Consider the following 57,671-nt stretch of genomic DNA (forward strand, 5'->3'; position numbering starts at 1 on the left):
CTTGCGGTGGGAGCGGGCTTGCCCCGCGATGCTATATAGCTCACATACCGCAATCGCGGGGCAAGCCCGCTCCCACCGCAAGCCCGCTCCCACCGAGAACCTGCCCCTATCAGGGCTGTTGATCAACCTGCAACACGACCGCCAATAAGGCTGTACTGGACTTGTCCGGGCCCGCTACGAGAATTAGATTAGCCAATAATCTTTACCTTTGATCATAAGGGAACAGTATGACGCTCACAGACCAGTCCACCCAGGTCCGCCCCGGCGAAGAACTCGATGGCGCTGTCATCGACCCTTATCTGAAAGCGCACATTGCGGGCCTCAGTGGTACGCCAACGATCAGTCAGTTCCCGGGCGGCGCCTCCAACCTGACCTATCTGGTGCAGTACCCCGAGCGTGAGTTTGTCCTGCGCCGCCCGCCGTTTGGTCACAAGGCCAAATCGGCCCATGACATGGGGCGCGAGTTTCGCATTCTCAACCAACTCAACAACGGTTTCCCGTACTGCCCCAAGGCCTACGTGCACTGCACTGACGAGACCCTGATCGGCGGTGAGTTCTACGTGATGGACCGGGTCAAGGGCATCATCCTGCGCTCCGAACTGCCACCTGAACTAGGCCTGGACGCCCAGCGTACCGAGGCACTGTGCAAGAGCTTCATTGACCGTCTGGTTGAACTGCACCAGGTGGACTACAACGCCTGCGGCCTGGGTGACCTGGGCAAACCGGAAGGCTACGTAGCGCGCCAGATCGAGGGCTGGAGCAGCCGCTATGAAAAGGCCCTGACCCCGGACGCCCCGCGCTGGGAAAAGGTCATTGCCTGGTTGCGTGAAAAAATGCCCGCCGACCATCCCAAGCCGGCCATCGTGCACAATGACTACCGCTTCGACAACGTCATTCTCGACGCCGAGAACCCCATGCGCATCATCGGTGTGCTCGACTGGGAAATGACCACCATTGGCGACCCGTTGATGGACCTGGGCAACACCCTGGCCTACTGGATCGAAGCGTCAGACCCGGCACCGATGCAGTTGATGCGCCGCCAGCCCAGCAACGCCCCGGGCATGCTCTCCCGTCAGCAGTTCGTCGACTATTACGCCGAGCGCGCCGGGATCACCCTCGACAACTTCGATTTCTACTACACCTATGGCCTGTTCCGCCTGGCCGGCATTGTCCAGCAAATCTACTACCGCTTCTTCCATGGCCAGACCCAGGACAAACGTTTTGCCCAGTTCATTCACATGAACACGCTGCTTGAGCACATGAGCCTGCAGGTCATCGCCAAGTCCAGCCTCTGACGACTACAACAAGGAAAACACCATGTCCAAGACCCAACTGTTCGACCTCGATGGCAAGATCGCCTTTGTTTCCGGAGCAAGCCGTGGCATCGGCGAAGCGATTGCCCACCTGCTGGCCCAGCAAGGCGCCCATGTGATCGTCTCAAGCCGCAAGCTCGACGGTTGCCAGCAGGTTGCCGATGCGATTGTCGCCGCGGGTGGCAATGCCACCGCCATTGCCTGCCATATCGGCGAAATGGAACAGATTGCTGCGGTGTTTGCTGCCATACGTGAACAGTTTGGACGCCTGGACATTCTGGTCAACAACGCTGCCACCAACCCGCAGTTCTGCAACGTATTGGACACCGACCTGAGCGCCTTCCAGAAAACCGTCGATGTGAACATCCGTGGCTACTTCTTCATGTCGGTCGAAGCCGGCAAGCTGATGCGCGAAAACGGCGGCGGCAGCATCATCAACGTAGCCTCGATCAACGGCGTATCGCCTGGTGTGTTTCAGGGCATCTACTCGGTCACCAAAGCAGCGGTGATCAACATGACCAAAGTGTTTGCCAAGGAATGCGCGCCCTTTGGTATCCGTTGCAACGCCCTGCTGCCTGGCCTGACCGATACCAAGTTCGCCTCGGCGCTGGTCAAGAACGACGCGATCCTCAACACCGCGCTGCAACAGATCCCGCTCAAGCGCGTGGCCGATCCGAAAGAAATGGCCGGCGCGGTGCTGTACCTGGCCAGTGATGCCTCCAGCTACACCACCGGCGTGGCCCTGAATGTAGACGGCGGCTACCTCTCCTGAGTAGCGAACGGCATCAAGGAGCGAGCCCACGGCTTTCTGCCAGCAATTGTTGGATCACTTGCTCCTGGGTGTCGTAAGCGCCTTCACCGAAGTGCACATAGCGCACTTGGCCCCGGGCATCGACAAAGTAATGGGCTGGCCAGAACTGATTGCCGAAGGCATTCCAGATGGCATAGCGGTTGTCGATGGCCACCGGGTACTTGATGTCCAGTTTCGCGACCTGATCACGCACGTTCTCGACCTTGTTTTCATAGTCGTACTCGGGCGTGTGCACGCCGACCACCACCAAGCCCTGGTCGGCATAGCGCTTGGCCCAGGTGTTGACGTACGGCAGGCTGCGCCGGCAGTTGATGCAGTCGTAGGTCCAGAAGTCGACCAGTACCACCTTGCCTTTGAGCGCCTCACGGTCCAGCGGCGGCGAGTTGAGCCACTGTACGGCGCCGCTGAGTGCCGGCATCGGACCCAGGCTTTGCAGTGTATCCGGCCCGGCGAGCAAGCCACGGCCCAGGGCCAGGGCGGCTGCCGCGATGACCGTCGCTGTGGCGATACCGACGCCTCGGCGCTTGAGGTTCAGGCGGCGCAGCGCACCGCCCAGGGAAGTAAACACTGACATAAACGCTGTGCTCCTTGCGGGGAATTAACCGCCTTCGTGGCAGGCACCGGTGGCATAGGTCTGATACTGCACGCTACGTGGCTGGCCTTTGGAGTCCAGGTAATCCATCTTCGCTGTGACTACACCACAGGCATTGGCGCTGTTGTCCTGGATGGCCAACACTTTCTGTACATCCAGGCGCTGTCCGTAATGATAGGTCTGCGGCGTAACGCTGGTATCGGCCAGTGCACTGAAGGCGGCCATCCCGAAGGTGGCGAGCACGCCGATGCGGGTCAGGGTCTTGAAGGTCATGTCCAGTCTCCCAGGTGAAGTGATCACCCTTTGCCAGGAAGGAAGGGCCCTCCCCGTTGAGCCCTATTTGATGCGCGCAAGGTATCGCTGATGTGTCGGATTCAGGCGGTATTGCCTCTTCAGGTATCAACCGCCACAGCAGATACACTGCAATACAAACCCCGGCAGGCAAGCGCTACCGGGCTCTGTACACTTCGCGGCAAGTGCTGGAACAGGAACCGGGTATGGATCATGTCGATCATGTGCTGATCGTTGACGACGATCGGGAAATCAGAGAACTGGTGGGCAACTACCTGAAGAAGAACGGGCTGCGCACCTCGATTGCTGCGGACGGTCGGCAGATGCGCGCCTTTCTCGAAGCCGACGTGGTCGATCTGATCGTGCTGGACATCATGATGCCCGGCGATGATGGCCTGCTGCTGTGCCGCGAGCTGCGTGCCGGGAAACACAAGGCCATACCGGTGCTGATGCTCACCGCCCGCAACGATGAGACCGACCGCATCGTCGGCCTGGAGATGGGTGCCGACGACTACCTGACCAAACCCTTTTCAGCCCGCGAACTCCTGGCGCGTATCAATGCCGTGCTACGCCGCACGCGCATGCTGCCACCCAACTTGAACCTCAGTGAAAGCAGCCGGCTGCTCGCCTTTGGCCAATGGCGGCTGGACACCAGTGCACGGCACTTGCTTGATGCCGAAGGCACTCTGGTTGCCCTCAGTGGCGCCGAGTATCGCTTGCTGCGTGTGTTCCTCGATCATCCTCAGCGGGTGCTGAGCCGCGAACAATTGCTCAACCTCACTCAGGGCCGCGAAGCAGATATTTTCGACCGTTCCATCGACCTGCTGGTCAGCCGGTTGCGCCAGCGTTTACAGGACGACGCCCGCGAACCGGCCTGTATCAAGACCGTGCGCAGTGAAGGCTATGTGTTTTCACTCCCGGTACAACGGCTCGAATCGTCATGAGCGGGCAACTGCGTTGGCCGCGCACGCTGGCTTCACGCCTGGCGCTGATCTTCTTCACCGGGCTGGTGTTGGCCTATGGCTTGTCATTCGGTTTTCAGTTCTACGAGCGTTATGTCAGTTCACGCTCAATGATGCTGAACAACATGGAACAGGATATCTCCACGGCTGTGGCTATCCTCGAACGTTTGCCGGCCGCCGAACGTCAGGCCTGGCTACCTCGCCTGGAACGGCGCACCTATCGCTTTCGACTCGACCAGGGGCTGGCGGTCGGGCAGGCACTGTCATTGAAAGACGCGCCAATGGCGGCGCAATCCATCGACAAAGCTATCGGCCCGCACTACCCACTGACCTTCCAGAGCCTGCCGGGTGCTGACCCGCACTTTCAAGTGCGCTTGCACCTGAACGATGGCAACCCCTTGACCATTGATGTCACACCGACCCCCATCCCCCTGTCGAGTTGGCTTCCGGCGGTCCTGCTGATTCAACTGGCAGTGTTGTTGCTGTGTACCTGGCTGGCAGTGAAAACCGCCATTGGTCCGCTGACGCGCCTGGCACAAGCGGTCGATCACCTTGACCCCAATGCTCCGGGGCCGCTGCTGGATGAAACCGGCCCGCGCGAAGTACGCTACGCAGCGGTTGCCTTCAACGCCCTGCAGAGCCGGATTGCCGCCTACCTCAAAGAACGCATGCAACTGTTGGCGGCCATCTCCCATGACCTGCAAACCCCGATCACGCGGATGAAACTACGTGTCGAGGTGATGGACCCCCATCACGAACGAGACAAGCTCTGGAGCGACCTGGAAGCCATGGAGCACCTGGTGCGCGAAGGCGTGGCCTATGCGCGCAGCATTGATGGCAGCACCGAAGCCAGTTGCCGGGTCAACCTTGACGCCTTTCTCGACAGCCTGGTGCTGGACTACCAGGACAGCGGCCAACACGTCGTGCTTGAAGCCGCCACCGGCGCGTTGATCGAGACCCGACCGCATGCCTTGCGCCGGGTGTTGGTCAACCTGATCGACAATGCCCTCAAGTTTGCCGACGCGGCGCAGGTGCAAGCTGAATCAACTGCCGGTCGCAGTACGGTGATCCGGGTGCTGGACAACGGCCCCGGCATTCCCGCTGAGGAGCTCAGCGAAGTGCTCAAGCCGTTCTACCGCGTTGAAGGGTCACGTAACCGAACCACTGGCGGCACCGGCCTGGGGCTGGCCATCGCCCATCAACTGACCCAAGCGATTGGTGGCAGGTTGAGCCTCGCCAACCGCGAAGGGGGTGGCTTGTGCGCACAGATCGAACTGCCCCAAAGCGCAGTAGGAACGGGCTTGCCCCGCGATTGAGGTTTGTCAGCCACAACGCATCGCGGGGCAAGCCCGCTCCCACTGGGCAGCTGGCTTGTGCGCGCAGATCGAACTGCCCCAATGCGCAGTAGGAGCGGGCTTGCCCCGCGATAGCGGTCTTTCAGTCGCATCACATCGCGGGGCAAGCCCGCTCCTACAGCAAGCCTCCACTGGGCAATCAGTGAACCAGCCCGTTGATCAGCAGCAGGTGCACAGGGTAGAAGCCGTACCCCCAACGGCCCACTGGCCAGACATGCTTGAGCCGCAATCCACGCAATAACCAAAGCCCCAATGGCGCGGACAGCAACGCCACACTCAAGGCCATCAAGGTGATCGGTTCTGTCGGGTGTTCGCGCAGCCATTGGTTGGAGAGGTTAGCCGCCACCGCGATAAACCCCGGCACCAGCCAAGTGCCGCGACCACCGCGCAACGCCAACACAAACGCCGCCGGTAACACCCCCCCCAACCAGCCGTACATCAGCACATCACTGGCCAGCAGCGCGACCAGCAACACCACCACTGCTGCCCGCTGGTGATGGTGAACACCCCAGGCCAGCAGTAAGCCGAGGGTCAGCGTCGGCATGATGTTGAAGGTGCCGGTGCCAACATCCAACGCATGATAGGGCCACTCGGAAAGCAGCGAAAAGGCCAGCATCCAACCCAGGTAGCGCCCGTTGCTGGCGGTGTACAGCTGCCCCGGTGTCGAGCGTACGACATTGGCGGCGATGCCCAGGCAGAACAGTGGAAAGGCCAGTCGACCAATGACGAACAACCACTCGGCGCTCGGCCAGATGAAACGCAAGTGGTCAACGACCATGCTGAGCATGGCCAGCCATTTGACCAGGTCCAACCCTGCCGAGCGCCGGGCGCTCATTGGCCGCCTTGAGGTTGCCCGCCACCGATGAACCAACGGAAATACGGGTTGCGACCCTCTGTCTGCATCAGTTCCCGCACCTCGCGCGCCCACGCCTGGCGGTTGCCGTTGTAGGCCAGCAGCGTTAACCCGTAAAAGCGCTTGAGTATGTGCCACTGATCGGCAACAGCGGCCTGTAAGGCGGGGTCGGCATTGATCAGGGGCGGTGCGCTTCTGAGCGCCAGCAACTCGGGCAGCACCCGGGTGATCTCAGCGGCACGCACCCAAGGTGCGTACTCGATGCGTGGATGGTCGTCCGTCACCGCCTCGGCACTGCCGGCAAAACGTTCAAGGCCTTGTCGGTCAGTCACCCAGGTGGCAAGCAAGGCGCTGACCGAGTCTACCCCCACGTCTGCCAGCGCGCGGTTCACTTCAGGCTGCGCGAAGCGCTGGCTGATGCGTGCAGCGTCCAGCTCCAGCGGCGCTTGCGAGCCTATCAAGAGCATCTCGTGAAACTCGGTGGTCCACAGCGAGGCATAGGGGAACACATTCAAAAAGCTGCGCACCAGCGAACGGCTGTCATCGATGTTCTGGGTCGGCAACGGTAGCCATTGGGCGACCATCCCCCCCAGCTCCAGGCGCGAGGCAGCCAGTTGATAGAAATCCTGCGAGTACAGGTTCACCACACCGGCGGCTGACGGCGGCGGCGGCTCCAGGGTAATCACGTCGTAACGCTCGGGACTGCGCAACAGCTCACGGCGCCCATCACGCAAGCGAATGTCCAGACGCGGATCGTTGACCGCATTGAAGTTACCCTTGAACAGCGGCGCGGCGGCCAGCACCTGCGGCAGCAGTTCGGCCACCACCGGGCGCTCCAGGCCGGGATAGCGCAGCATCGCCCCGGCGGTAATGCCGGTGCCAAAACCGATGACCATGGCCGAGCGCGGTGCCTGAGGGTGGATCAACAGCGGTAACAAAGCTTGCAGGCGCATGTAGCGCAACGATGGCATGGCATCGCCGGTATTGGAAACACCTTGGATATATAGACGATTGAAGGTGCTGTTCTGCCGTTGCAGGGAAACTACCGCCACGGTGCCGCCGCGGCCTTCCTCATAGAAGGTGATGCGGCCGTTGCGTGCCCCTGGCAGCAATTCGGCCAAACGCTGCGGTGGCGTCAAGGTGCCGATGACCAGGGTCGCCAGGGTCACGCCGAAAATCGCCAGGCGCATCCGCTTGTGCACCTGATTACCCCGCCAGGCAGCAACACAACCCACGGCAGCGGCAAGCAGAGCCAGCACCACCAAGGTGCGTACCAGGCCGATACCCGGCACCAGCACAAACCCGGTCAGCATCACGCCTGCAATGCCCCCCAGGGTGTTGAGCGCGAATACCGAACCAACGTCGCGGCCCACTTGCTGGCTGTCCACACTCAAGCGCAGGGCAAGCGGAAACGCAGCGCCTAGCAACGTGGTGGGCAGCAACACCACACTCAGGGCCGCAACGACGAAACGCGCGCACATCCCGGCGAGATCATTGCCGGTCAGTTGCAACACCCAGGCTTCGAGCTGGGTTTGCGCGATGATCAACCAGCGCCCCAACCCGGCGATCTGCACCAGCGCGAGTAATCCGGCCAGGGCAATCAGCAGGCCGAACAACCCCCACGGGTCACGAATCCGGTCGGCACGCCGGGCATACACGGCACTGCCCACGACCAAGCCAACCAGGTAGGTTGCCAGCACCACCGAGAAGGCAAAGGTACGGGTGCTCATGAACTGCACGATCGACTGCGTCCACACCACTTCATAGCCCAGCGCTACACCGCCTGCCACACAGTACAAGGCGATAGCCAGGCGCGCAGGCGCTGAGCGCGGGCTTGCGCCCAATACGGGTGTCACCGGGATCTGCGCATCGCGCCGACGGGCATACCAGGCACCCAGCGCCGCGACCAGATTGAGTGCGGCGGCCACCAGCGCACTGCCCGTCACACCCAGTTGCGGCAGCAGCACGAAGGCCGCGAGCAAGGTGCCCAGTATGGCGCCGGTGGTATTGGCGGCATACAGCCGCCCACCGGCCTCGGCCAGTTGGCCTTGCGCGGGGGTTAGCGCACGCACCAGCACCGGTAGCGTGCCGCCCATCAGGAAAGCGGGCACACCCACCAGCAAAAACGGCAACACCCAGGCCAGCAAGCCAACACTGTTTTCCAGGCGGGCAAACGCCCCTGCTGAATGAGCCAACCCCACCGTGCTCAATACACCCAGCAAGGCCACGGCCAGTTCCAGGCAGGCATAGAGCCGCACCGGATGCTGCAGACGGTCGGCCCAACGACCGAAGACCAGGCCACCCAAGGCCAGGCCGGCGAAAAATGCGCTGATCCCGGCGGTGATGGCGTACACCTCCACCCCCACGACCAACGACAGTTGCTTGACCCACAGCACCTGGTACACCAGCGCTGCAGCCCCGGAAACACATAGCAGCAGGGCCGGCAGCCACAGAGACAGCGGCGTATGCCGCTCGGCCCGGTCCGGGGCGTTCGTGCGAAGGTGAGAGGCATTGACCGCTGAAGGCATCGCTTGACCTTATCGGAGCACGGCAAAGCTCCGAAATACCTGCGTTAAGAAAAGCGCCCGTCGAATGACGGGCGCCGGCATTGCCTTACTGCTTCTTCATTTTCTCTTCGATTTTCTTGTCTACGTCAGCACGGATCTGATCGATGCTGAAGCTGGCCGGGCGCTGGCTCGGCGGGTAATCGACAAAGGTCTGCAGGAACGCCGCAGCTTTACGCGTACCCTGGAAAATCAGGTAGTCGTTCTTGGCCAGGAAGTCGTAATACTGGTCCGACACCACGTCGGCACGCTCATACGGATCCATGCGCAGGTTGAACAGCTTAGGTACCCGCAGGCAAACGAAAGGTTCGCTCCACACCTGCATACCACCAGGCGCACGCTGTTCACAGAACACCAGTTTCCAGTCGCCAAAGCGCATGGACACCAAGTCACCGTCGTCACTGAAGTAGTAGAACTCGTCACGCGCACTCTTATCAGCCTTGCCGGTCAGGTAGTCCAGCTGGTTGTAACCGTCCAGGTGCACCTTGAAGTTCTTGCCGTCGAGGTCTGCGCCTTTGAGCAGGCGCTCTTTGATGTCGGTATCGCCCACTGCGGCCAACAGCGTCGGGAACCAGTCCAGGCCCGAGAACATCTGGGTCGAAACCGTGTCTGCCTTGATCTTGCCAGGCCAGCGCACGATTGCCGGTACGCGGAAAGCCCCCTCCCAGTTGGAGTTCTTCTCGTTACGGAACGGCGTGGTGGCCGCATCTGGCCAGGACCATTGGTTCGGACCGTTATCGGTGGTGTAGACGACAATGGTGTTGTCGGTGATTTTCAGATCATCCAGCTTCTTCAGCAGTTTGCCGACATCACCGTCATGCTCAAGCATGCCGTCGGCATACTCGTTGCCGATCATGCCGCTCTGCCCGCGCATGGCCTCGCGCACGTGGGTGTAGGCATGCATGCGGGTGGTGTTCATCCACACGAAAAATGGTTTGCTGGCCTTGACCTGCTTGTCCATGAAGTCCATCGCTGCCTGCGTGGTTTCATCGTCGATGGTTTCCATGCGTTTCTTGTTCAGGGCACCGGTGTCTTCGATCTTGCCGTCGGCGCTGGATTTGATCACACCGCGTGGCGAAGCTGCCTTGGTGAAGGCTTCGTCGTCTTTGGGCCAATACGGACGCTCCGGTTCCTCTTCGGCGTTCAAGTGGTAGAGGTTACCGAAGAATTCATCGAAGCCATGGTTGGTCGGCAGGTACTCATCGCGGTCGCCAAGGTGGTTCTTGCCGAACTGCCCGGTGGCGTACCCTTGCGCCTTGAGCGCCTGGGCAATGGTTACATCACGCGCCTGCAGGCCGACCGGAACCCCCGGCATGCCGACCTTGGACAGCCCGGTACGCAGCGCCGACTGCCCGGTGATGAAAGTCGAGCGCCCGGCTGTGCAACTGTTTTCGGCGTAGTAATCGGTGAACAACATCCCTTCTTTGGCGATCCGGTCAATGTTGGGGGTCTGATAGCCCACCACCCCCTTGCCGTAGGCGCTGATGTTGGTCTGCCCGATGTCATCACCGAAGATCACCAGAATGTTGGGTTTATCCGCAGCAAACGCGGTGCTCATACCCGTCGCCACACTCGCGGCGAGCGTCAGTGTTGTTAACCACCTCTTACTGAGTTTCATATGGCCTTGTCTCCGTCCGGCTTTACTGACAGGGGCCACGACTGCGCGCACAAAAGGTACCGGTTGGCTTATGGCCTCTGTGCGCCTGCGGTTTTTTATTTACTGGCTTTCGATGCTCTCGAAGGGATACACGCGTTTCCACTCACGGGCCATGTCAACCACGGTCCAGTCGTGCTGCTTGGCGGCAATCAGGGCCTTGTCCAAACGGCCGATCTTGCTGTCGTGGTCATAGGCCCACTCGCGCTTGCTGTCGGTATGGTGCACCAGGCCTGCAAAGCGCTTGCCGGGCCCGGCCATGGTCCACTGCAGCATTTGCAGGTCACCGTCGGAATTGCCGAAGGCCAGGATAGGCCGACGGCCAATGAGCGAATCGATGCTGACCGGTTTACCCGGGCCATCGTCGTTGTGCACCAGTTTGGGCAGACGCTGAATCGACAGTTGGCCGCCCTTGTCCTGGAAGCGTGCGTCGAGGGTGGTGCCAATCACCTGCTCAGGCGGTATGCCGTAGACCTCCTCAGCGAACGCCCGCATAAAGGCCACCTCGCCACCTGAAACAATGTAGGTTTTGAAGCCATTGGCGCGCAGGTACTCAAGTAATTCCAACATCGGCGCAAACACCATTTCGGTGTAGGGCTTCTTGGTTTTGGGATGCATGCTACTGGCAAGCCAGCGACGCGCTTGCGCAATGAATGCCTCGGTGCTGACACCGGAATGAGTCGCTGCGACGATCTTCAGCATGCCATCCATACCGCTGGCCGCCAGGGCTTTCTGGTCGCCCTCCAGCACAGCCTTGAACGGTTGCTGGGTTTTCCACTCGGGGTGTTGCGGAGCCAAACGTTTGACTTCGTCGAGGGAAAAAAGCAGCTCAAAATACATGGGCTGCTCGCTCCACAAGGTGCCGTCATTGTCGAACACCGCAATGCGTTCGGCGGGTGCGACGTAGTCTTTGCCGCCCTCCTGGGTGACGGCACCGACAAACGCTTCGATGGCCTGCCGCGAGGCGCCGTTGTACCACGACGGAAGTGGGTCGGCGGCCATTGCCAGCAGCGGCAGCAGCAACAGCAGGCTGTAGAGCCAGCGCAAACGCAGTAACTGAGGCATAGTGCGTCCTTGAAAAGTCACCTTGGGCCTGACCCATGAACGTCAGGGATTCAGCGGTTTCAATCCATGTGGCAATTGAGCATCTGTACAGTTCGTTAACTGCTGACGCGATTTCGTCAGTGTTTCGAGCAGGTCTGCTGGTGTTTCATCACGTGAGCCGCCTGGGCCGAAGCGAATTTTCAGCAAGTCTAGTGAACGTTTAGCATTTGGGTCAGACAATTCTTCAGTAAATGCCGACAGCGTCCGCTTTCCACTGCTACGCCGCACCCATAAATACAGGGCGCTCAATTGCAATGGCCGCTCGTTCACCTGCTGGCGCAGCAACTGCCAGGCATAATCCGCCGAGGCCAGCCAAGCGTTGCGACGGCGTTGCCGCCAAGCGTGGTACCCGGTCAACGCGGCCCGCCCCCAAGGCCGGGCAAAATAGATCAGGCCGCCGCCCACCAACAGCAACACCCCCAGCAGCACCCCATGCCCGGACAACCGCACATGCGCCTGGCGGCCTAGCGCACGTAAGTCGTCGTTGAGGGAAAACGGTGCCTGATAGCTGCCCTTGGCGGCTTCAAAGCTCACAGCGTCCAGGGTCGCCGTTTGCAATTGCCCGCTACTGGCGTCCCACCAGGTGAAGGCAATAGGCGGCAGGCTGAGCTTGCCTTGCTGGCCGATCACATAGGTCACGCTGTCTTCGCGCTTGCCACCGGACACGCCGCCACGGCCATCGCTCAAGGCGTTGACGCTGGGGGTCTGCACATAGCGCTTCAAACCCGGCACCTGGGCAAATGTCGGCGGCGGGATCAGCATGGCCTGGGCGCCTTGCGCCTCGATCACTACTTGCCGGGTCACACTGTCGCCCACACGCAAGGGGTCGTGCGAGCGTTGCACCGACTGGCGGATGCTCAAGGCATTGGCCACAAGGTGCTGTTGCTTACCAGCGCCGGTTTGCGCTTTGGCGACAAAACTCAGCGGCTGGCTGTTGACCGTGACCAAACCATCGCCCTGCCCCGGCCGCACCTGAAAGGCCAGCGCCGGGATGCTGAAGGACTGCGCGGCCTGCGGCGTAATCTGGTAGGTGTAGCGCAAGCCGAAGAAGGCCTTGCCATCGTGCTGTTGGTTCAGGTGCTCGGCTTCGCCGCCTGGGGGCGTGACCAGGGCACCGGGCAATTCAAGCTTGGGCAGGATGGGAGCTGCGGTGAACCAGGTGTCGACCAGCAGGTCGACTTGCAGACTGAGCGTACCACCGACCATGACCTCGGCCTGCGGCACCAGGCGGCTTTGCACCCGCACCTCAGGCTCTGCGCTGGCAAGCAGCGGTACACACACCAGCAAGATCAACAGCAACCTCCTCATGGCTTGCTCTCCAACGGCTGGCGTGCCGCGTTCTGCAGCGTGAACTTGCGCTTGAGAAACTGCGCCGGTGAAGTCGTCAGGTTGTTCAACCATTGTTCATCAGAGGCCGCCTGCGCGGTGCTCACCTGCTTTTGCTGCCCTGCGCTGGGCGTCTGATCTTCCACCACTTTGTCGGCTTGCAAATCCGGTGTGCCGGCTTCTTGCTGGTCCTCGTAGTCCTTCAGCAGTGCCTGAGCCAAGGCCAGGTTGGCTTTGGCCTGGGGGAAGTCCGGTTGTTTGGCCAGTGCTTGTTGGTAGGCGCTGATGGCCTGGGGAAACTTGAACAAGTGCACATAGATATTGCCCAAGTAGAAATGGGCTGTTGCACGGTCAAGTCCGGCAAAGTTCGCCAGTGCTGCCGGGTAGTCGGCAGCGTTGTAGGCCGCCACCCCTTTCCAGTAGCGATCGCTGAAATGCTCGGCGGCCTGCGGAAACTGTCGGTGCTCAAAGGCCCAGCGGCCTTGTTGGTCAGGGGTCAGGAAGGCATCGGCCAGTGCCCCGGCGCGCGCGGGCTCAACCACTGCACCAACCATCAACAACGCCAGCACGCCTAGCCAGTTCACCCGCCAGCCGCGCCGCACACAGCAGAGGGCAACCAACGCCAACGGCCAGCACAGCCAATAGCCAGCGTCTTTCCAGTGCACCTGTTGTTGATCGCCCTGAACCGCTTGAAAATGCTGTTGCGCATGCAGGGTGACCCAGTCGAGGTCATCATCGTTGAGGGTCAGGCTGCCTAGCGGAGCGTTGGCCGCTTGTGCCAGTTGCTTCAGTGCCTGGGTGTCGAAGGTGGCTTGCACCGGCTGGCCATCTTCGGTAATGCGCGGGCGCCCCTTGGCATCGAGCACCACGCCGCTGTCCTGGCTGCCGACCGCCAGCACCAACACTTGCAGGTCACTACCCGTCAACAGCTTGGGGATATCCGGCAATTGCCCGGGCGCACCACCATCGGTGACCAACAACAGCGTGCCGGGCATCTTTTCGGCGTCCAGTAGCTTGCGCGCCTGTTCGATCACGCCGATGACATCTTTGCCCGACTGGCTGATCAGGTCGGTGCTCAGCGCCTGCAGGAAGGTATCGAGCAGTGCCGGGTCTTCGGTAGCCGGCAATACCAGGTGTGCCGTGCCGGCATAAGCGATCAATGCGGTGCGGGCCCCGGCACGGCGCTGGATCAAGTCATGCAGCATGTGCTTGGCAGCGAGCAGGCGCGAAGGTGGCACGTCGTTGGCGTCCATTGACGGCGACAGGTCGACGGCCAGTATCAGCGGCGCGCGGTTGTCGAGAAAATCCGGCGTGTCCTGTGTCCAGGTTGGGCCGGCGGCGGCCACGGCGCCCAGCCCCAGCAACACCGCCAGCAGGTGCACAGGCTGCACACGTGGCTGGTGCTCGGGGATGATCAGCAGCGCCTCCACCAGGTGTGGGGCAATCAGCCCCCGCAACTGGCGGCGCAGGTCGTGGCGACGCATCCAGCCCCAGGGCAGCACAATTGCCGGCACAATCAGCAACAGCCACAGCGGGCGCAAAAAGTGGAAGGCGCTAAGGTCGATATCCATCTCAGCCTCCCGCCCCTGTTGTGGGTGCCTCACGCTGCAGCAGCCAGGCCGACAGTGCCGCGACGCCATGGCTGACCAGCAGCAACAGCAGCGCCGCGCCCAAGGGCAGCCAGAACAGGTCGCGCTTGGGTTGGTGGCTCAAGGTCTTCACCTGATGTGGGGTGATCTGATCCAGCGTCGTATAGACCGCCTGCAAGGCCTGCCGATCATCTGCGCGAAAGAAGCGCCCACCAGTGCTGCTGGCGATGTGTTGCAGGGTTGCCAGGTCAACCTTGGCTTCGCCGCTGGCCTGGGGATCACCGATGCCGATGGTGTGCACTTTAATGCCGCGCTGCCTGGCCAATTGCGCGGCATGGTCAGGGGTAATGGCACTGCCGGTGTCGTTGCCGTCGGTCAACAGAATCAGCACTTTTTCCTGCTCGCCGGCTTTCTCGAACAGTTTGATGCTCAGCCCGATCGCATCCCCCAGCGCCGTATTCGGCCCGGCCATGCCGATACCGACTTCATCGAGCAGCATCGCAAGGCTGGCATGATCCAGAGTAAACGGAGCCTGCGGATAGGCACCGGTGCCAAACACGATCAAACCAATGCGGTCATCCTTGCGCTGTGCGATAAAGTCGCGCACCACCCCTTTTACCGCAGTCAAACGATCGGTCCGGGCGCCACTGGCGTCGGTGTAATCCTGGGTTTGCATGGACTGGGAGATATCAATGGCCAGCATCATGTCGCGGATGGGCTGCTGGTGCTCAATGGCTTGCTCGACCCACACCGGGCGCGCGCAAGCTGCGACAATCAGCGTCCAGACCAGCAGGTTCAGCAGCAGCTGCCAACGCCCGCCGCTGGCCACTGCGGTGCCCGGCTGCGGACTAACGGCGCGGTTCATGGCGGCAAAGAATGGCACCCGCACTGAGCTGCGTGTCAGCTGATAGACGCCCAGGTAACGGTAGGCCAGCCAGGGTAATGGCAGCAGCAACAGCACCCAGAGGTAGTCAAACTGCCACATGATGGGTCTCGATCCAGGTTCGGCTGGCGGCAAACAGCGCCTGCACTTCGTGTGGCTCGATACTCAAGAGCTCTGCATCCGGCGCATAGGCCAAGGTGAACAGTCGCGCTGCGAATTGCTCAGGCAGCGGTTGCCGTGCATGCGTGGTGAGAAATCCTTGCCACTGCGCACCGCTGAGCGCAGCAACCGCCTGGGCATTTGCCGCCGACAAGGCAACGCGTTTGAGCAGAACGGGCAGTTCGCGCAAGCTCTGCAAGCGTTGAGTCACATCAGTCAGATCAGCCGCCAGGCCATCGAGCACCATCAGCGCTTGCCGTCGGTAGCGGTTGCGTTGCCAGCGCTGCCATCGGCGCAGCGCCCACCATGCAAAACAGCACACTGCGATTAACAACAGCACCAGCCATCCCCAGGTCTGCGGTAGGTAGCTGAACGGTGGCGTCGGCAAGGGTAACTCCTGCAACTGATCGACACTCGGCAGCACTGGCGTGGTCATCGCATGATCCCCGACAGCCGCCCCAGCTCCCGTCGCACTTGCATCAGCGGGTCTTCGCCGGTGCTGATCATCATCACCGGCACCTGACTACGTTGCAGCAGCTCGGCGACCTGTTGCAGCCGGCCGGACAGAAACTCCGTCATCGGCCGGTGTACCTGGCGGCGTCCGATCTCCAGCTCAACCTGCAGCTGACCCTGGGTGACCGTCACCCGTCCCTGCTGTGGCAGCGCCAGGGCCAACGGGTCATACACCTGCATGGCGATCACATCGTTGTGCGCACTCAGCTGACGCAGCAATTGCAAGGTGTGCTGCGAAGCACCCGAAAAGTCACTGATGATGCACACCAGGCTGTCATGCCCGGCATTGGCAATGCAGTTACGCAACACCTGATCCAACTGGTTGGCATCTTCGTGGTCCGGGCTCGTGGCCGAGAGTGCGTGGTTGCTGCGTATCACCGCAGCACACAACGTTTCGACCCGCGCCCGGCTGCGCAACGGTCGCACGTACTGCACCTGATGATCGTCAAACACCAGCCCGCCGACACGGTCACCGGCGTGCAGGGCAATCCATGCAGACAATGCCGCAAGCTCGGCAGCCGTGACCGACTTGAAACTGCGCTTCGAGCCGAAAAACATGTTCATGCGTTGATCGACCACCAGCAGCGTCGGGCGGTCGCGCTCTTCGGTAAACGTGCGCACGAAGGGCTTGCCGAAGCGTAACGAGGCGCGCCAGTCCAGGTGGCGCAAATCATCGCCCGGGATGTAGCGGCGCAATTCATCGAAGCTCAGGCCCCGGCCACGCAGGCGTGAAGCATGGTTGCCGGAGAGGATGCTGGCCAACGGTTGGCGCGCCAGAAAGCTCAGGCCCCGCACCCGATGCTCCAGTGCCATGAGTTGGCCCAGTGACGCATAGACCAGGCCATCGGCCTGGGCTGAACCTGAATGCGCGGCGGCCATGAGTCAGGCCGGGATCGCGACGCGATCAAGCAGCCGATCGATGACCTGATCGGCGCTGACGCCCTCGGCGACCGCGTCATAGGTCAGTTGCAAACGATGGCGCAGCACCGGATGCACCACCGCACGCACATCGTCCGGGGACACAAAGTCGTTGCCCGACAACCAGGCATGCGCCCGTGATACCCGATCCAGGCTGATGCCGCCGCGCGGGCTGGCGCCAATCTTGATCCAGCGCGCCAGGTCATCGTCGTAGCCCTGCGGCTTGCGTGTGGCGTTGATCAGGTCAATCACATAGCGGTCAATGGCCTCGGCCACATGCACGCCTGCCACTTCGCTACGCGCGGCGAACACCACGTCTTGCGACAAACGCTGCACAGCGGATGCAGCCTTGCCTGCCTGCTGATCTTCACCACGCACCAGGCGCAACACCAGGGTTTCGTCTTCGACCTTGGGGTAGTCCAGTTGCAGTTTCATCAGGAAGCGGTCCATCTGTGCTTCCGGCAACGGGTAGGTGCCTTCTTGCTCAATGGGGTTTTGTGTAGCCAGCACCATGAACAGCCCGGACATCGGATAACTCTGCCCGGCCACGGTGATCTGCCGTTCCTCCATGGCTTCCAGCAAGGCCGCCTGGACCTTGGCCGGTGCACGGTTGATCTCGTCAGCGAGAATGACATTGCCGAACAGCGGCCCGGGCTGGAACTTGATCTGGTTGCCTTCAGCGGTTTGCTGGAGAATTTCGCCACCGGTGATATCGGAAGGCAGCAAGTCCGGGGTGAACTGGATGCGCCGCATTGTGGCATCCAGGTGAGTGGCCAGGGCTTTGACCGTGCGGGTCTTGGCCAGCCCTGGCAGGCTCTCCAGCAGCACATGACCATTGGCCAACAGCCCAAGCAGCACATGGCGAATGGTGTCTGCCTGCCCCAGTACCTGTTGCGCCACACTGGCTTCCAGCGCTGATACCTGCTCGTGAATGGTCACTGCTGTATTCCCTGACAAGGTGGCAATGGAATGAATCCTAGCAGCAGATGGGCTGCTCACAAGCCACCCCGGATTGGGGAGTAGGCACTCACGGTTTCTGCCAGTACGGCTCGATACGCTGTAGCCGTGGATCGTCAGGGGCCACCTGGCGCATACGTTTGACGTATTCAAAGGCCTCGCTGCGCTCTCCGGCCAAGGCATGCAGATAGATCAGCGAATACAGCAAATCGGCGTCGTCCGGTGATTGCTGCAGCCCACTGCGCAAGGCACTGATCGCCTCATCACGGCGATTCAGACGCGACAACAGCAAGCCCTGGTTGTAGCGAATCCTGGCGTTGCCGGGCAGTGCCAGCGCGGCCGTTTGCATCCACTCCAGCGCCTGCTCGGCCTTGCCCTGCTCCACCAGCAACAAGGCCAGCATATAGGCGAGGTTGCCGTGGTCTGGGGCTGGCATCTTGTCCAGGGCCAGGCCTTCGCGCAGCACCTGTTCGGCATCCTCCAGACGTTGCGAGGTACTGAGCATGGTCACCAGGTTGACCCGTGCAGGAACAAAGTACGGGTCAAGCTTCAACGCCTGGCGATATTCATCCATCGCTTCGCCGTCGCGGCCCTGGCGGCTCAGCAGAACAGCGAGGTTCAAGCGACCACCAGGCAGATCGGCGTTGCCACGCAAGCGCTGCTCGTAATCTGCCAACAAGGTTTTGAATGTCTCGCGCGAGGCGGCCGGCAACTGTTCGCTCGGCACATCAGCCAACGCCCTGACGGCTTCATCGCGCACAGCCAAGGTCGGGTCCTGGAGCAACGGCAGCAACGGCTGTACACGTTGCGCCGGTGGAACGCTGGCAAAGCCAGACACCGCATAGGCCCTGACCAGGGCGTTGCTGTCCTCCAGTGCCCAGCCCAGGCTGATGCTTGAACGCGGCCCGAGGTCGGCCAACTGCTCTGCAGCAGTGGCCCGGACAATTGCCGGTTTGCCCTTGTCTGCCAGCACGGTATTGAGCGCGTTGAAGGTGTTGCCGTCACCGCTGCGGGCGCTATGGAAGTTCTCACCATAATGGGGTGGGCGCTGCGGTTGCCCGAACCAGCCTTCGATGGCCTTGGCAGCCCATTGCGGCTTCTGGTCCTGATGGCAGGCAGTGCAGGCGTCCGGGCTACCGTCTTTACTGGCCAGATCCGGGCGCGGAATGCGCAAACTGTGATCGCGTCGCGGGTCCACCACCATGTAGGTTTTGGTCGGCATGTGGCAACTGACGCATTGTGCTCCCGGTGAACCTGCCGGGTGATGATGGTGCGCTTCGCTGTCGTAATCCTTGGCCTGCAGGCTGGGGAAGCGGGCTTTCGGGGGTTGGCTGTTATGGCATTGCAGGCACAGCCCGTTACCTTCGATCTTCACCTTGCTGGTGTGCGGGTTGTGACAGTCGGTGCAGCCGACACCTGCTGCGTACATCTTGCTTTGGGTGAACGAGCCGTATTCGTAGACTTCGCCGTCGATCTGGCCATCGGCATGGTAGAGGCCAGTACGCAAGGTCGCGGGCAGGCTCTGATCCAGCTGAGGATGACCCGGTAGTTGCCCGACCCCGAGGGTTTGCCTGCGACTGTGACAAAACGCACACTGCTCGACCAGGCCCTGGCTTCCTAACGCCTTGTAGTCTACCTGCAGGCCAATTTCCTTGGCCGAAGCATAGGTTTTCTCTGCTGTCTTGGCTGTCTTCGCCCAGTCCACATGAGCTTGCCCCGGGCCATGGCAACTTTGGCAACCGACGTTCTTTTCCTGCCAGGTCGAGGCAAAGCTGTCGTCACGGTCGTTGTAGTTTTTCATCAACCGCGTGGAATGGCAGTCGGCGCACATGCCGTTCCAGTTCTGATAGCGACCGGTCCAGTGCAATGGATCGTTAGGTGCGAAGCGCTGGCCGGGGTACAGCGAGAACCAGCGCTGCCCGCCCTCGCCTTTGGCGCGGCTGTCCCAGGCAATGGTCAGCGCCTGCAGGCGACCACGGGGCAAGGCCACCAGGTACTGTTGCAGCGGGTAATGGCCAAAGGTGTAGAGAATCTGGAAGTCCTCAGGCTTGCCCTGCTCGCCTTCGGTGTTGACGAAAAACTGTTTGCCCTTGCGATAGAAGTGCGCTTTGACACCCGCTTCGTCAAAGCGGGCATTGTTGAAGTTACCCAGCACGTTGGTGCTGGTGGCATCACGCATGGCCCAGCCGTGATCAGAGTCCTGCCACTGTTTGGCTTGTTCGGTGTGACAGCCCAGACAGCTCTCTGTGGCGACATAACCTTGCGCCGAGCTGGCCTGCCCGGGCAACTGCGCGACGGTCTCGCTACTGGCCCAGGCGGGCCACACGCACACCCACAACAGCAGCGCTGCGCTTGACCTTAACCTGTGCCAAAAACGGGACAGCTGACGTTGCTCGGGCCTCTCGTGCCTCATTACATGCTCCACGGTTATCAGGGCCCTTTTCCGGGCTTTCTTATTCGGCTTGCAATGATGGCCGTGGGACCAAGGTTAGTGCATCTTTGTATCAAGACTCTAGTGTCAATTCGGAATAGTTCTAACAGATCGCGCCTGTTTATTCGGCGTGCCCGGTGTTCAGCTTTTGCACCAACGCCTTGGCCAGCAAGCGGTCAGAGAATGGATTCTGGCCAGTGATCAGCTCGCGGTCGACCACCACATTCGGCGCCCAGGCTTGGGCATAGCTCATCGCGCCCCCCGCACCGGCCATAGCGTTGGCCGGGTAGTACAGGATTCGGTCGCCGTTGAGCGACTGTTCAAACACCTGCTCTTCCGGGTCGGCGAAAATGGTCATGCGGTACCCCTGGTAGATCCAGTTCGACGCCGCTGGCGTTTCACCACGGCGCAGCGCCGTTTGATAGCTGACGGGGTCGTCCTGGGCCGACAGTAATGCAATCGGACCATGACAGATGGCCGCAGTCGGCTTGCCTGCCTGATGGAAGTGACGCAGCAGTGCGCCAACCTGCGGGTTGTTGGCCAGGTCGATCAGCGGCGCATGCCCGCCCGGGATCAACAGCCCGGCATAGCGGTCCAGATCACTGTCCAGCACTTCACTGAGCGACAGGCTGTCGTTGATACCTGGCAGGCCTTCGACCAGGGTACGGATGCGCTGCATTTCTGCGGCATCACCGGCGAAGTACATCGGGTCGATGGAGCGCTGATCAACACTCGGCTTGTTGCCTTTGGGGGTGACCAGCACCAGCGAGTAACCGGCCTTGAGCAACTGGTCAGCGGGTACACCGAACTCATTGAGGTAGAAGCCGGTGGGGTATTGCTTGCCGTCTTTGAGGGGCAGTTGCTGCTCGCTGGACAATAAGACCAGCACCTCGCCTTTGCTGGCAGCCGGTGCAGTACCGGCCAGCAGCGAGGACGCCAGCGCGAGTGCCAGGGTAAAGGTTTTGCGCATGGTCATACTCCCGATCCATTCAGCGGTGCCAGTTCCAGTGGCCGACTCAAGCGCACCTCGACCGGCGCTGCCACCCAGTTGGCGGTGGCCGCACGATAGGCTTGGTAATGCGCGCTGCTACGGTGCGCCTGGACGGCAGCCTCGTCGCTGTAAAGCTCAAACAAATCGAAGGCCAGTACCTCGCCCTCACGGCAGAACAGGTCGTAGCGCAGGTTGCCGGGCTCGTTGCGCGAGTGCTCCACCATTACCCGTAACGCCTGTTCAACGGCATCACGGTGTTCGGGCTTGGGGCTGATCGTGGCAAAGATGGCGATGGTCATGGTTGCTCCTAGTAGGTCAGGGGTTTGAGTAGCCAGCATCGTAACCAAGGCACTAAGATTCGAAAATTCGAAAGGTTTTATTTCTGGCATTCAAAATATGAATATCATCCACAAGGACCTGAACTTGCTTCTGGTGTTTCATGTGCTCTACCAAGAGCGCAATGCCTCGGTGGCGGCCGCGCGCATTGCCCTGAGCCAGCCGGCGTTGAGTCACAAGCTGAACAAACTGCGCCAGCAGTTCGCCGACCCGCTGTTTGTCCGCGCGCCCCGAGGCCTTGCACCAACACCCCGGGCCCATGAACTGGCGCCCCATGTGCAACGCCTGGTGGGTGAACTGGAGGCCTTCTACGACCTCAGTGATGGCCAGGACTTTCTCCAGCGGGCCGAGCGTATCCACCTCTACAGCACCGACTACATTGAACAGACGCTGCTGCCCCATTTACTGCCGGTACTGCGTAGCCAGGCGCCCAATCTGCTGCTGATCACTCACAACACCCGTGGCCAGTTGCCGCGCAACGAACTGGAAAAAGGCACTTGCGACCTGGCGATTGCCGGCTTTTATACGGATTTGCCCGACACCTTCCACCAGCAGCGCCTGCTCAGCGAAGACTTCGTGGTACTCGCCTCACGCAGCAATACACGGCTGGCCGAAGGGCTGGACCTGGATGCCTTCCTTGCCTGCGAGCACCTGCTCACCACCCTCACCGGCGACCTCAACGGCCGGGTGGACCAGGCGTTGCAAGCGCAGGGCCTCAAGCGCCGGATCGCCGCCGGGCTTGCCAGTTTTGTAGCCCCCACACGGCTGATTCGCGGCACCGACATGCTGCTCACCTGCTTGCGCTCACTGGCCCAGGAAGCCGTTGAACGCGATGGCGACCTGTGCATCCTCCCCCTGCCGCTGTCTTTGCCCCGGGTCGAGGTGATGCAGATCTGGCATGCACGCACCGACGCCGACCCGTTGCGACGCTGGTTTCGCCAGCAAGTGCAGGCAGTGGCGGCGGCACTTGAAGTACCGCAGTAAAAGGCAGCAGTGGACGACGAAAGTGCGATGCGCTATGTTTTCCAGCAACTTTCGGAAGATAGATATCTCGACAGTTAAGAGTACTTTTAAAACTTGTAAGACCCTTCTTACATATTTATCAATACTCACACACTTCATCAGTGCGTCAACAAGGATGTGAAGCGCCTGGGCAAGCGCCGGCCAGCTGTGCCGGTGCAACACTCACATGACATAAGGACCGTGCGCCATGTCTCAGCATGATTTCCAACTGACCTATTCCATTCCCGAAACACTTGATGGCAGCTCTGCAACAGCGCGCGATAAAATGCGCGAATATCACGGGTGGGACACCGTGGTTAATATTGACACGACCCTGACCGGTCAACTTCCGTTGCAAGGCATTATTATTGAAAAGCGCAAACAGGCCGAGCGAGAAGTCAAGAAGATCATTAAGGACTTGCTCGAACAAAGCCGCAAAAACAATGCCCTGACCCTACACGCCAGTTTGATGGTGTGCGGACTGGGCGAACACATCCGCTTCGACGTCAGCGCCTAACACCCAGTGCAACTGTCTTCCACAGGTTGAGAGTCTGTGCAGTCCTGGTGGGAGCGGGCTTGCCCCGCGATAGCGATCTGTAAGTGACATCGCATCGCGGGGCAAGCCCGCTCCTACCGTAGAGGGTTAACCAATGATCAGGCCACACACCGCCAGCAGGACCTGGGCGAACACATCCGCTTCGACATCAGCGCCTAACAACCAGTGGAACTGTCTTCCACAGGTTGAGAGCCTGTGCAGTCCCGGTGGGAGCGGGCTTGCCCCGCGATAGCGATCTGTAAGTGACATCGCATCGCGGGGCAAGCCCGCTCCTACCGTAGAGGGTTAACCAATGATCAGGCCACACACCGCCAGCAGGACCTGGGCGAACACATCCGCTTCGACATCAGCGCCTAACACCCAGTGGAACTGTCTCCCACAGATTGAGAGTCTGTGCAGTCCTGGTGGGAGCGGGCTTGCCCCGCGATAGCGATCTGTAAGTGACATCGCATCGCGGGGCAAGCCCGCTCCTACCGTAGAGGGTTAACCAATGATCAGGCCACACACCGCCAGCAGGACCTGGGCGAACACATCCGCTTCGACATCAGCGCCTAACACCCAGTGGAACTGTCTCCCACAGGTTGAGAGCCTGTGCAGTCCCAGTGGGAGCGGGCTTGCCCCGCGATAGCGACCTGTAAGTGACATCGCATCGCGGGGCAAGCCCGCTCCTACCGTAGAGGGTTAACCAATGATCAGGCCACACACCGCCAGCAGGACCTGGGCGAACACATCCGCTTCGACATCAGCGCCTAACACCCAGTGGAACTGTCTCCCACAGATTGAGAGCCTGTGCAGTCCCAGTGGGAGCGGGCTTGCCCCGCGATAGCGATCTGTAAGTGACATCGCATCGCGGGGCAAGCCCGCTCCTACCGTAGAGGGTTAACCAATGATCAGGCCACACACCGCCAGCAGGACCTGGGCGAACACATCCGCTTCGGCGCCAGCGCCTAACACCTAGTGGAACTGCCTTCCACAGATTGAGAGCCTGTGCAGTTCTGGTGGGAGCGGGCTTGCCCCGCGATAGCGATCATAGGAGGTTAGCTGGCGATGTAGACGATGATCGGGCCACACACCGCCAGCAGTACGTTGGAAATGGCGTAACACACGGTAAAGCCGATCACCGGGGTATTGCTCCCGGATTGTTCGATGATTTTGTTCATCGACGCCGCTTCCGTCTGCGCCCCGGCCAGGGCGCCGAACAGCACCATGGGGTGCAGCCGCAGTACATAGCGCCCGAAGTACAGCGACACCAAGGGTGGCAACAAGGTAACCACCACTCCCGATATCAGCAGTGCCACTCCTTGGCTTTGCATCGCAGCAATCGCTGCCGGCCCCGCCAACAGCCCCACCACTGCACCGAAAGCGGTCAGCCCGAACTCCGAGAATGCCCACTGCGCCGCCGGTGGCAAGGCGCCAAACTCCGGGTGACGGGAGTTGTACCAGCCGATCAGTAGCGCAACCAGCAGTACGCCACCACCAACGCCGAGCTCCACAGGAATCATCCCGATGTGCGTAGACAGCATGCCCAACAGCGCCCCCAGCACCATACCCAAGCTGTGCACGGCAATATCGCTTTTGTGATTGCGCTCGCGAATCCGCCCCAACTGCTGCGCCAGCGCCTCGATACTGGCGGTGCGCCCGGTGAGGGAAATGACATCTCCTTTGCGCAGTATCGTATGAGGCAGCAACGGTAACGCCAGGCCTTGCCGGGTGATGGTATTGATGAAGCAGCCCATCCGTTGCGTACCCACCAAGGCCCGTTTGATGTCATGGATCGTCTTGCCGGCCAGTGCATCACGGGTCAGTACCACTTCGACAGAACGGGTAGGAAACGACAACGACTCGGGATGATCGATCTCCGGGCCAAGCCATTGCACCAACGAGCCGATGTCTTCACGCAGGGCATACACCCCGACAATATCGTTTTGGTGCAACACCAGTTCAAGGTTGCGCTCTAGGACCTGACCCTCACGCACCACGCGCTCGATGCTGATATTGCTGTGTTGTTGCTCGAACTGGGCAATCGACAGACCGTCTGCACGCGCCCCCACACGATGGGCGCGGACCACGATACGGGTGTAGGGAACACTGATGATGTCTTCAGTACTGGCAATCCCCAACTCCAGCTCCAGCTCGCGGGCCGCACTGCGTAAATCCACACCCAACAGTTTCGGGGCGATGGTGCCGACGAACACCACCAGGCCAATGGTGCCGAACACATAGGTGATGGCGTAGGCAACTGCCATGTGGCTGTACAACTGGTTCTTGGCGGCCTCATCCAGGCTCAACTGGGCGATGGCACTACTGGCGGTCCCCATGATCGCCGTGTCGGTCAGGGCTCCTGCGCCAAGGCCTGCAGTAAACCCTGCATCGAAATGGTAAATCGCATTCATCAGCAAGATAGCGCCCAACGCGGTGGCACACAGCACCACGGAGAACAACACCAGTTTCAGGCTGCTGCGGTTCAGGCAGCTGAAAAATTCCGGGCCGCTCTTGAAGCCCACGGCATAGATGAACAACACAAAAAACACCGATTTCAGCGCGTGCGGTACTTCAAGGCCGACCTGACCAATGATCAAGCCCATCAACAGAGCCCCGGCCACCGACCCTAAATGGAAGCTGCCGAGCTGGATGCGGCCGATCAATACCCCCGAAGCGATGGCCAGAAACACGGCGATCTCGGGGTTGCTGCGCAAGGCATGCAGGACGAAGTCGATCATGGTTGCGGTCCTGTGTCGCCGGGCGCCTGTGCGGGGGCGGTGAACCAGCGGTCTTTGGGCACTCGCTTTTCTTGTTCCGGATCACCCAGGTAGTGCGGCGACATGATTTGCACATCGTACTCGTTGAACACATCCTGAATGTTGGCATGCAGCATGGTCAGCAATTCGGCACGCGGCCGTGGCTCACTGGGCACGGCTTGGGCCACCAGGCGATACTCGGGGTAGAAATCTGACAGCGCGGTCTGGAACACCTGCGGTCTCGGTGTCTGGAGGATCCCCGGCGTACGTTGTGCTGCCTCCAGCAACATCGCTTCGACCTGACGCCACGGCGTGTCGTAGCCAATAGTGACCACGGTGTCCACCACATACCCGGCGCCTTGCACCACTCGCGAGTAGTTCTTGGTCACCGCCCCGGTGATCATCGAATTGGGAATGGTCAGCACCTCGCCCAAGCCGGTGCGGATACTGGTGGTAAACATGCCCAGCTCCGTTACCGTGCCCTCGTGTTCACCAATGCGGACAAACTCGCCGGGGCGCAAGGTGCGAGTGTAGGTCAGGATCAAACCGGCTGCTGCCTGCCCGACCACACTGGATGCACCCAGCGAAATCATCAAGCCAATCAACACCGACAGACCTTTGAAAGCTTCTGTCCCGGCGCCTGGCAGATAGGGATAGGCCATCGCCAGGGCAAACAGCCAGATCGCCAGCGACGTCAGGCGCGTGGTTGGTTGCAGGGTTTCACTGTTCAGCCAACTGATGGTCCCTGGCTTGGACAGGCGCTCGAGCACACGCTTGGTAAATGCACTGATGCCCCGGGCGATGAAGAAGATCATCAGCGCGATGATCAACCCCGGAATCGCACTGACGATCGCATCCAGCACATAGCGCAGCAAGTTGAGCAGATAGTGGTCGAGGCTTTCCCCCCAGGGCCGGGTGTAGGGAAAACGCTGCAGCACAAAGGTCAGCCACTCGTAAGTGAGCAGCAGCACGACAATCCAATAGAGCAAGTCCAGCAGACGCCGGATCAGCGGAAACAGGTTGCTGGTATCGAGCAGCGACGTGTCCCCCACTTTCAGCACACCGTGGTGTCGGCGTATGCGTTGGGGCAACTGCGCCAGCAGCTTACGCCGAATAAACCCGCTCAGGCGCACCAGCCCAATAAACAGCAAGGTCGCCACAACACTCAGGCCACCTGCGGTTAATAGAAAGCGCACACTGCGGGCTTGCTGCGACTCTTTCACCACCTGTTCAAGCCGTTTCGCAGCTTGTGCCGCCGTGTCGGCTACCGAGGTCTCCGGATTGGCGTCTTTGGGGGCGACGATGAACGCGCGGCGCTCGCCCAACAGCACCATGTAACTGTCCTGAATGGTGTCCAGACGCACGTTGGGTTCTTCGGTCCCGCTGAGCACTTCGTTGATCACGCTCTGCGCACGCTGGGCACGTGCCTCAGGCGTTTCGCCGAGCAGGCTGGCGTGAAAGGTAAATATGACGCGGTTGGCAATTTTCAGCTCAGCAGCTGCAGCCGCTTCCGGGCTCGCCTCTTGTGCCGCGTGAACAGTGGAAAAAGACACTATCCACAACAGGAACAACGCGCACACAGACCACCGTTTTCCCCACTCCCCCATGGCACTTGCTCCAGCCAGATATCCTTGTCAGGGCGCAAGCGTCGCTGGTTGCACAAACGTGACCGTTGAGCGCATCGCACCGCCCCGCAGCAGTTGATCTGCAACAGGCAAGCTGAGAATAGTCGCGGTTGCCGGCTTGTTCCTGTAGTTGCCAAGCGCTATAAGGAAACACTTCATCAGAATTTTCCTACAGGGTAAAAAAAACAGACTAGCCTCTTTCTATCATCCAATGCTGTGAACCCCTCAAGGACAGGTATCAGGGGCAGGCATTGGTGTGAACAACTCAATGACGGTTCGCCCTTACCCAGGGCTCAAAGTGATGATGTGGACATGACGACCCAGACCCGCTCCGCCATACCTCATGCCTTCAAACCTCAACGCCAGGCCCTGGCGCTGGAGCCGCGCATCCTGTTTGACGGCGCTGCCGCAGCCGCCGCCGACCAGCAACATCAGGACAACGGCGGCGACAAAGCCGATGCCGGCGCTGCGCATGCCACGCCGTCCGATGCGCGCAGCGAACCGGGCCAGCAACCCTCCGCCGCACGCCACCTGCTGGTGCTCGATAGCCGTATCGAAGGCCGTCAGCAGCTGACTGCCAATCTGCCCGACAACGTCGAGGTGTTGGTGGTGGACGCCAAACAGGACGGTCTGGCGGCAATCTCCACCGCACTGGCCCAGCTCGGCCAGGTCGACTCGATCCAGATCCTCTCCCACGGTGCTTCCGGCGAATTCACGATCGGTAAAACCACCCTCACCGCAGACACCGTCGGCAAGTTCTCCCAGACCCTGAGCCAATGGGGCCAGAACCTGAGCGAAGGCGCCGACATCCAGTTGTACGGCTGTAAAGTCGGTGAAGGCAGCGAGGGGCGTACGCTTGTAGATGAACTGTCGCGCTGGACCGGCGCCGATGTCGGTGCCTCCAACGACAATACCGGCAGTGCCAAGGCCGGTGGCGACTGGGCCCTGGAGGTCACTCGCGGCGCAATCGACAAGCCCATTGCGCTGTCCGCCGCCGCCATGGCCGGCTACGATCGTCTGCTGGCTGCCGGCCCCAGTACCGACTTGTCTGGCGGTGCCGATGTGCTACTGGGTAGCACCTTCAATTTCACCGTCACCTTTACCAACAGCACCAGTGACACCGGCTATGCCCCGTTCGTCGACCTGTTCTTCCCGGCCACCGGCAAAGACGGCGCCGGTTCCCAGATCGACGATGGCATCACCTTTGTTTCTGCTACCTACCTGGGCCAAGCACTCACCTCCCATGTCGTGACCTTCGACGCCAACGGCCGAGCCAACCATCCGTTGGCGGTAGGCGTTGATGGTAAGCCGCTGGTGATCAATGCCGCCGATTTCGGCATGCGCGCCGGCGACCAGATGGTCGTGGTGGAGCTGCCGTTCGCCAGTGTCAGCCAGGGCCAACCGGCCATTCCGATTCAAGTGACGGCAACCCTGAGTAACCTGGCCGATACCGACTTCTCGTTTACCGGAACGACCCCTGACCTGACCATCCGCGCCCGCAGCGGCTTTCAGTACGGCAACGATTCGCTGAACAACCCTGCCACTGACCCGAGCATTCTGGAGCCGTCAGCCAACGCCGACAGCTATGTGGTGCACCCTACGGTGATCACGGTCGATCAAGTGGTCACCACCCCGGAAGGTGAAACGGCAACCGGGCCGAACTTCAAGCGTGATCTGACCGTCACCGTGACCCCCGCCAGCGGCCAGACCCTAACCAACGTGGTGATCACCCAGCCGGTGCCCGATAACGTCATCGTTACCGCCATTACCCCCGGCGGCGGTGGCACCGTGACCTCTCTGACCCTGTACGACGGCCGCACCGTCACAGACCCGGCAGTGATCCGCGCGCTGCTGGCACAAAACAATGACGGCGACCTGAGCAACGACCTGTACATCAGTGCTTTCACGGTCACCTACCCGACGCTTAGCGCAGCCACCAGTACCGACGTGCAGTTCTTCGTTCCCGAAGACGATGCCGATGGCATACCGGTGCTCAGCCCGATCACCGGTGATGACGTCACCATCACCTTTGACGGCCCTACAGCCTCCGGCAGCTGGGTTCCACTAGACCCTCGCGACGCGGTCAACGGTCAGATCAACTTCAGCGGTGTGGGTGACGACGTCAGCTTCGTGGCCAAGTCGATCACCTTGCAAAAACAAGTGACCGTCTCCGTTGACGGTGGCGCCGCCGGCGTCACCCCTGGCGACACCCTCACCTACCGCCTCAACATTGCCTTGTCGGACTACTTCGCCTTCGGCAAGACCTTCCTGGGCAACGGCAGTTTCGTTATCGCCGACGGTGTCACCGACGGCCAGACCCTGGTCCCCGGCACCGCCACCCTGACCATCAGCGTCAATGGCATCAATCAAACCATCGCCCTGGTCAGCACCGTGGTGGTCAATGCCGATGGCAGTACGTCGATGGTGTTTGACATAGGCCAGTCCATGCGAAACGCCCTGTCCGGGCGTAGCTGGCTCAATGGCGATCTGGCTTTTGATGACGTGCTGCAAGGCGCCACCCTGGCAGTCATCAGCTACCAGGCGCGCGTCGCTCAGAGCTACACTCCGCCGGCAGGTGCACCGCACAGTGAAATCAACGAAGGCGACCCGCTGGGCAACAATGCCACCGTGACCGCAACTGTGCTGCTCGACCCGCTCAACCTCAGCGGATCAGACGAAAGCGACAGCTCCAACACCCTGGTGCGCGTTCCTACCAGCAAGGTTGAGATCGACCTGGCCGACCTCAACGGCAGCGGCGCCCCCGCCCCCGGCACCGAGCTGCGCCCAGGCGACCGCGTGACTTTCCGCCTGAGCTACGATCTGGTGACCGGTGACTACGAGAACTTCAAGCTCACCGCTTACCTACCGCTGCCGTTGTTCAACCTCAGTGGCCTGGACCTCAACAGCATCTGGCGCCTGGCCACCGGCAACACCAACCCCAACAGCCCGACCTCGGTAACCCTCGGCCCTGGCAACTCACTGGTGTTTACCTTCGCCGACTATGTGAATACCGGGGTCAATGGCAGCCGCATCGCCATTGATTTCACCCTCACCGTCAGCGACCAGCCGTTTGCCGACCAACGCGCGTTCAACGTGCTGGGCGAATCCAGCCAGACCCGCACCCTGGACAAAGGCGTGCTGGTCACCACCGACGACGTGACCCTGATCGCTTCGGTCGCCGAGCCTGTGCTGACCATCAGCCATGGCGTAGTGTCGACCAACCACGGCACCGTCACCGGCACCACCGGCAGCTGGAACCCGCCGGGCGGCACCGGTGTGCCATTCAACGGCAGCATTACCGACGTCGCCGCAGTCAACGGCAACGTCAGTGGTATCGATGGCAACGACCGTCTGCGCCTGGCGACCGCCATCGAGAACCACGGTGGCGGGAATGCCTTTGATGTCAGCACCCGCATCACCCTGGCGCCTGGGCTGTCGTTTGTGGGCGGCAGCCTGTCGGCCGCCAATTTGCTGATTTACCGTGGCGATGGCACACGGCTTGTTGCCGGCACCCACTACACCGTCGACAACGCCACCAACACCATTACCTTCATCGATGGCGCAGGCGTCGGCGCCTTGCTTGCCGGTCGCCCGGGTACCGCAGCCGACAACAGCGGCGCAAACGTTGTCGTGATCACCTACGACGTCAACGTCGCCGCCAACATAGCCGCCAGCGCCACCCTGCAGACCAACGCCCAACTAACGCGCTACGCCAGCGTCGAAGGCGGGCAGAACTTCCTCGGCACTACGCCGTTGAGCGACCTGGCCAGCCAACAAGTCGCCGCCCCGAGCATGACCAAGACCTACGCTGGCGGCAGCCTCGACAACAGCGATTCCAGCGCCAGCCACACCACCGGTGCCAACCTGGTGGTGGGCGAAAGCATGCTGTATGACATCGTCGTGACCCTGCCTGAAGGCACCACGCAAAACTTGCGCATCGACGACCTGATCCCGCCGGGCATGCGCCTGGACACCTCCTTCAACGGCACCGGCTACCTGGTGATTACCACCGCTGGCGGCGCGCTGGCGCAGAATTTCGCGGGTACCGTCACCGTCGGCAGCCTGACCGCGCCGTCTGGCACCCTGGGCGGCGATGGCGTGGATGCACGGTTCACCTTCAGCGTGGCCAACACCACGGGTGATAACAACACCGGCAACAACAGCTTCGTCATTCGACTGCGCCTGGTGGCCAGCAACGTCGCCGACAACCAGACCGGCGCCGTACGCCTCAACGATGCGGTGCTCACTTACAGCGACCCTGATGGCGACACCCCCAACGGCAACACCGCACTCAACCGTGACGTGGTAGTGACTGGCGCCAAGCCCAGCATCACCATTCAGGAACCGACCCTGCAGCTGACCCAGCAACTTGTCACCCCGCCCGGCCTGGGCTTCGACCAGGGCGATGCGGTGGAATACACCATGACCGTCAGCAACGGCTCGGCGGCCAGCGATTACGATGCCTTCGACATCGCTTTCAACAGCGTACTTCCCAGCGAACTGGACCAACTGACCCTGGTCAGCGTGATCTACACGGTCAACGGTGTCAGCACCAATATCACCGGTAGCTTCAGCCTCGACCCCACCGGCCGCACGCTGGTCAACACCGGCAATGTCGATATCGCCAAAGGCGGCACCTTGGTTATCCGCGTGACCGGCGTGGTCAATGCCACCGGCGCGTCAGTGGCGCAGTTCGACAACATCGCTCAGGTGCGCTGGACCAGCCTCAACGGCACCACCAGCGGCACTGCCGACCCGGCCGGTGAGCGTACGGGCCAGGACGGCGTGCTCAACGGCGGCACGCTCAATGACTACCGCCGCGACAACATCCTGATCATCCCGGTGGCACAAGGCATCAAGTTTTCCCGGGTCGGCGGCCTCTCGGATACCGCCGCGCCTAACCCGACCAACGCCTTGCAAGAAAACGTCGCCGTGGGTGAAATCATCCGCTACCGCGCCGTTGTGCTGGTGCCCGAAGGCAATAACCCCAACTACCAACTGGTGATCACCCTGAGCCAGGGCTTGACGCTGGCAGACCTGAGCACCATGCGCATCGGCTTCATCTCCGATGGTGGCCTGACCACCAGCCTGGGTGACCTGATCACCGCTGGCACCCTGCAGATTCTCGGCAATGAAACCAGCCCAGAGGCCCAGTTCATCACGCCTGACCTGTCCGGTGCTGCCCCCACCGGAGTACTCAACGCGAACTACGTAGTGCTCAGCACCGACGCCAACGGCAACCAGATTGTCACCCTCAACCTCGGCAACCTCACCAACGGTGCCCACGGTGGTGGTGACGACGGCAACGACGATGACCTGGAAGGCGTCGTGCTGGAGTTCAACGCCCGGGTCGACAACCGCGTCGAGAACCAGGCCGGCGACATCCTCGGCGCCCTTGTCCAGGACCGCGTCAACGGCAACCTGCGCGCGACCAGCCTCACCCTGACCGAACGTATTGTTGAAGCCAGCTTCACCGGGTTGAATAAACAGGTCACCGACTTTACCCCCAATCCCGCAGGCACCGTGGGTAACGCGACCGTTACGGTCAACTTCACCGCCAGCGGTGGCCTGCCCGCTTACGATGTTCACCTCGCCGACGGTTTCCCCACCGGCAGCAACTACAACCTGATCAGCATCACCATTGGCGGTACCACCTACGGCCCGGGCAACCTGCCGGCGGGTGTGACCTTCAGCACCAGCGGCGGCCTGAGCGTCGACATCAGCAAAGTCGACAGCGGTACGCAAGTGCGGGTGGTGTATTCGGTGGACGTACCCAATGGCACCACCATCGCCAACACCGAGGCCAACCTGAGCTGGAGCAGCCTGCCCGAGACCTTTACCAGTTGGGGGGGCAGCACCGTAGGCAGCGACGGCAGCGCTTCTGGCGAACGTACCGGAGCCGACGGCCCCGGGCCTGATGCCAGTACCCTGAACAACTATGTATTGCGCGAAGGCGCTGGCCTGGGAATTATCAGCGGCACGCTATGGAACGACACCGGCACGGCCGCCAGTGCACCGAACGACGCGAACCCCGACGCCGATCCGGTACCCGGCACCCCCGCCTATGAGCTGGCCATACCGAACCAAACCATTACCCTGATCTGGTCCGGTGCCGATGGCGTGATCGGCAACGCTGACGACAAGTCCTTTACCACCACCACTGACAGTAACGGGCGCTTTACCTTCGGCGTGCTGCCCTCGGGCCTGTACCGTCTGGTCACACCGACCACCGTCGACAGCATTACCCAGTTCGGCCAGTTGCGCATGCGCATCGACACCGATGGCGCCACGCTTGGCCAGATCGATGTCGGCCTGGGCGAAGGCAGCAGCGCACAAGCCAACTCGGGCTTCGTCGAAATCAACGACGCACCGGTCAACACCCTTCCAGGCTTCCAATCGGGCCGCGAAGACACGCCACTGGCAATTCCCGGCATCAGCGTCAGTGACGTCGATGCCGAACGCAACCCGAACGTCAACGGCCGCAACATCCAGGTCACCCTGACGGTCACCCACGGCACATTGTCGCTCACCGGCGCCACCACCGGGGTTACCGTCACTGGTGCCGGCACCGCGACCTTGGTACTGCTGGGGCGGATCGCCGACATCAATGCCGCGCTCAATGGCCTGAGCTACCTGGGCAACTTGAACTTCAACGGCAATGACTTCCTGGAAGTCACCACCAACGACCTGGGCAACTACGGCGACTTCGACAACAACGGCGTACCGGGGCAACCGACCGACGCTCGGGAAGACCGCGACTTCCTGGTGATTAACCTCGCCCCGGTCAACGACGCCCCCGTGGGCGTACCCGACAACACCATCGCTGTTGAGGCCGGCGGTACCGACAACCGTCTGACCGGGGTCGATCCACGGGGCAACGTGTTGGATAACGACACCGATGTCGACATCGCGACCAACGGCGACCAACTGTTGGTCGTTTCGGTGACCTCGCCACTGGGTGTGGTCGTACCGGTACCTGTGACCTCGGTTGAAGTGCAAGGCCGCTACGGCAAGCTGGTGATCCAGGCCAACGGTGCCTACCAGTACATCGTCGACAACACCAACGCCGCGGTGCAGGCGCTACGCCAGGCGAGTGACACGCTGAATGAGGTGTTCACTTACACCCTTTCTGACATCGGTCTGGGCGGTGCCCCGCTGCAATCCATTGCCACCCTGACCGTGGAGATCAGGGGCGCCAACGACGCCCCGGATGCGGAAAACGACGTTGGCACTGCCATCGAAAAAGGTGGCGTGAACAACACCGACAGCGGTAACCCCAACGACACCCCACCCACCGGCTTCCCGGTCCCGGGGGCCGATGCCTCTGGCAATGTGTTGAGCAACGACAACGACGTCGATGGCGGCCCCGGCGACCCCATCGACTATGGCGAAAGCAATTCCGTTACCGGTGTACGTCCCCTGCGCGAAGCGGTGCCCGGTGCCCTGACCATCGTTCCACCAGGTGGCAGCGTCAGCATTGCCGGTACCTATGGCACGCTGACCATTTTCGCCAATGGCGACTACACCTACGTCATCGACAATACCAATACCGCCGTGCAGCGGCTGGGCCCCACTGACCAGTTGGTCGATTTCTTCAGCTACCAAGTGTCTGATGCGCTGGGGCTGAACGATCTGGCCGAACTGCGCATCAACATTGTCGGCAACTATGACAACCCAGTGGCCAGCGACGACCAGGCCTCCGCTCAAGCCGGCGCCAGCAATGCCGACCCCGAGAGCAACCCGGTCGGCAACGTCATCCTGTTCCCCAGCCGCCCCGGCAGCATCACCCAACCCGGTGGCAATGGTGTCGACCTCGACGTCGACCGCGCCGACCGCCCGAGCACCGTGCTCAAGGTCAATGGCGTGCGCAATGGCCCGGAACTGGCCGGTGGCGCACTGATCACCGTCGCTGGCGGCGCGGTGACCCTGGACGCGACGTTCGCCCAGTTCAGCAACGGCACACCGGTTGGCAGCCCGGTGAATTACGGCACCCTGACCATCAACCCGGACGGCTCGTTCAGTTTCGACGTCAACAGCGACAACCCGGCCATCGTCGCCCTGGCACGCGGCGCGACCATGAACGTCATCTTCACCTACCAGATCGTCGATTCAGCCGGGCTGACCGACACCGCACAACTGGTGATTGTGGTGCGTGGCGCCAACAACCCGCCGCATGCCCAGGACACGGTAGCGCTGGCCACCGAAAAAGGCGGCGTCAACAACACCTCGCCGGGCCTTGACCCCGGCGTGCCTCCAGCGCCGGTACGGCAAGTGACCTTTGTCGATCCCGACAGCGATCCGGTCAGCGTCACTGGCGTACGCACAGGCCCCGAGGGCGGCACCGGCATTGCCGGTACAGTGGGCACTGCCCTTAACGGCCAATACGGTGCGTTGACGATCAACAGCGATGGCACCTATCGCTACGTCATCAATAACGATAACGCCGAAGTCCAGGCCTTGCGAAACGCAGACGACCTGCTGGTCGAAGTCTTCACCTACCGGGTGACCGACAGTGACGGCGAGTTCGACGATGCGCAGATCATCATCGTCATCCGCGGCCAGAACGACAACCCGATCGCCACCAACGATACAGCCACGGCGGTGGAAGCCGGTGGCGTAAACAACACCAGCGGCGGCATCGACCCTGCCGGTAATGTGCTCACTAACGACACCGACGTCGATGGTGGCGCAGGCGACCCGATTGACTATGGCGAAACCAAAACCGTGGCGTCGGTGCGCACTGGCGCCACCGAAGGTGCCGGTACCGCCGGCACACTGGGCAGCGAGTTGCGGGGCACTTATGGCTGGCTGACGCTCAACGCCGACGGCAGCTACAGCTATCGCCTGGACAACAGCCTGGCTGCGGTACAAGCCCTGCGCGTCGGCAACAGCCTGACTGAAACCTTCAACTACAGTGTGGTCGATACCGACGGTGCCACCGACATCGCCCTGCTGACCATCACCATCCAGGGTCGCAACGATGCCCCGGTGGCCAACAACGATAACGCCCTGGCCGTCGAGGCCGGTGGGTTGAACAACACCAGCGCCGGTATCAACCCCACTGGCAACGTGCTACTCAACGACACCGATGTTGATCGCTTTGGCGAAACCCTGAGCGTCATCGCCGTGACCCAAGGCGCTACCAATGGCAGCGTTGGCAGCAGTTTTGCCGGTCAGTACGGCAACCTGACGCTGAACGCCGACGGCAGCTACACCTACCTGGTCGACAACAATGACCCGCTGGTGCAAGCCCTGCGTACCCCCAACGACACCCTCAGGGAGACGTTCACCTACACCATTCGCGACCTGGCCGGCGCTACTAGCACTGCCACCTTGACCATCACCATCCAGGGCCGTAACGACAACCCGCTGGCCGTCAACGACAGCGCCGTCGCAGTCGAGGCCGGCGGCACCAACAACGGCACCGCGGGCGTCGACCCGAGCGGTAACCTGCTCACCAATGACCGCGACGTCGATGCCGGTGACAGCAAAACCGTCAATGGCATCCGCACAGGCACCGAAGCGGCCGGCGGCACTTTCACCGCAGTCAGCGGTAGCCAGGTCATCCGTGGCACGTACGGCACCCTGACGGTGTTCGCCAATGGTGACTACCAGTACCGGGTCGACAACAGCCTGGCTGCCGTTCAGGCGCTCAAGCCCGGCGACACCCTGAAAGAACAGTTCACCTACCGCATGCGCGACAGCGCCGGTGCCGAAGATAGTGCGCAACTGGACCTGACCATCGAAGGCGCCTGGGACGCCCCCGTGGCCCGCGACAACGTCAATATTGCCGTGGCCGACAACGGCGATGGCCTGGTCCTCAACCCGAGCGGCAATGTGCTGCCCAACGACAGCGATGTTGACCAGAACGACGTGCTGACGGTCACCGGTATTCGTACCGGCGCGGAACTGGGAACAGGCGTAGCCGGCACCGTCGGCAACGTGTTGCAGGGCCTGTACGGCACCTTGGTGCTCAATGCCAACGGCAGTTACACCTACACCATCGACACCGATAACCCGGCGGTGCTGGCGCTTGATTTTCTGCAAACGCTGACCGACCACTTCACCTACGAGGCAAGCGACCTTGGCGGGCTGACCGACCTGGCCCAACTGTCGATCATTATCATCGGTCGTAACGATGCGCCCACTGGCGTCAATGACAACGCCACCGCCATCGAAGCCGGCGGGTTGAACAACGCCACGCCGGGCGTGAACCCCAGCGGTAATGTGCTGGGCAACGACACCGACCTTGAAAGCGGTGTCCTGACGGTCACGGCAATCCGCACCGGCAGCGAAACCGGCTCCGGCACCACTGGCACGCTGGGCACCAGCCTGCGCGGCTTGTACGGCAATCTGGTGATGAACGCCGACGGCAGCTGGACCTACACCGTCGACAACAGCCTGGCCGCCGTTCAGGCGTTGCGCACCAGCGGCCAAGTGCTGGTAGATGTGTTCACCTATACCGTGCAAGACCCGCACTTCGCCGATGACACCGCGCAGCTGACCATCACCATCGACGGGCGCAACGACACACCGATTGCCGTTGACGACAACACCGTTGCCGTTGAAGCCGGTGGCGTGAACAACAACTTGCCGGGCCTCAATCCCAGCGGCAATGTGCTGGACAACGACACCGACGTCGACAGCCCAGCCCTGGGCGAAACTCGCCAAGTGCTCTCGGTGCGCAGTGAAACCGGCAGCACCGCCCTGGCCGGCCAGGTACTGACCGGCCGCTACGGGACCCTGACGCTGAATGCCGATGGCAGTTACACCTACCAGTTGAACAATGCCGACCCTGTGGTGCAGGCGCTGCGCACGGCAGGCGAAACGCTGCGTGAAGTCTTCACTTACCGCATGCGTGACACCGCTGGAGCCGAATCCGAGGCGAGGTTGAACGTGCTTATCCAGGGCGCCGACGATAACCCGGTGGCTCGCGACGACAGCAACGTCGCCAGTGACCAGACCCCTGCCCCACAATCGACAGGCAACGTGCTGCCCAACGACAGTGACGTCGACGGCGGCGATGCCCTGAGCGTGACCGGCATCCGTACCGGCGCCGAAGCCGGAAGCGGTACGGCAGGCAGCGTTGGCCAGCCCCTGGCCGGGCGCTATGGCACCCTGGTGATCAATGCCGATGGCAGCTACACCTACACCATCGACCTGAACAACCCTGAAGTGCTGGCGGCTGCGGGGCTTGGGCAAGTCTTGCAGGATGTCTTCACCTACACCGTCAGCGACCTCAGCGGCGCCACCGACCTTGCGCAACTGACCATTACCCTGGACATCGCCGCACCGTTCATTCCGGCACCCGCCGGGCCGTTCTTCGGGCGCGACACTGACGACCCGTTCCAGCGCCTGCCGTTGCCCGATGTCGATCCGGTAGTGTTCGTCGGCCCGGTGGTCGAACGTCAGGAGCAGATCCTCGAACTGTCCAGCTGGCAGGCCGATGGCAGCAACCTCAGCTACGGACGCACCCCGGAGATTCTCAGCGAAACCCTCAACCAGCGCCTGGGCATGATCCAGGGCCAGTTCGTCGCCAGTGCAGTGCGTGGCAGCCGCCAGGCCAGTGATAACGACATGGCCTGGATTCTCGGGCGCCAGTCGCGGATCAACCTCAGCGCTGACGGCCTGCTGCCCGACCCGTCAGTATTCGCCACCGACGCCGCCCACCTGACCCAAGGTGATACCCAGTTACCTGCGCCCTCCGAAGCTCGTATCGCGTCAGGTTTTCGCGCGCAATTGCGTGAAGCTGCCGAACGCCTGCGGGCCATGGATAACAGTACTCGCGAGTAAGCAAAGACCAAGGACTGACTATGCTAAGACTGCCGCAAACGTTGTTCAGTACGGCCATCGCCTCCACCTTTTTGTTGGCGGCCTGCTCGGCGACCAAACCCCACGAGTACACCGAGGAAGAAGCTCGGCAACGGATCGTGCGTGATCAGGCGCAAATGTACGCCAGCCAGGAACCGGTGACCCGGCCGATCACCTTTTACGAAGCCGCTGCACGCGCGCTGAAGTACAACCTGGACTACCGCCTGAAGTTGATGGAAAGCGCACTGGCCAGTGACCTGCGTGACGTCTCCAGCCACGAAATGCTGCCACGCCTGGTGGCCTCGGCCGGGTACGCCGGGCGTAACAATGATTCGGGCGGTACCTCCATCGGTATCGAAGACCGCGAGGAAAGCTTGCGGGCATCCACCTCCGAGGAGCGCTACCGCGAACTCTATGGCTTGGGCCTGAGCTGGAGCCTGCTCGACTTTGGCGTGGCCTACTACCGCACCCAGCAGAAAAGCGACCAAATCCTCATGGCCGAGGAACGCCGGCGCAAAGTGGCGCAGAACGTGCTGCAAGACGTGCGCAATGCCTACTGGCGCGCCCTCAGTGCGCAACGTTTGATGCCACAGGTTGATCGTTTGCTGGTACGCACCCATCAGGCATTGCTGTCGGCTCGCCAGGCAGAAACCAAAGGCTTGCTACCGCGCCAGGAAATATTGGCCTACCAACGTGCGCTGCTCGACTCGATCTACCTGCTGACCGTGCGCCGCCAGGACCTGGAGTTTGCCCGTGCCGAACTGTCGGCGCTGATGTCACTGCCGCCTGGATCACGTCTGGAGCTGGCCGATGAAGTTGAACCGACCTTGCCGGAAGTGTCTCAGGACATCGACAAACTTGAGCTGCTGTCGCTGAAAAACCGCCCGGAAATCATGGAAGAGTGGTACCGCAAACGGGTCAACGAAAATGACCTGAAAATTGCCAAGGCACAACTGTGGCCTAACGTCAGCCTGGATTTCGGCTACAAGTACGACTCCAACAAGTTCCTCTACAACAGCGGCTGGACCGAGACCGGCCTGCAAGTGTCGATGAACCTGTTGCGCCTGTTGCAACTGCCGTCACTCAACAGCGCCGCTGAGTCGCAGAGCAAAACCGACGATTTGCGCCGGGTGGCGCTGTCGATGGCCATTCTTACGCAAGTCCGGGTGGGCACGCTGCGCTACCACCTGGCGCGCCAGGAAGTCGAGTTTGCCGACCAGAGCCTGCAGGTCGACCAGAGCCTGTTGAACTATGCAGAAGCTGCACGCACCACCTCCTACGGCTCGGAGCTTGAAGTGATCCGTGCCGAGGGCCGCTACCTGCTGTCGCGCTACCAACGCGAAGCCGCTTACTCCAGTGCCCAGGCGGCCTGGGGCCGGCTGTACAACTCGGTTGGCCTGGACACCCTGCCCAAACAGATCGAACAGCACGACATCCAGACCCTGGCCCGGGAGATCAAACGCACGCTGGACCAACAAGAACACGCCAACCTCCTCGTCAGTTCGCAAGGAATGCCGAATGCCACACAGCAATGAGCGCCGTTTGCTCGCCGTATTACTGTCGCTTTTCCTGACCCCCGTGCTGGCCGAAGACACCGCGCCAGCCCCTGACCCGGCAGACCCCGGCACCATCCGTGTGTTACTGGTGGCGAGCCTGGAAACCACCCTCTCCAGCCAGATGAGCGGCACCCTGGGCGAGTTCAAGGCCGGCCTGGGCCAAACCGTCGCCAAGGATGCGGTATTGGCCCGCTTCGACTGCGCCGAGGCCCAAGCCCGGACGCGGGTCGCCGCGGCCGAGCTGACCATGGCCAAGCAGAACCTCGACGCCAAGCGCAACCTGCGCAAACTCGATGCCGTGGGCGATCTGGAGGTTGCCATGGCCAACACCGAACTGCAAAAGGCCGACGGCGCCCGCGCCCTGGCCCAGGCCCAGAGCGGTTATTGCCTGGTCCAGGCGCCCTTCGCCGGGCGCGTGGCCAAGGTTCACGCCAAACCCTTCCAGACCGTCGCCGCCGGCACGCCACTGTTCGACCTGGTCAGTGACGGCGCCTTGAAGGTGCGCTTGAATGTGCCTTCCAGCCTGTTGCCCAAGCTCAAGGACAATCAGGCGCTGGAGGTGGAGATCCTCGAAACCGGCAAGGCCTACCCGGCCCACGTCAGTGCCATCAACGCGCGCGTCGATGCCGTCGCCCAGACCGTGGAGCTCGAAGCCCGACTGGATGCCGCGCACCCCGAGTTGATCGCCGGTATGAGCGGCACTGCCCGGTTCCCACGCGCCAATGACTGAACCTCTACCGCACCCACAACTGCTGTTGGCCATCGCCGCTCTGCGGGACCGCGCGCTGGCGGCCGACTCCCTCAACGCGTTGGGCTTTTCCATCGCCAACGACCCGTATTCGCTGCTGCACTACCATCAGGCACTGGTGTTCCAGCAACAAGGCCAGAGCCTGGGGCTGTTATGCGTGTCGGGCCTGGCCCGGCCTACGGAAGACTCACCCTACCTGGTGTGGCTGCAGCGCGCGGTGCGTTGGCTGGCAACGCAACTTGAAGACGAGCAACCCAAGTGGCTGGCACGCGAGGCCCTGGATCCGCCTGCGGATATTGCCGAGGGTTGGGCCGAATGGTGGCCCAGCGGGCTCTGGTGTATACCCTTGCACGACCGCGAGGGGCAACGCCTGGGCCTGGTGGTGTTTCTGCTCGATGCCCCGCCAGCGCCGGCTTTGCACCCCTTGTTCGACGGCCTGTGGCGTACCTGGGCCTACTGCTGGGCAGGGTTTGCCAAACAGCGTCGGCTAACGCGTTGGCGGCCCAGCAAGCGTCAGGTGCTGCTGGCTCTGGGGTTGATCGTGGCGCTGCTGCTGGTGCCGGTGCGGCAGACCGCCCTGGCGCCCGCCGAAATCGTTTCGCGCGAAGCGGTCATCATTAGTTCACCCATTGATGGGGTGATCGAAAGCATGCAGGTGCGTCCCAACCAGCCAGTCGAGCAGGACACACCGCTGTTCCGTCTGGACGAAACCACCCTGAAAAGCCGCGCCGAGGTGCTGAGCAAGGAAGTGGCGGTGGCGGATGCAGAATTGATGGCCGCCAGCCAGCGCGCGTTCGACAACCCGCAAAGCAAAAGTGAACTGACCTTGCTCAACGGCCGGGTGCAACAACGTCGGGCAGAACTGGCCGCAGTCAAAGCCCAGTTGCAGCGCACCCAGGTGCGCGCGCCACGGGCCGGTGTGGCGGTGTACAGCGACCCCAACGACTGGCTGGGCAAACCGGTGTCCACCGGTGAACGCATTCTGTTGGTGGCTGAACCCAAGCTGCCGGCCATGCAGATCCAATTGCCGGTGGCCGACGCCATTGCCCTGGAGCCTGGTGCCGAAGTCACCTTGTTCCTCACCGCTTACCCGCTAACGCCACTCAAAGGCAAAGTGCTGGAAACCAGTTATCAGGCCCATGCCAATGAAGAAGGTGTGGTTGCCTACCGCTTGCTGGCCAGCATCGAAGGCCAGCCCGAACATGCCCGCCTGGGCCTGCACGGCACTGCCCGCCTGTATGGTGAGCGCGTGGTACTGGGCTATTACCTGCTGCGCCGACCGTTCGCTGCACTGCGCGCCTGGAGCGGGTTGTGATCATCAATGCGGCTGAACAGCCGCTGCCGCCACTGCGCGATGACTTACGCTTGCAGGAGACCGCACCGGACAGCCACGGCGAACCGGCCTGGGTAATCCAGGACACCGTGGTCAACCGCTTCTACCGCATCGGCTGGCTGGAGTTCGAGTGCCTGTTACGTTGGGACCGCACACCGAAAGCCATCTGTCAGGCCATTCATGACGAAACGCCCTTGCGCCCGGATGTTGAGCAAATCGTGGAATTTCGCCAGTTTCTGGAAAACCACCAGTTGCTGCGCCCAACCCGCGAAGCCCTCGCCCGCCTTGCCGCGCGCAGCGAGGGCAACGCCTGGCTGAGCTGGCGCTGGTGGCTGCACCACTATTTGTTTTTTCGCGTGCCGCTGCTGCGCCCGCAACAGCACTTGCAGTGGCTGGCGAAAAAACTCAACTGGCTGTTCCAGCCGCTGACCGGCATCGTGGTGCTGCTGCTGGGCATTACCGGTGTGTTGCTGGTGCTGCAACAGTGGGACACCTTCACCACAGCGGTGGTCGAGTCGTTTTCTGCTTCAGGCCTGGTCAGCTTCGCTATCGCCCTGGCCCTGGCCAAAACCCTGCACGAACTGGGGCACGCGCTGGTGGCCACACGCCTGGGGCTACGTGTGGGCCATATGGGTATCGCTTTCGTGGTGATGTGGCCGATGCTCTACACCGACACTGGCGAAAGCTGGAAGCTGCGCAGTTCCAAGCAACGCCTGGCGATTGCCTCGGCCGGCATCATCACCGAACTGGCCCTGGCCGGGCTGGCCACCCTGGGCTGGGCGCTGTCCGACCCGGGGCCCCTGCGCAACGCTCTGCTCTACCTGGCCACCACCAGTTGGGTACTGTCACTGGCGCTCAATGCCAGCCCGTTCATGCGCTTTGACGGTTATTTCATCCTGTCTGACCTGCTCGACTTTCCCAACCTGCACGAACGCTCCTCGGCCCTGGCCCGGGTGACCCTGCGTCGGGTGCTGCTGGGTCTCGACGAAGACTGGCCTGAAACCTTCAGCCCGGCCCAGCGCCGGGCGCTGGTGGCGTTTGCCATGGTCACCTGGGTTTACCGCTTGGTGCTGTTCCTCGGGATTGCCGTGGCGGTGTACCTGTTGTTCTTCAAGTTGTTGGGGATTTTCCTTTTTGCTGTGGAAGTGGCCTGGTTCATTGTCATGCCGGTATGGAGAGAGTTGAAATATTGGTGGAGCCATCGTGACGGTATTCGTACCAGCCGTCGGCACCTGTGGTGGACCGTCGCGGCGCTACTTCTGGTGCTGCTGGCGGTGCCTTGGCGCAGCCAGGTGCACGCCTTGGGCGTGGCCCGTGCCGAACACCAGCTGCGCGTCTTTGCCCCCTACCCCGCGCGCTTGCAAGCCCTGCATCCGGCCGGGACGGTAGCCGCCGGTGCCGCGCTGGTGACGCTCGATCAACCTGACATCGCCTCCAAGCTCTCGACCAGCGAGGCCAGTGTTAAAAGTTATCAGGCGCGGCTCGGCGGTTTGATTGCCGATCCGACCGGCGCCGACCAGGCCATTGCCACTCGCCAACGCCTCGATGTGCAATTTGAAGAAGCCCGGGCAGCGCGTTCGGAAATTGCCCGCCTGACCTTGCAAGCGCCCTTCGCCGGGCAATGGCTGGACCTGGACCGCAACTGGCAGCCCGGCCAGTGGGTCCACAGCCGCGAGCCCATTGGTATCCTGATCGACCCCAGCCGCTGGCAGGTCGATGCCTACGTCGATCAGGATGAGGTTCAGCACCTGGTCCAGGGGGGTAACGTGCGCTTCTACCCTGAAGGACAACCGACGCCGATCAACGGGACCGTACTGACCATTGGCAGCACCCGGGTCAGTCAGTTGCACCACGCCATGCTGGCGTCGCGCTACGGCGGGCCGCTGACGGTTGCCAGCCGCGGCAAAGAACTCGTCCCCACACCACCGCTGTTCCACGTACTGATTCAACTCGACCAGGCCCCGCCGAGCCTGCGCGAAACCCGTGGCAGGTTGCAGATTGCCGGCGAACGCCGCAGTTTGCTGGGTGAAGGGCTGACCCATGTGGCCGCTGTGCTGCTGCGCGAGAGCGGCTTTTGACAGTGGGAGCGGGCTTGCCCCGCGATTGCGGTGTATCAGACACATCGCATCGCGGGGCAAGCCCGCTCCTACAGCAAGCCCACTCACACTCATCAGTCCCGGATCAGCCCGGCAAGGCGGCAGGAAACTCAACCTCTATCAGAAACGCAGTTTCACCACTCGGTGCTCCAAGGGCTGGCTCAGCGTAATGACGGTGGGAGCGGGCTTGCCCCGCGATTGCGGTGTATCAGACACATCGCATCGCGGGGCAAGCCCGCTCCTACAGCAAGCCCACTCACACTCATCTGTCCCGGATCAGCCCGGCAAGACGGCAGGAAACTCAACCTCTATCAGAAACGCAGTTTCACCACTCGGTGCTCCAGAGGCTGGCTCAGCGTAATGACGGTGGGAGCGGGCTTGCCCCGCGATTGCGGTGTATCAGACACATCGCATCGCGGGGCAAGCCCGCTCCTACAGCAAGCCCGCTCACACTCATCAGTCCCGGATCAGCCCGGCAAGGCGGCAGGAAACTCAACCTCTATCAGAAACGTCGTTTCGCCGCTCTCATGAACGCTGCGAAAACTGCCATCCATCGACTGGGCCAGGTTCTGGCACAGTTGCAGGGCAAGCCCCTGACGGTGCTCCAGGGGTTGGCTCAGCGTAATGGCCAGATTCAGGTTAACGAACCCGTTCGACTGCAGCCGGGTCGCCAGGCTGATCCGCAGCGGAGCTTTAGGAGCAGTCTCACTCAGGTACTGCAACAGCGTGTCGAACAATGCCGCAAAGCGTTGCTCATCAATCCACAGCTGCCTGACTGCCACCCCGCTCATCTCCAGCATCGGCGCAACGCCCCCCTTGGGCAGGTGGGCGTTGAACGCAGCAAGCCGTCCAGCCACCCATTCGACAATGTCCAGTTGGCCCGGCACCCATGACGGGCGCACTTGCTCCAGGCTGATCAATTGCTCCAGTTGCGCCAGGCACTGCGTCAACCGCTGTAGCGCAGAACGGCCCGCCGTCGGCAACTTTGCCGCACCAAGGCTTGATTGCAGGCGCTGCACGGGTTCAGTAAGGTCGCCCAGCACCACACTGGCAAACCGGGTCAACTGCCGGTACCGGGCCTGCGCTTGCTCATGCGCATCCCGAAGTTGACCGAGCAGGATGTTTCGGTCGGTCATGTCTTCGACAAACCCCACCATACCCAACACGGCACCGTGCGCATCCCGCCAGGGCTGCGCCCATACCTGCAGACTGTGCGGCTCACCCAGAATTTCAAGCGAGGTCTGAAGGGTATACGTCTCACCTTTTTCAACCACCGCCTCATAACGGGCCTGAGCTTTGCGACCCTGCTCGACGGAAAGCGAGTACGCATCCAGCAATCGCTGGCCCTGCACCCGGTCGAACGAGGTATGGTGCATTTCCAGATAAGGCCGATTGCACAGCAGTAATCGGCCTACACGGTCACGCACAAACATCGGGTTGGGTGATGCTTCCAGCACCGCCTGCAGCAGGGCTTGCTGCAATGGTTCTGCGTCTGGTTGAGCCTGCGCATCAAGCGCGTCGACAGCGCCAACCCCCAACGGCCCGATGCCATTGCGCTGGGCAATCCCGGCCAGGGCCAGGCGCGAGTCAACCTGTAGCTTTTCCTGCAGGCGGGTCTTGTAGGTACTGACCGTCTTGTAGCTGATCGACAGTTGTTCGGCGATGGACTGATTGGAGCAGCCTTCGCTGATCAGCTCCAGAACCGTCAGCTCCCGCGCCGAAAGTGAGTCAAGCTCCGTGCCGCCCAAGGTGGTCGATGCCGTTGCCCGTTCCTTGGGAAAGTAGCGCCGCCCGTGCACCACAGCGTGCAAGGCTCTGTCCAGCTCGGACGGGTCATCATGCTTGCTGACAAACCCATCCACCCCGGCCTGCATGCACAGGCGGGCGAAGGGGTTGCTGTTCTGCCCGGTATACACCAGAAACTGCAAAGTCGGATCGCGCAACTTCAAGCGCCGAATCAGGTCCAGGCCGCCCAGGCCGCTAATGGTCAATTCGAGCACAACCAATTGCGGCGCATCACTGCGCGCGTGCAGCAGCGCCTCCTGGCTGTTGCCTACCTGCGCCACCACCTGATAACCCAGGCGCTGCACGGCCTGGCCAATGGCCAAACGCAGCAACGGCAGCGGTTCGACGATCATCACCCGGCTCATCCGAGCGCTCCTTGCAGGCCAACGTGAGGCTGAAACACAAGCCTAGACCAGCGCAGCCTTCAGTGAAATTCCTACATGCGACTAAGGCGACTCCTACAGAGAGAGTTGCTGCCTAGGCAGACAATTTCTCCATACATTTTGTTGGAGGTTGTCATGAAACGCACGACCGAAAGCCCACTCCCCCTCGAACACCTGGCCCACAATCATCTGGCCCTGGCAATCAGCCTGATCATCAGTGGGCTGTGCTACCTGCCGATCGAAGGTGCCGAAGCAGAAGAAGCTCCTGTCACCATTGAGCAACTGGACGAGCCATCACCATCTACCGCCGGTCTGAACATGGGCCGTACTGCGCTGATGGGCCTGCTCGGCGTGCCTGCACCGATCACCGTCACCATCACCAATGGTGTAGGCATCTCCAGTGGCGCCCCGGACAGCTCCAGCGTCATCCTGCGCGCCGCCAACAGCACCGGGGTGAAAGCCGGCTCGGGCGTGCAGATCAGCTTCGAGCAAGGTTCGGTGGTCAACGGTGCCGTCACCGCCGCCACTGCCAGCGGCCAGAAAGCGTTGGTGGCCGAGGACGGTGGCAAGATCACCGGCAGTGGCGTGAACATCGAGATGGTCCCGAAAACCGCTCTGGGAGTCGCCTTCACCGCCAACAACATGACCGGCATCACCGCACAGAGCGGCGCCAGCATCAAGCTCGACAACAGCACGGTCAGCATGGGCGGTTTGTCTGGTAGCACCAACATCGCATTGCTGGCCACCGGCAACGGCAGCGCCATCGACTTCAGCGGCGGTGCCCTCAGCACGCTGGCCAAAGGTTCAGTGACCGTTCTGGCCAAAGACGGCGCCAGCATCGCATTGAGTCAAGGCACCACCGTCAGCACCAGCGGCGCGGCGAGCGGCAGCACCATCGGTCACAGCCTGAAAGCCGAAAGTGGCAGCCATATCACTGCCAGTGACATCACCGTCAACACCAACGCGGCCTCGGCCAGCGGTGCACGTGCTGAAGGCGGTAGCGACATAACCCTGACCGACAGCACCTTCAATTCCACCAATGCCGCCACCAGCACCACCAGCACCGCCGTGCTGCACGCCCTGGACGGCTCGACCATCACCGGCAAGGGCCTGAACGTGAGCACCAGCGGTACTTATATCGGTGGTGCCCGTGCCGAAGCCAGCAGCATTTCGCTGACCGACAGCCAGGTCAAGGTCACCGGCAGTGGCGTGGTCACCAACCCCAACGCCGCCGCCAGAGCCATGGCCGGCGGTAGTCTTGTGCTGGATAAAAGCGTGTTGTCTACCCAGGGCACCTATAGCCACGGTGTATCCCTCGAAGACAGCAGCCAGGCGCAGATCAGCGACAGCAAGATTTCGGTGCTCGGCCCGCGCTCGATCGGCCTGAACATTATCGGCGGCTCCCAGGCTCAGGTGAGCCAAAGCCAGATCAGCGTCGATGCGGTCAGTGCCACAGGCCCTTGGGCGCAGGGCGTGCTGGTTGAAGGCGCTGGCTCCACCCTGGTGCTCAATGACAGCCAGGTGCACACCTCGCCGAAAACCAGCTACGGTATCAGCGCCAGCGACGGTGCCGATATCACCATTAACCATGGCAGTGTCAGCACCGAAGGCAACTACTCTGCGGGCATCAGTGCCGGCAATGCGACCATCACCGCCAATGATGTGAATGTCTATACCTCTGGCAACGACAACGCCATGGGCGTGGTCGCCAACCAGAACTCCACCATTGTTCTCAATGGCGGCACTGTCACCACCAGCGGCAACGGCTCGCCGGTGCAGTCCAACCTGACCTTCCCCCATGCCCTGGCCTCGCGTAACGAAGGCGCCCTGTTGATCGCCAACGGCACCCACCTGCTGACCAAAGGCGAGCAAGCCTACGGCGCCGCCGTGGATGACGGCGGCAGCATGCAGCTCAACGGTGTCTCGGTGAAAACCGAAGGCGACCGTTCGATTGGCCTGTACGCCGGTATCGGCGGCCCGAAACCCGGTAGCGTCAACCTGCAAGCCAACAGTGTGACCATCGAGACCCTCGGCGCCAACGCCGCCGGTGCTCGAGTCAGCCGCAACTTCAAAGACGGCTACGACGCTACCCTGCAGCTCAAGGACTCCAGCATCCGCACCCACGGTGACAACTCGGCAGCCTTGCAGGCCGAACGCGGTGGCCAATTGCAAGCCGACAACAGCGTGGCCAGCACCAGTGGCGTCGGTTCTCATGGTGTGCTGGTCAACAGTGCTCCCAGCTCCGCCACCCTGTCCCAGGCCAGCGTGATCACCCAGGGTGAAGCCGCCCATGGCATGTTGGTCAAAGATGGCGGTCAGCTCAGTGCTGAACAATCGACCGTCAGCGCGGCGGGCGCCGATGCTTCGGCCCTGTACCTGCAAGGCAGCAGCCTGGCGGCCAGCGAAGCTGATCTGCGCGGCAGCGTGTTGCACAACCTCAGCGGTGCCACCGTGGCGGTTGACGGTGTTGCCGATGTCGACTTCGAAGACGTGATTGCCGGCGGCAGCGGCCTGTGGCTGAACGTGAACGCCGGGGCAACCGAGCCCGGCCTGGCCACCATTGACCTGGCCAGTTCCCAGGTCAATGGCGCCGCTACCACCGCCGCTGGCAGCACCTCGCACGTGAGCATGAGCGACACCAGCCTGTGGAAACTCACCGGCAACTCGAACCTCAGCAGCCTGCGCAACGACAACAGCCTGATCGACTTCAGCGCCCCGGTCGGCGGCAACTACAAAACCCTCACGGTCAATGACTATGAAGGTAACAACGGTACCTTTGCCCTGAACACCTACCTGTACGACGACCAATCGCCTTCGGACAAACTGGTGGTCGACGGCGGCAAGGCCAGCGGCAGTAGCAACCTGCAGATCAAGAATGCCGGCGGCCCCGGTGCCTTGACCACCGGCAACGGTATCCAGGTGGTCGATGCAATCAACGGCGGTACCACCGACCAACAGGCGTTCCGGTTGCTCAGCCGGGTCAAGGCCGGCCCTTATGAATACACCCTGCACCGCGCCAGCCTGGACGACAGCAACGCGCAAGCCTGGTACCTGCGCTCGACCAAAGACGTCCCTGTCGATCCGAAGCCTGATCCAGACGATGACAAACCAAAACCCGATCCTGATGACGATAAGCCAAAACCCAACCCTGACGACGACAAGCCGGTGAAACCAACGCCGAAGCCCGATAACGACAAACCGGTGAAACCAACGCCTAAGCCTGACAACGACAAGCCGGCGCCGGTCAAACCAACCCCTCAACCGACTCGCCAGGTGCCTAACTATCGCCCGGAAACCTCGCTGTACAGCGCTATCCCCGGCATGACCCTGCGCTACAGCCGCATGCTGGTCGACACCCTGCACGAACGTATGGGTGAAGAAGTGCGCAACGCGGTCGACCCGCTGCCAGGCGAAGAAAAAAGCGACTATGGCCCATCGCTGGGCTGGGGCCGGATGATCTATGGCCAGGGCGAGCAAGACCTGGGCCACGGCGCAGGCTTTGACTACAACCAACAAGCCTTCCAGGTGGGCCTAGACCTGTACCGCAACGAAGACACCGATGGCAGCACCGACCAAGCCGGCCTATCAGTGTCGGCCGGCAAAATCGCCGGCGACGTCGACCACACCGATGGCAGCTCGGCAGGCGACGCCAAGGTACGCGCCACGGGTATTGGTGGCTACTGGACCCACTTCGGCCCGGCCGGCTGGTACCTGGACGGTGTGCTGCAATTCAACCACTTCGACATCGAGGCACATCCACAAGACCTGCCACGCTTCAAAACCAAAGGCAAAGGCATCACCGCCTCGTTGGAAGCTGGCTATCCGTTCAAACTCAACAAAGACGAATCGCTGAAAATCGAGCCACAAGCCCAGGTGATTGTCACCAAGGTCAAGATCGATGACGGTCACGATGCCGCTGCCGATGTGCGCTTTGAGGACGTCGACTCGCTGGTCGGCCGCCTGGGGGTCCGCCTGGACAAAGACATGTTCCGTGAAGACGACAAGGGCAAGCTGCACCGCACCAATGTCTGGGTCCGCCCAAGCATCTGGCACGAGTTCAAAGGCCAGCCGAAAACCGAGTTTTCTTCCCGCGACGGCTTTGTACCGTTCACCACGGACATGGGCGGAACCTGGACTGAAGTGAACCTGGGTGTTGATTATCAAGTCAGCGAGAAAACCACGATCCATGTGTCTGGCGGCTACGAGAAGGGGATGGATAACGACAGCCATGGGTATGAAGGGATTCTTGGGATCAAGGTCAAGTTCTGACCTGTCTACGAGTTGTTATTCGCTGCACCGCAACCAAGGCCCGAATAGACTCGGGCCTTGTCTTTTTCATTGCCAGAGGCTGCAGATCACTAACGGTTAACACCCTCTGCCACAGTCGCGTTGCCATTGCACCTGATATTTCTGTCAGGTTACGCGCCGTCACAAGGCGGCGTATAAAACATACAAGCCGCAGACGTTCAAGCCGGATTCGCTGATCAACAAACGGAGGCGTTTCAAATGAACATAAAAGTTCAAGATCTCGAAGGTAAACAGGCACGAGAACAATACCTATTGGAAAAGCTGAAGCGCAATTCCAGGCGGCATTCAGGAAAAGTGTTTGCTCTAGCTGCAATCACTTTGAAAGACCTGTTGCCTGATAATGAGGGCATCGAATCCAACCTCATTCCAACTGCGATGCTCTCTGCCCCTCTGCAAGGTGAAATCCCGACTGCATGGGCAGGCGCGGGACCAGCCCTTTTCAAGGTTTTTTTCAATAACAATCCCACCCCGATCATCGATGAAGTCTACGACAGACGTCCAAGTTTTCCTTTAGCCATTGGAGTACCCGCTGGCCAATTTCAGGCCGAGGGCGAATATAAACTGCAATACTACGTTGATAACGGTGCAGGGCCTGTTTTCTCCGACTACACCGTTTTTACTGTCGATAAAAATGATCCGAACCGAAACATCGCACCACCTCCAATGGTGTTCGAAACGGACCGTATAACGCCTGAATATCTGGAAGCCAACAGTGGCTTACCATTTGAGCTCCCGGTTTTCACGCTTGCACGCCCTGGTGATACTGCGAAAATTTTCATGAGAATCCCGGGGACGGGTGTCGTCCAAGAAGTGGCAACGCTTGCGAAGCGCCCAGTCTCTGGGTTTGACCCAGAAGTGGCGATGTCCGGCGTCATTCCCAAAGAGGTTTTCGTCAATGGCAGTGGCGACCCTCTTCATGAAGACGGTACCGTCGAATTCTTCTATTACGCTTATTCCCGTGCCGGGAATGAAAGTAAGCTGCCTGCCAATACCTTGCTTTCGATTGCGTTTAAACCCATGGCAAGTGGCCTGAAAACAGCCATTATTCCGTTGGCGACAGAAACCCCTGACCCATTGATCGACCGCTCCGATGCCATTCTCGGTGTCACCGTGTATATCGATGAATTCCAAAACCACTTGCCGCAAGATGAAATTGAGGTGACCTGGGGGGCGCGTGCGTTAACTCGCTTCAAAGTAGGCACCAACCCACAATTCCCGCTGGAATCACCTATTGTGTCCTACGGCGCCTTGATCAGCGAAGGCGATGCATCCGGCGAAGGGCCAAAAGAAGTTTCTGTCGACTACAAAGTTTTTCGCGGTCTCATTGCGGAGAGCCCCCCTAGTGCAGCGAAAACGTCTGTAGACCTGCGTATACCCGGCCCGGAAAACCCGGACCCAGGGCCAGAAAACCCGGCACTGGGTACGGTCACCGTGCTTGGCGGAGGGGCTAACCCGGAAGAAAACCTGATCCGGGTCGTGGACAAGGACTTACCTGTCAGTGTGAAGCTTCCATCTTATTCAAACCTCAGAGCTGGGGACGTGGTGGAAGTTATCTGGAATAAAGCGTCGACCGGAGTCACAGTAGACCTGGTAGGTGATGAAACCGAAATCATCGTTCCGCTGCCCTACGAACACGTTGCTAGGCACGGTGATGGCCAGGCGATACCGGTGCAGCTCCAAGTCACCAACCCAACGCTTCCCGCTGGCAACCCGACGCTTACCGTGCCCACGTCGGTTAAAGTCGACACCTTCCAAATGGGGACGTTAGTTCCTGTCTCCTTCCCCGATAAAAGTGACTTCTTTAAGTCTTTGGGTTGCTGCCAAAGCATCTGGGAGGGTGCGACGGTCACGGTTGCCGGGGATCGGCAAAATTTTGCCGCAAAAGATACCGTTACCGTCCATTGGAAAGGGCAAGATGAGGACGAAAACGACCTCCCGGGTACCGAAGGCAAGCAAGAATTTATACTCACTGCGGAACAAGCATCCGATGGCTTTGATCACGTTATTGACTTTGACAGCGTCTGTTTGCCGATTTCTAACGCACAAGGCGAACTTATCGTGTGGTATGAGCTGTCGAAAACAGGGGGGGCGAAAGGCACGGCGGACCCATCAAATGTTTGGATAAAGGCAGAGCTAGCCAACGGCTGCGTGTGTATCGCACCTGATGCATGCGAATTCGATTGCTCGTCGGGCGCTGAAAAAAAGTAACAACTTAATTACGTGTTGATGATACCTCTAGCTGAGTAGGAATAATCCTACATAAAAAACGAAAAATTAACCCTATTGTACTTGCAGTATTTAAGCAGAGTTCAGTGAGCTGACTAATAAGACAGGCTCACTGGACTCTGGCTCATACCTTAATAAAGGGAGTCACTGCATGACACTAAATAGGTTTCACTCAAAAACGTTTCGCCACTTTTGGCTGCTATGCCTGCCCCTCGCTACCGGCTCCGCCATCGCCGACCAAGTGCTGGACAACGAAAAACGTACATTACCCGCTGGCACGGTGGCTGATAGTTACCGGCTGGTCAATGGTTCGGTATTGAACAGCGACGGCAGCGATCTGCTGAATGTGGTGATAACAGACTCAACGCTGAACTTAAGTAACGCATCTGCCGACAAGGTTGTTGGCGCAAACTCACATGTCAGTCTCGATAACGCTCGTCTCACCGGCGACGGCTTATTTGAGCACGCCCTGGCGTTGACCGCCAGCACCGCACGGATCAACGGCTCGACGCTGGTTAACATTGGCACCCAGGGTGCAGCCCTCGCCGTGCACAGCAGCTTCGACCACAAAATCTCGCAGATGCAAGTCACCGACAGTACCCTACAGGGTGCAGATCTGGGTGTAACAGTTACTGATCAGAGCATAATCGAACTACGCAATACCACCGTCGATACCACACAAGACTCGGGTATTGGCGTGAAGTTGTCAGCCGCCAGTGCCAGCGTCATAGGTGGCAAGCTTGAAGGCGGGCTACACGGCGTGGCGTTTTACAGGGGTATCCACGACCCCGACCGTCGCGATAGCACCTTGAGGCTCGAAGGCACTGAGGTGATCGGTCGCAACGGCTCCGCCCTGCACATCACCGAAGGCAGTGAGGCAACCATCGACCTGCTCAACGGCACCACATTGAGCGGTAAGGACGGCCTGATTCTCGATGTTGAACAGGCTTCCAAGGCAACCGTCAACGTGGCCAACAGCGCGTTGACGGGCAACCTCAAGGTCAGCGGCAACAGCACTGCGGTCTTTACCTTTGATCGCGCAAACCTCGACGGTAACATCGACAATGAGGCCGGGAGCACCACCGATGTCCGTCTGCAGAATGCTTCAACGCTCACCGGCACACTGAACAATGTGTCCAGCCTGAGCGTCAGCGCCAGCCATTGGCAAATGACCGGCGACAGTAGCGTCGGTGCATTGACCCTGACCGACGGCACCGTCTCTCTGGGTGAGCAAGGCGAATTCTATCGTTTGTCAATGAACAGCCTTGCCGGTGCAGGTACATTCGTCATGTCGGCCGATTTTAGCCAGCAGCAATCCAGTTTCATCGACATCAGCGGCAGCGCCACCGGTAATCACACGCTGGTCGTACGCAGTAGCGGCGTTGACCCAATTGTCGATACGCGCTTACACGTCATTCATGCCGAAAGCGGCGATGCACGCTTTGCACTCGGGGGCGGCACTGCCGACCTCGGTGCGTGGTCCTACAAGCTGGTGCAAGACGGCAACGGCAAAGACTGGTACCTCGATGGCAGCACCCGCACTGTCAGCCCCGGCACTCGTACGGCCATGGCGCTATTCAACACCGCGCCCACGGTATGGTACGGCGAGTTGGCTTCACTGCGCAGCCGCATGGGTGAACTGCGCTACAACGATGGCCGTAGCGCCGGAGCGTGGATGCGCACCTACGGCAACAAGTACAACGTCGCCGATGCCTCCGGTGTGGGTTACAGCCAGAATCAACGCGGCATTTCGTTTGGTGCCGACGCCCCATTACCGGTGGGCGACGGCCAATGGTTGGTGGGCCTGCTGGCCGGCCACAGCCGCTCCGACCTGGACCTGACCCGCGGCTCGACCGGGTCGATCGACAGCTACTATGCAGGCGCTTACACCACCTGGCTAGACGCGCACAGCGGCTACTACTTCGACGCCGTGGTGAAGTTCAACCGCTACCAGAACAACGCCAAGGTCATGTTCAGCGATGGTGCCCGCGCCAAGGGTGACTACGACAACCATGGCCTGGGCACCAGCCTCGAAGTCGGCCGCCACATCAAACTGGACCAAGGCTACTTCCTCGAACCCTATGCCCAGCTGTCGGCAGTGTTCATTCAAGACAAGGACTACGCCCTGAGCAACGGCCTTGAAGCGGAAGGCGACCAGACCCGCTCTTATCTGGGCAAACTCGGTGTCACCAGCGGCCGTCGGTTTGAACTGGACGGTGGCCGCAGTGTGCAGCCCTACGTGAAAGCAGCCTATGCCCATGAGTTCGCCAATAACAACAAGGCGCGGGTCAATGACAACGTGTTCAACAACGACCTGTCCGGTTCGCGGGGCGAGCTGGGGGTCGGGGTTTCGGCCAGCCTGTCGCGCAGCTTTCAGGTGCATGGCGAGTTCGACTACAGCAACGGCAAGCATATTGAACAACCCTACGGCGTAAACCTGGGCCTGCGCTATTTCTGGTAATCAACTCCCGACGTCCCGGTGTTCCGGGGGTGGTGTGACAGCGTTAGCGATGCCCTTTTTCCACAAGGATGCTTCTATGTCAGACCACACCCCCCCTGCCCCTGCTACGCTGTCGGCGCCTTCATTCCCGGATGCTTTGCCTCCGCTGGCCGGCCAAACAGCGTTCCTGCTGCCCTTACACAAACGAGGCGCTGCTGTGCGCATCACCATCGAGGAAATCTGGGCAGGCCACAGCGGCATCAATGTGGTGACATTCTTTGATGCGCAGGACAAGCTCGATTCGATCACCCTGACCGATCCAGATCCAAGCCAATTCCCGCTGACCATTGATGTCAACCAGCTGGACCTCAACAGTGGAGGGATTCACGAACTGTTTTACACGGTTCAGACAGGCGCTGGGGCCAGCAGATCGCAGAGCACCTGGCTTGACCTCGATAATATCAAGCCTAACCTGGGTACGCGCCCGACCATGCTTGAGTTCCCGGCGGAGGTGGTTGCAGGCGGTGTAACCCGGCAGTACCTGCGTGAGCATCTGGGTAAGGTCACTGCCACGGTCACCAAGTGGAGCGATATCCAGCTTGAGGATGAACTCTGGTACTACCTGCAGCCCAGCGTAAGCGCGGCACAAGGAATACAGAGGCAGGAGGCAGGTCGTAAGATCATTGCCAAAGCCGATCTGCAGCAGCCGGCTATCGAAGTGTCCTTCGATGGCGATGTGTTCGAAGTGCTGGGCAACGTTCATTGTTATGCATACTACTTTCTCAAAGACCGGGCCGGCAACGAAGGGCCAAACAGCTTCGACAGCCCGATCTTTACCATTGACCTCGACCCGTCACTGCCGTTACTGGCCCCCAAAGTGCCGCTGTTCGAGCAGCATGGCCTGATCAATGAAGCGTTGGCCCGTACCCCGGTTCAAGTCTTGATCCCGGCCATGGTGGGCATTGCCAAAAACGATGAGGTTGTCGCGCATTGGGGAGGGCAGGATCTGCTTGGCATACCTATCGACGACCCGAACCGCGATCCACTGTTACTCATCGATGTTCCCTACCCTGCCGTCCAGGCAGCCGGTAATGGCTCGCTGCAGGTCAGCTATGACCTTTGGCGCAATGGCGAGTCGTTGGGCCGCGCTCCCGATACGCCAGTGATAGTCGATATCACCCTGCCCGGTGGCCCAGACCCCGACCCGGAAACACCGGTGCATGGCAATCTCAAGCTCCCCGTTGCGCTCGGTGCCAGTGGCGTGCCCAATGTCATTTCAGCGGCGGATCAAGAACTGCCCGCGCTGGTTACGATTGAGTGGTTCGGTGTCGATGGAGAGGAAGTCTTTCAATTCAAAGACCGTATCACCGCCAATTGGGCCACTGTCACGCTTACCCATGAAGTGAGCGATACCGACGTAACGGCCAAACAACCGCTGCGGCTTCAGATCACGAGCGAACAA

At 61.0% G+C, this 57,671-nt stretch carries 33 protein-coding genes (1 of these 33 running past the window's edge); 15 read left to right on the top strand and 18 right to left on the bottom strand.

What is annotated here, in order from left to right:
* Nucleotides 1-227 precede the first annotated feature (227 nt).
* Nucleotides 228-1,295 (top strand): phosphotransferase family protein, encoded by a 1,068-nt coding sequence (locus E1573_RS07260; protein WP_133212081.1) that lies wholly within the window; start codon nucleotides 228-230, stop codon nucleotides 1,293-1,295.
* A 22-nt stretch (nucleotides 1,296-1,317) separates the two neighbouring features.
* A complete protein-coding gene (locus tag E1573_RS07265; protein WP_133212083.1) occupies nucleotides 1,318-2,085 on the top strand; it encodes an SDR family oxidoreductase in 768 nt (255 codons plus the stop codon).
* A gap of 13 nt (nucleotides 2,086-2,098) precedes the next feature.
* On the opposite strand, the gene E1573_RS07270 is transcribed toward E1573_RS07265, so the two are convergent.
* Nucleotides 2,099-2,698: a thioredoxin family protein gene (locus E1573_RS07270; RefSeq protein WP_133212085.1), complete on the bottom strand. Its 600-nt coding sequence runs from the start codon at nucleotides 2,696-2,698 to the stop codon at nucleotides 2,099-2,101.
* Between the two features lie 24 nt (nucleotides 2,699-2,722).
* Nucleotides 2,723-2,941 carry a DUF2790 domain-containing protein gene (locus tag E1573_RS07275; RefSeq protein ID WP_256659496.1) on the bottom strand — a complete coding sequence of 73 codons (219 nt, stop codon included), beginning with the start codon at nucleotides 2,939-2,941 and terminating at the stop codon, nucleotides 2,723-2,725.
* 272 nt (nucleotides 2,942-3,213) lie between these two features.
* Between E1573_RS07275 and E1573_RS07280 the strand changes: the two genes are divergently transcribed.
* Together E1573_RS07280 and E1573_RS07285 are read left to right on the top strand one after the other, a co-directional pair.
* Nucleotides 3,214-3,951: a response regulator gene (locus E1573_RS07280; protein WP_133212089.1), complete on the top strand. Its 738-nt coding sequence runs from the start codon at nucleotides 3,214-3,216 to the stop codon at nucleotides 3,949-3,951.
* An 8-nt stretch (nucleotides 3,952-3,959) separates the two neighbouring features.
* Nucleotides 3,960-5,285, top strand: a complete 1,326-nt coding sequence (locus E1573_RS07285) for a HAMP domain-containing sensor histidine kinase (protein ID WP_133212405.1) — start codon at nucleotides 3,960-3,962, stop codon at nucleotides 5,283-5,285.
* A 178-nt stretch (nucleotides 5,286-5,463) separates the two neighbouring features.
* Here E1573_RS07285 and E1573_RS07290 read toward each other — a convergent pair whose 3' ends face one another.
* The 13 genes from E1573_RS07290 to E1573_RS07350 all read right to left on the bottom strand — a co-directional run bounded on the left by E1573_RS07290 (nucleotide 5,464) and on the right by E1573_RS07350 (nucleotide 21,565).
* Entirely contained in the window at nucleotides 5,464-6,159 is a 696-nt protein-coding gene (locus tag E1573_RS07290; protein ID WP_133212091.1) for a TraX family protein, read from the bottom strand.
* Entirely contained in the window at nucleotides 6,156-8,705 is a 2,550-nt protein-coding gene (locus E1573_RS07295; protein WP_133212093.1) for a fused MFS/spermidine synthase, read from the bottom strand. The genes E1573_RS07290 and E1573_RS07295 overlap by 4 nt, the downstream gene beginning before the upstream one ends.
* A gap of 85 nt (nucleotides 8,706-8,790) precedes the next feature.
* Complete coding sequence (locus E1573_RS07300; RefSeq protein ID WP_133212095.1) at nucleotides 8,791-10,359, bottom strand: arylsulfatase; 1,569 nt, start codon at nucleotides 10,357-10,359, stop codon at nucleotides 8,791-8,793.
* A 99-nt stretch (nucleotides 10,360-10,458) separates the two neighbouring features.
* Nucleotides 10,459-11,460 carry an HAD family phosphatase gene (locus E1573_RS07305; RefSeq protein WP_133212097.1) on the bottom strand — a complete coding sequence of 334 codons (1,002 nt, stop codon included), beginning with the start codon at nucleotides 11,458-11,460 and terminating at the stop codon, nucleotides 10,459-10,461.
* 42 nt (nucleotides 11,461-11,502) lie between these two features.
* Entirely contained in the window at nucleotides 11,503-12,807 is a 1,305-nt protein-coding gene (locus tag E1573_RS07310; RefSeq protein WP_133212099.1) for a BatD family protein, read from the bottom strand.
* On the bottom strand, nucleotides 12,804-14,396 hold the full coding sequence (locus E1573_RS07315) for a VWA domain-containing protein (protein ID WP_133212101.1): 1,593 nt from the start codon (nucleotides 14,394-14,396) through the stop codon (nucleotides 12,804-12,806). Before E1573_RS07315 ends, E1573_RS07310 begins: the two co-directional genes overlap by 4 nt.
* Before the next feature lies 1 nt (nucleotide 14,397).
* Complete coding sequence (locus tag E1573_RS07320) at nucleotides 14,398-15,399, bottom strand: VWA domain-containing protein (RefSeq protein ID WP_133212103.1); 1,002 nt, start codon at nucleotides 15,397-15,399, stop codon at nucleotides 14,398-14,400.
* Nucleotides 15,386-15,892: a DUF4381 domain-containing protein gene (locus tag E1573_RS07325; protein ID WP_133212105.1), complete on the bottom strand. Its 507-nt coding sequence runs from the start codon at nucleotides 15,890-15,892 to the stop codon at nucleotides 15,386-15,388. The genes E1573_RS07320 and E1573_RS07325 overlap by 14 nt, the downstream gene beginning before the upstream one ends.
* On the bottom strand, nucleotides 15,889-16,848 hold the full coding sequence (locus E1573_RS07330) for a DUF58 domain-containing protein (protein WP_133212107.1): 960 nt from the start codon (nucleotides 16,846-16,848) through the stop codon (nucleotides 15,889-15,891). Before E1573_RS07330 ends, E1573_RS07325 begins: the two co-directional genes overlap by 4 nt.
* 3 nt (nucleotides 16,849-16,851) lie before the next feature.
* Entirely contained in the window at nucleotides 16,852-17,826 is a 975-nt protein-coding gene (locus tag E1573_RS07335; protein WP_371925139.1) for an AAA family ATPase, read from the bottom strand.
* Between the two features lie 88 nt (nucleotides 17,827-17,914).
* Nucleotides 17,915-20,170, bottom strand: a complete 2,256-nt coding sequence (locus tag E1573_RS07340) for a tetratricopeptide repeat protein (RefSeq protein WP_256659488.1) — start codon at nucleotides 20,168-20,170, stop codon at nucleotides 17,915-17,917.
* Between the two features lie 226 nt (nucleotides 20,171-20,396).
* On the bottom strand, nucleotides 20,397-21,245 hold the full coding sequence (locus E1573_RS07345) for a type 1 glutamine amidotransferase domain-containing protein (protein ID WP_133212409.1): 849 nt from the start codon (nucleotides 21,243-21,245) through the stop codon (nucleotides 20,397-20,399).
* 2 nt (nucleotides 21,246-21,247) lie between these two features.
* Complete coding sequence (locus E1573_RS07350) at nucleotides 21,248-21,565, bottom strand: putative quinol monooxygenase (RefSeq protein ID WP_133212111.1); 318 nt, start codon at nucleotides 21,563-21,565, stop codon at nucleotides 21,248-21,250.
* Nucleotides 21,566-21,662: 97 nt separating this feature from the next.
* Here E1573_RS07350 and E1573_RS07355 point away from each other — a divergent pair, with 97 nt between their 5' ends.
* Nucleotides 21,663-22,586, top strand: a complete 924-nt coding sequence (locus E1573_RS07355; RefSeq protein ID WP_133212113.1) for a LysR family transcriptional regulator — start codon at nucleotides 21,663-21,665, stop codon at nucleotides 22,584-22,586.
* Between the two features lie 226 nt (nucleotides 22,587-22,812).
* Nucleotides 22,813-23,121 carry a hypothetical protein gene (locus E1573_RS07360; protein WP_133212115.1) on the top strand — a complete coding sequence of 103 codons (309 nt, stop codon included), beginning with the start codon at nucleotides 22,813-22,815 and terminating at the stop codon, nucleotides 23,119-23,121.
* Between the two features lie 1,076 nt (nucleotides 23,122-24,197).
* On the opposite strand, the gene aspT is transcribed toward E1573_RS07360, so the two are convergent.
* Nucleotides 24,198-25,880 carry an aspartate-alanine antiporter gene (gene aspT / locus E1573_RS07365; protein WP_133212117.1) on the bottom strand — a complete coding sequence of 561 codons (1,683 nt, stop codon included), beginning with the start codon at nucleotides 25,878-25,880 and terminating at the stop codon, nucleotides 24,198-24,200.
* A complete protein-coding gene (locus E1573_RS07370; RefSeq protein ID WP_133212119.1) occupies nucleotides 25,877-27,505 on the bottom strand; it encodes a mechanosensitive ion channel family protein in 1,629 nt (542 codons plus the stop codon). The genes aspT and E1573_RS07370 overlap by 4 nt, the downstream gene beginning before the upstream one ends.
* A gap of 330 nt (nucleotides 27,506-27,835) precedes the next feature.
* Here E1573_RS07370 and E1573_RS07375 point away from each other — a divergent pair, with 330 nt between their 5' ends.
* The 5 genes from E1573_RS07375 to E1573_RS07395 are packed head-to-tail and all read left to right on the top strand — an operon-like array spanning nucleotide 27,836 to nucleotide 45,049.
* A complete protein-coding gene (locus E1573_RS07375) occupies nucleotides 27,836-39,316 on the top strand; it encodes a VCBS domain-containing protein (RefSeq protein WP_133212121.1) in 11,481 nt (3,826 codons plus the stop codon).
* A gap of 20 nt (nucleotides 39,317-39,336) precedes the next feature.
* Nucleotides 39,337-40,869: a TolC family protein gene (locus E1573_RS07380; RefSeq protein WP_133212123.1), complete on the top strand. Its 1,533-nt coding sequence runs from the start codon at nucleotides 39,337-39,339 to the stop codon at nucleotides 40,867-40,869.
* Entirely contained in the window at nucleotides 40,853-41,620 is a 768-nt protein-coding gene (locus tag E1573_RS07385; protein WP_133212125.1) for an efflux RND transporter periplasmic adaptor subunit, read from the top strand. Before E1573_RS07380 ends, E1573_RS07385 begins: the two co-directional genes overlap by 17 nt.
* Complete coding sequence (locus E1573_RS07390; RefSeq protein WP_133212127.1) at nucleotides 41,613-42,953, top strand: efflux RND transporter periplasmic adaptor subunit; 1,341 nt, start codon at nucleotides 41,613-41,615, stop codon at nucleotides 42,951-42,953. The genes E1573_RS07385 and E1573_RS07390 overlap by 8 nt, the downstream gene beginning before the upstream one ends.
* Nucleotides 42,953-45,049, top strand: a complete 2,097-nt coding sequence (locus tag E1573_RS07395; RefSeq protein ID WP_133212411.1) for an HlyD family efflux transporter periplasmic adaptor subunit — start codon at nucleotides 42,953-42,955, stop codon at nucleotides 45,047-45,049. Before E1573_RS07390 ends, E1573_RS07395 begins: the two co-directional genes overlap by 1 nt.
* A 485-nt stretch (nucleotides 45,050-45,534) precedes the next feature.
* Here E1573_RS07395 and E1573_RS07400 read toward each other — a convergent pair whose 3' ends face one another.
* Nucleotides 45,535-47,217 carry a LuxR C-terminal-related transcriptional regulator gene (locus E1573_RS07400; protein WP_133212129.1) on the bottom strand — a complete coding sequence of 561 codons (1,683 nt, stop codon included), beginning with the start codon at nucleotides 47,215-47,217 and terminating at the stop codon, nucleotides 45,535-45,537.
* Nucleotides 47,218-47,370: 153 nt separating this feature from the next.
* On the opposite strand from E1573_RS07400, the gene E1573_RS07405 reads away from it, so the two are divergent.
* From E1573_RS07405 to E1573_RS07420, 4 genes are all read left to right on the top strand, one after another.
* Nucleotides 47,371-51,504 (top strand): autotransporter outer membrane beta-barrel domain-containing protein, encoded by a 4,134-nt coding sequence (locus tag E1573_RS07405; RefSeq protein ID WP_133212131.1) that lies wholly within the window; start codon nucleotides 47,371-47,373, stop codon nucleotides 51,502-51,504.
* 237 nt (nucleotides 51,505-51,741) lie between these two features.
* The gene (locus E1573_RS07410; protein ID WP_133212133.1) at nucleotides 51,742-53,751 is read left to right on the top strand and encodes a hypothetical protein; all 2,010 of its coding nucleotides are present in this window, start codon (nucleotides 51,742-51,744) and stop codon (nucleotides 53,749-53,751) included.
* A 169-nt stretch (nucleotides 53,752-53,920) separates the two neighbouring features.
* A complete protein-coding gene (locus tag E1573_RS07415; protein ID WP_133212135.1) occupies nucleotides 53,921-56,230 on the top strand; it encodes an autotransporter outer membrane beta-barrel domain-containing protein in 2,310 nt (769 codons plus the stop codon).
* Between the two features lie 76 nt (nucleotides 56,231-56,306).
* Nucleotides 56,307-57,671 carry the 5' portion of a hypothetical protein gene (locus E1573_RS07420; RefSeq protein WP_133212137.1) on the top strand. The gene runs 543 nt beyond the window's last position, so only the first 1,365 of its 1,908 coding nucleotides appear in the window; it begins with the start codon at nucleotides 56,307-56,309; the stop codon falls past the right edge of the window.

The sequence above is a fragment of the Pseudomonas sp. H9 genome, assembly GCF_004353925.1.
Lineage (GTDB): Bacteria > Pseudomonadota > Gammaproteobacteria > Pseudomonadales > Pseudomonadaceae > Aquipseudomonas.

Bases quoted from the DNA above. Each gene is read 5' to 3' on its own strand.
- E1573_RS07260 (WP_133212081.1), top strand. From the start codon at position 228: ATGACGCTCACAGACCAGTCCACCCAGGTCCGCCCCGGCGAAGAACTC.
- E1573_RS07265 (WP_133212083.1), top strand. From the start codon at position 1,318: ATGTCCAAGACCCAACTGTTCGACCTCGATGGCAAGATCGCCTTTGTT.
- E1573_RS07270 (WP_133212085.1), bottom strand. From the start codon at position 2,698: ATGTCAGTGTTTACTTCCCTGGGCGGTGCGCTGCGCCGCCTGAACCTC.
- E1573_RS07275 (WP_256659496.1), bottom strand. From the start codon at position 2,941: ATGGCCGCCTTCAGTGCACTGGCCGATACCAGCGTTACGCCGCAGACC.
- E1573_RS07280 (WP_133212089.1), top strand. From the start codon at position 3,214: ATGGATCATGTCGATCATGTGCTGATCGTTGACGACGATCGGGAAATC.
- E1573_RS07290 (WP_133212091.1), bottom strand. From the start codon at position 6,159: ATGAGCGCCCGGCGCTCGGCAGGGTTGGACCTGGTCAAATGGCTGGCC.
- E1573_RS07295 (WP_133212093.1), bottom strand. From the start codon at position 8,705: ATGCCTTCAGCGGTCAATGCCTCTCACCTTCGCACGAACGCCCCGGAC.
- E1573_RS07300 (WP_133212095.1), bottom strand. From the start codon at position 10,359: ATGAAACTCAGTAAGAGGTGGTTAACAACACTGACGCTCGCCGCGAGT.
- E1573_RS07305 (WP_133212097.1), bottom strand. From the start codon at position 11,460: ATGCCTCAGTTACTGCGTTTGCGCTGGCTCTACAGCCTGCTGTTGCTG.
- E1573_RS07310 (WP_133212099.1), bottom strand. From the start codon at position 12,807: ATGAGGAGGTTGCTGTTGATCTTGCTGGTGTGTGTACCGCTGCTTGCC.
- E1573_RS07315 (WP_133212101.1), bottom strand. From the start codon at position 14,396: ATGGATATCGACCTTAGCGCCTTCCACTTTTTGCGCCCGCTGTGGCTG.
- E1573_RS07320 (WP_133212103.1), bottom strand. From the start codon at position 15,399: ATGTGGCAGTTTGACTACCTCTGGGTGCTGTTGCTGCTGCCATTACCC.
- E1573_RS07325 (WP_133212105.1), bottom strand. From the start codon at position 15,892: ATGACCACGCCAGTGCTGCCGAGTGTCGATCAGTTGCAGGAGTTACCC.
- E1573_RS07330 (WP_133212107.1), bottom strand. From the start codon at position 16,848: ATGGCCGCCGCGCATTCAGGTTCAGCCCAGGCCGATGGCCTGGTCTAT.
- E1573_RS07345 (WP_133212409.1), bottom strand. From the start codon at position 21,245: ATGCGCAAAACCTTTACCCTGGCACTCGCGCTGGCGTCCTCGCTGCTG.
- E1573_RS07350 (WP_133212111.1), bottom strand. From the start codon at position 21,565: ATGACCATCGCCATCTTTGCCACGATCAGCCCCAAGCCCGAACACCGT.
- E1573_RS07355 (WP_133212113.1), top strand. From the start codon at position 21,663: ATGAATATCATCCACAAGGACCTGAACTTGCTTCTGGTGTTTCATGTG.
- E1573_RS07360 (WP_133212115.1), top strand. From the start codon at position 22,813: ATGTCTCAGCATGATTTCCAACTGACCTATTCCATTCCCGAAACACTT.
- aspT (WP_133212117.1), bottom strand. From the start codon at position 25,880: ATGATCGACTTCGTCCTGCATGCCTTGCGCAGCAACCCCGAGATCGCC.
- E1573_RS07370 (WP_133212119.1), bottom strand. From the start codon at position 27,505: ATGGGGGAGTGGGGAAAACGGTGGTCTGTGTGCGCGTTGTTCCTGTTG.
- E1573_RS07375 (WP_133212121.1), top strand. From the start codon at position 27,836: ATGACGACCCAGACCCGCTCCGCCATACCTCATGCCTTCAAACCTCAA.
- E1573_RS07380 (WP_133212123.1), top strand. From the start codon at position 39,337: ATGCTAAGACTGCCGCAAACGTTGTTCAGTACGGCCATCGCCTCCACC.
- E1573_RS07385 (WP_133212125.1), top strand. From the start codon at position 40,853: ATGCCACACAGCAATGAGCGCCGTTTGCTCGCCGTATTACTGTCGCTT.
- E1573_RS07390 (WP_133212127.1), top strand. From the start codon at position 41,613: ATGACTGAACCTCTACCGCACCCACAACTGCTGTTGGCCATCGCCGCT.
- E1573_RS07400 (WP_133212129.1), bottom strand. From the start codon at position 47,217: ATGAGCCGGGTGATGATCGTCGAACCGCTGCCGTTGCTGCGTTTGGCC.
- E1573_RS07405 (WP_133212131.1), top strand. From the start codon at position 47,371: ATGAAACGCACGACCGAAAGCCCACTCCCCCTCGAACACCTGGCCCAC.
- E1573_RS07410 (WP_133212133.1), top strand. From the start codon at position 51,742: ATGAACATAAAAGTTCAAGATCTCGAAGGTAAACAGGCACGAGAACAA.
- E1573_RS07415 (WP_133212135.1), top strand. From the start codon at position 53,921: ATGACACTAAATAGGTTTCACTCAAAAACGTTTCGCCACTTTTGGCTG.